The organism is Thioalkalivibrio sp. AKL12, from assembly GCF_000377925.1.
GTDB classification, from domain to species: Bacteria; Pseudomonadota; Gammaproteobacteria; order Ectothiorhodospirales; family Ectothiorhodospiraceae; genus Thioalkalivibrio; species Thioalkalivibrio versutus.
On sequence record NZ_KB898899.1, the window covers coordinates 1 to 55,290 of the forward strand.

Here is a 55,290-nt window from a genome sequence, read left to right on the forward strand (position 1 = left end):
CCATTTGGAAACCGTTTGCATCGACACCTTGTGCCGGGTCGCGATTTCACGCCCGGGAAGGCCTTCGGAACTGTCCAGGATCAGCTCCGCGCGTTGCTTCTCGGCCGCTGGCGTTTTGCGGCGCCGTACCCACTGCTGCAGCTCGGCACGCTCAGAATCCGACAGGTCCAGCTTGATCGGTTTGCGACCACGTTGAGCCATTACGCCCCCTCTCAAACGGAGATCAACCCATGGCCTATATTATATAATGAACTATTGTTAAAGGACACTAGTGGGCCCCGGTCTGCATCATCATCTGCCGTTGGCGGCGGTCGCTGACGGCGGCCACGCCGCCTGGTGACAGACGCTGGTCCACGTAGTCGGCGAGCATCCACATCATCCGTTCGACCCGGTGGGTGCGTTGTAGCACCTGGTCCAGGGCGCCGCCGGGCGCTGGATCGGCCTTGAGATACCGGGCTCGGAGGTCGTCGAAGCGTGCCCGTTGGTTGCGCGAGAGTTCCTGCAACCATTCGAAGTCTTCCCGTTCGCCGCTTTCCACCGCCATGCTGACGGTGTCCAGCAGGCTGCGCAGGCCCTCGGATACTCGGGTCTCCAGTTCGCCGGCCTCTTCCGCATCCGGTAGAGCGTCGGCGATCGGCATACGCAGGTGGTCATAGAGTTGCTGCTCCAGCGCGCGCAGTGTCTCGAACCGGGCGCGTAGGTTTTGATAGCGCATGACCGTGGACTCGAACAGCGGTTCTCCGGCCAGAGCGGTGAATTCTGTCTGCCAGGGCTCCAGGGCATAGCCGAAGTCCTTGTGCAGGGATTCCAGGCGTCTCGGGTCGACACCGCGGGCACGGCCGGTCTCGCTTTCTTCCAGGTAGGTCGACAGGCGCTGCCACAGGGCAGGTTCCGCCGCTTCCAGGGCATCCAGACGACGTTCCGGCAGGGTATGCGGGTCGCCCATCTGTAATGGGTTTACCCAGCCTGACCACAACACCAGAAGCCGCGCCACGAACAGGCTCACGATGACGCCGTTGGTGACCATCAGGATGTAGAACATCGAGAGTTCCACGGGCGGCCAGAGGAGCAGGAGCGAGTAAGCAATGCCGCCGACGATCGCGATCTCGGCGAAGGAGTCGCGCTTGAGCATGTCGATGTTGAAGTCCGAGCGAACCACGTCGCGCATGATCACGCCGAAGGATGCCGTGACCACGGCCATCACCGGGCCCCAGAGCCATAGCGGGCTGGCGTGGGCTTCTACGGCCACGCCCACGCCGATCACGGTGAACGCGGCCACCGCCCAGGCATCCAGGCCGTGCTGCACATTGCCGACCATGCGCCCGCCGAGGCCCGCGCGCTGACGCGCCAACAGTCGCTGTGCGGGGGCGAGATGCACGAGCCAGTGGTCATGCAGCTTGTAGAGCGCGAAGCCGCCCAGCACCACCGCCAGTGGCAGTAACAGGAATTCGGGCGTTTCGAAGATGAATATCGGATCGCGTCCCAGCAGCAGGTCACGAAGCACACCGCCGCCGATGGCTGGAAGCGTGGCCAGTATCAGGGCGCCGAACAGGTTGTAGCGCTCGCGGCGCGCCAGCATCACGCCGGAGGCGGAGAAGGCGAGGATGCCCATCAGTGTCAGTACGTTGAACCAGCCTTCGCTGGTGGTCATGGCCAGAAACGCGGGTAGCAGGTGTTCTACTTCGAGGTTGGCGATCCGGCGGCTGTCCCCCAGAGCCTGCAGCTCGGCATCGAAGGCCTCGACGAATTCGCGTGGAACGGTCGCGCGGCTGAACATGACCCGTACGCCTACCGAGCCGAGATCGAGGCGGGCGCGGCGGACCTCGTTGGTCTGTCCGCTTTGTGCCAGGAACAGGTCGAGGATCACCGGGTCGGCGATAAACCCGTCGATACGGCCCTCCACCAGGGCGGCTACGTTCGCCGCATCGCTGTCAGTCTCCAGGATTTGGGCTGCATCGCCTGGGTCCCGAACGAGGCGCGCGACCTCGGGATCGGCGAAGGCGTAACCCCGTGTGATGCCCAGGCGAAACGCGCCGGCTTCCACCGCCTCCAGGAACTCGTCGCGGTTGGTCAGGCGGATGTCGCCGTCATCGCGCAGGTAGAGTGCGTTGCGTTCCTCGCGATAGGGCCGCGAGTAGTGGACGTAACTCAGGCGCGCGGGTTCATAGTACGTCCCGACGACCAGATCGAGAGTGCCTTGCTTCAGCCCCGCCAGTTGGTCGGACCAAGGCATGGGGCCATAGCGTACGGTGTGGTCCGTGGCCTCGGCCGCCTCGCGGGCGACACGCAGATCCAGCCCCGTCGCGGCTCCGGATACGCCATCCGGATCGGCATATTGGTACGGCGGCCGCTCAAACCAGCCGGAACGCAGCGTCTCCGGTGGGCCCTCCGTTGCGACCGGAAGCGGCGCGGCGAGGGGGTCGATCGGGTCGGCAGCGCCCACGGGAACCGTTACCAGTCCGGCCACCATCAACAACAAAACTACGAACAGATCCTGCAGCCGTCCCCGGATGCGCGAGGCCGTCCTGACCGGTATGCTGTCCGTCGTTTTCATCCATCCTCCCGGTGGTCTTCAGCCGATGCCGAGTTCGTCCATGCGACTTCCATCACCGGGTCTTCCCTGGAACCCAACCCGGTGGGTCGGCCGGTTGCTGGCCCTGAGTCTGGTCCTGGCGGCGGGTTCGGCATTCGCGGAACCCTTGCGTGTACAGCCGCACTGGGTCCCGCAGTCGCAGTTTGCCGGTTTTTATGTCGCCGCCGACCAGGGCTGGTACCGCGATGCCGGCCTGGACGTGGACATCCTTCCGCACGGCCCGGACTATCCGGCATCCGAGGCGCTGGCTCGCGGCGAGGCCGATATCGCCTTGTTGTATCTGGTGCAGGCGCTGGAGCTTCGCGACGCCGGTGTGGAGGTCGTCAACGTAGCACAACTGTTGCACGACTCGTCGCTGGTGATCGTGTCCTTTGCTGATCGCGACATCCTCGCGCCCGAGGATCTCGATGGGCGCCGTGTGGCCCGCTGGCAGAGCTTTCGCATGCAACCCGAAGCGCTGTTTCGCGCCTACGGCGTGGAGCCGGAGATTATCGATCAGGGATCGGGTGTAACGGCCCTTCGCTCGGGTGCGGTCGATGCGGCCATGGCCACTCGGTTCAACGAAATGGTGGAGCTCTATCTTTCGGGATTCGAGCCGGAGGAGCTTTCCACGATCGGGCTGGAGGAACACGGCACTGGCCTGGCCGAGGACGGGATTTACGTTCTCGAATCCACGCTCGAGGAGCGCCCCGAAGCCGTGAAGGCCTTCGTGGCTGCATCGCTACGCGGTTGGCAGCACGCCTTCGAGCATCCGGAGCACGCGGTGGATGCGGTTATGGAGCGGGTCCAGCAGCACGGTGAGCCCACGAACCGCGCCCACCAGAGCTTAATGCTCAAGGTGCTTCGCTCGCTTTACTTCGACTCGGACGGCCGCCTGCCGGCCCCGGTACTCGACCCCAATGACTATCTAATGGCCCACAACCTGATGAATAACCTGGTCAGCCTCGAGCGTGAACCTGTCGACTACGACACCTTCCACCGCCCGGTGATTGATGCACGCCCCGAGTAAGAGCCTGGCGGTACGTCTGGCGCTGGTCACCGTGGTGACGGTGGCGACCATCTTCTTCACGACGTCGGGGCTGCTGTACTACATGGTCCGCGACATCATGCTGGACCATGCGGAGCACCAGGCCCGCGAGCTGTCCCGCGCCACGGCCGGGCGCATCGAGGCCTCACTCAACGAAGTCGCGGGCTCGGGGCGGACCCTGGCCGCCTCGTTGACTCAGGGCGGGCATGACCCCGAGGCCATGCGGCCTCTATTGGAGTCGATTACGACCAATACGGCGGCCGCCCAGGGTGCCGCCATCACCTGGGAACCTGAAGCGGCAATCCCCGGACAGCGATACCACGGGCCCTTCGTTTATGAGGGACCCGATGGGGAACTGGAGTACATAAACCTCGGCGGGGACGACTTCGACTATTTCACCCGCGACTGGTATCAGATCCCCGCGCTCACCGGCGAAGCATTCTGGGCGGATCCGTTTGCATCGGCGGCCGATCCCGATCGCCTGATCACCACCTTCTCCACGCCCTTTTCGATGGCCAATGGCGTGGCGGACGGCACGGAGGAACTCGGTGGGATCGTGACCCTCGACGTCGAGTTGCGACGTCTGACCGAGACCGTCGATGCGGTTGAGGTGCTGGACAGTGGCTTCGGCTTTTTATTGAGCGGGCAGACGCGCTTTATCTCCTGGCCGAACAGCGACTGGATTATGCGCGAGAGCCTGTTCAGTCTGGCCCAGACGCTGGATGAACCGGAACTGCGCGAACTCGGGCGCGTGCTGCAGCGTCAGGAGGAGGGGTTCAGCCGGTTGCCGAGGGCGCTGCTGGACGAACCTGCGCGGCTCTACCACGTCCGCCTTCCGGATCCTGACTGGGTGGTGGGGGTGGTCATCCCGGAGCGGGAACTGTTCGGCGATGTGCTGCGGGTGATGCACCTGGTGCTGATCATCGGAAGCGTCGGGTTCCTGATTCTTCTGGGGGCCATTATCGCGATCTCCCGGGGTATCACGCGCCCCCTGAAGGGGCTGGTTACCAGTGCCGGCGAGATCGCCCGGGGCAATCTCGATCAGCCTATGCCCCCCATTCGCTCTCAGGACGAGATCGGTGATTTGGCTCGATCCTTCAATGATATGCGCCTGTCCCTGAAGGACTACATCAACGACCTGACCGCAACCACAGCGGCCAAGGAGCGGATCGAGTCCGAACTGAAGATCGCCCGCAACATTCAGATGAGCTTTCTGCCGCGGCGGCTGGAGCTCTCTCGGATGCAGGCGGATGTCGATCTGCATGCGGATCTGCTCCCGGCACGCCAGGTTGGGGGCGATCTCTATGACTTCTTTACGATGCAGGGCGACCGCCGCTTGTTCTTTGCCGTAGGTGACGTCTCCGATAAGGGCGTCCCGGCCGCACTGTTCATGGCCGTCACCAAGACCCTGGTCAAGGGCATTGCGGAACAGGAGCCCGATCCCGGGCGCATCCTCGAACGGGTCAACAACGAGCTGTGCCTGAACAACGACAGCGGGATGTTCGTGACCTATCTGTGCGGGATTCTCGACCTGGACAGCGGGGAGCTGGTGATGGCGAATGCGGGCCACAACCCGCCGTTGATCCGGCGGGTGGATGGCACCGCAGAGTGGTTAAAGCTGGCACCTGGACTGGTGCTTGGGGCGATGGAAGATATGCCGTACGCGACGCAGCATCTGCATCTGGCGCCGGGCGAAGAGCTGCTGCTGTACACCGACGGCGTGACCGAGGCGGCGAATCCAGCGCAGGACCTGTTCGGCGAGGACCGCCTGATCCGCCTGTACGGCGAGCTCAAGGGCCGAGCGGTTGGGGAACAGACTGCGGCCGTCATGAAGGCGGTAGAGGAGTTTGCCGGCGAGGCCGATCAGGCGGATGACGTCACCGTGCTGGCACTGCACTTTGTCGGGCCGGCGGGCGGACGCACCTGAGGCCCGGACACTGTAATCAGTACCGGGCTTCAGGCCTCGCCGCGGGCGCGTGCCACGGCCACCGCCCGATCATCGCAGACGTCCAGGATCGACAGGAAGCCGCTGATCTCGAAGACCTCCCGGATCGGCTCATGAATCTCGCACAGCACCAGCTGACCATTCAGCTGCCGAACCTTCTTCGCCGCCATGAGCATGACCCGCAGCCCGGCACTGGAGATGTATTCCAGGTCGGCAAACCGGATCACCAGGGTGGGCGAATCGTCCAGAAGGGCGAGCAGTTCCGCCTCGAAAGCCGGCGACGTATTACTGTCCAGGCGCCCCTCGGGGCTCACCACGCATACGCCGTCCACCGTCTCTTTATTCAATTCCATTACGTAATCGGGCCTTGTTGTTCAGTTCGTTGTCACTTGCGCTTGAGACGTCGCAGTCGAAGGCGATTCACTCCGTCGGCACTGTCGTATTGAATCTCGTCCATCAGCGTTCGGATGAAATACAGCCCCAGGCCTCCGATCGCGCGGTCCTCGACGCCTCCCTCCAGGGAGACCTTCGGTGCGTCCTCTAGCGGATGAAAGGAGTGGCCATCATCGGTCACCACGACCGTCAGGCCTTCGGTGTCCGCCTCGAGTTCCACACCAATCCGGTGCTCGCCGCCGTCATCGAAGGCGTAGGACACGAGATTGGTAATCCATTCATCGAGCGCGAGATTCACGGTGTTGGCTTCCATGCCGGCGCGCTCGCAGAACGCCTCGACTTCACCAGCGAGTCGAGGGATCTCCGTCAGTTCGTTACCAATATCGAGACTGCACCGCACGCCGTCACTGGCCTCCGCTTGCTCGCATTTGTACCCAAAAGATCGCCGGAGCCCGCGTAGCCTTCTCGGACGCGGCGCTTACCTTTACAGGCGCAGGGTATAACACTCGGGTCGCCGACACATGCGCATGGGCCGGTCGGGTGAAATCCGAACTCTGTGATGATGCCAACCTCTCCCACGCGCTACCGCGATATGCTTCGTTTCCGCTGTTCCGAACGGACCCCTGATCTCGCCTGCTGGCAGTTCTCCGTGTTGCGAGGGCCTCCTCCGTCTCGCCGATGCTCGGCACCCCGGGCGCTGACAGGTTTCAAGCGGAACGTATGGCGCGCCCGCCTTCCCAAGATGTGCTCTTAAGAGCACCGAAGCCCGCAGGACCGGAAATCGCCCCTGTAACCGCCAAAAACGGCGGTTACAGGGGGTAAAACACGCCGCTGTGGCCCCAATGTCCTTCCCAAAATGCGTCGGTGGGGAATGGAGCCGGATGCGGGCCCATTGATCAGTGTTTCCTTGGAGGTCAGGCTCGCGCCTGATCCTCCGTCTCGGTGCGGGTGCTCGCCGGAAGCGTGAGTTTTCCGTTAGTCGCATTGGGGCGAAATCTGAACTGCATCACGGTTTGTGTTCTGATACCGCTCGAAAGGCGCCTGGTTGGACACGGGCGATCATGAAATCGGGGCGGTCGTTGCGCGGTTCCGATCGACACGAGAGGTGATGGATGGGACGGTTGACACGATGGGCGTTGGTGGCTGCGGTTGGGTTAGCCACGATGTCGGCGGGGATGGCCACAGCCGACCAGGTTTCCGAGCTGCGACTCGAGAACCGCTCCAGTGAGGCACTGCAGGGGACCATTACGGTCCTGCACGGATCGGCGGATTATGAACAACGGCAGTTCAGCCTTGCCCCGGGTGCAAGCGAAGAGTTCGTCTGGGATGGCTGGTATGGGAACTACGCGTACGAACTGGACGGAGGGCGACTCAATTCGGTGCTGATGTCATTGCCTGGATATGCCTCCTACTACTCCAGTGAAGTCGAGATCACCTGGTACGACGATCAGGGCGAGCTGAGCCATCGGGTCGAGTGCTCCAACTCTTGCCGGTGGCCATGATCGAGGCCGTTTCGCGGCTGTAGTACGCGTGCAGGCAAACGTCTGCACGATCGAATGATACGAATGTGTGGCCGGTGAAATCCTCGCCGATTCAAGAAGAAAGGCGAGCGGCCGTCTGTTGGGTTCGACAACTAGGAGAAAAAGATGAAAAAGCGTTTGGCTACGATGATGCTGTTGGGTGGGGTGATGTTCGGCGCGACCGCGAGCGCTTCTACGATTTGTGTGTGCGTGGGTATAGGGAGTACCGGAGGTGGTTGTGGAAGCAACGCAATCGGGGCGAACTTCGGGCAGTATTTTGCCAATGTGAGCAACTCGGATCTGGAGTCGTACGTGCGCAAGCAGCATGCCGACCGGCTCAGCAGTGGTGCCAGCAGTAGTGAATATTCGTCCCAAACCGGTTGGCTGTGCACCCGGGAACGACGTTAGGTCTCGGATCTAAACGAACCGCACGTGTTAGGTGACACGCGAGGCTGGCCAGCATGCTGGGTCACAGGTGTGCTGGCCAGCTTGGCGTTTGCAGTGTCCGCATGGGTTGTGATGCCCACGGCCGCTGCTTCTGCAAGTAATTTCAATGTCCACGAATACGAGCCTACCCCGCTGTCGGGCAGCGAGGTGGAATTGGGTCTGGCCGATGCCATTGCCCTGGCCCTGCGGCGGAATACCCAGCTGCAAAGCGCGTACCTCGATCGCGTCGTCGATCAGTTGAATCTGGCGGTGGCCGAGGCGCAATTTCGGCCCCGGGGTACGATCGTGTTGGGTGCACAGCAGAACCGGGCGCCCGGGGATGATGCCGAGACGCAGCGGTCGAGCACCCTCTCGCCGTCTCTGGATACCGAACTTCCGACGGGTGGCCGAATCGGTTTCAGCTGGAATCTTGACCAGGACCATGGCCTGGATGAGCCCGCCATCCAAACCTCGCGCAGCTCCCAACTTTCGCTGGACCTGAATCAGCCGTTGCTGCGTGGCGGCGGCCTGGCGGTGGGTCGGGCACCCCTCGAGATTGCCCGCTTGCAGGAAACCGCGAGTGCCCTGGGGCTGGAAGAGACGGTGGTCGGGACCATCGATAGTGTGATTGCGGCGTATCGCGCGCTGTTGCAGGGGCAGCAGCGCCTGGAGATCGCGAAGGGTTCCCTGGAGCGCACCGTTGAACAGCTGGAACGCAATCGTGCGCTGGTGGAGCGAGGGCGCATGGCATCCAACGAACTGGTGCAGACCGAGTCGCGTCTGGCCAATCAGCGCTTCAGTGTCAGCCAGGCCGAAGACGGCGTGGATCAGTCTCGGCTGGAGCTCCTGCGCCTGCTCAACCTGGGGCGTGACACGCGTCTTCGGCTGCGAGACACAGTCGAGCTGGAGGCGCTTGAGAGCCTTCGCGTTCGATCTCCCTCGCTGGAAGCAGCAACATCGATTGCGCGTGACAACCGTCCGGATTATTTGCGCCTGCGGATCGCGCGCGAGATCGAATCGATCGGGCAGATGCTGGCCGAGAATGAACACCTCTGGAGACTCGATCTGAACGCCTCGCTGGATGCCGGGGCGACCGGGCGAAGCGCTCGGCAGGCCACCGGTTCGACGCTGGACGAACGTCCGGGATATGCATTGGGGCTGGAGCTGGAGATCCCGATCCTGGATCCGGAGCGGCCGGTTCGACTGCTTGAATCCCGCATTCGCCTGCGGCAATCGGAAATCCAGTTCTCCGAACGAGAAGTCGAGCTGGAGCTGGAGGTGGAACGTTCCCTGAATGATCTGAACAGTCGCTGGCAACAGTTGGGCTTGGCGCAGCGCTCGCTGGAATTGGCGCGCGAAAGCCTGGAGATCGAGCGTGAGCGGCTGGCGGTGGGCCGGACGACGTCGTTCCAGGTCAATGCAACCGAACAAAACCTCCAGCAGGCCGAGCAGAGCTTGTTGGACGCCGTGATTGCGTATCTGAATGCGCAGACTGCGCTGGACCGGGCGCTGGGGACCACGCTGGATAGCTGGGGGCTGTCGCTCCCTGAAGCGGGAGTGATGCCATGAGCGACAGTCAAGTTGTGTTGAGTCAGCAGATCCTGGATTCGATGGCGGATGGGGTGCTGGTCGTCGACGCCTCTGGCGCGATCACGACCTTGAATCCCGCCGGGGCGGCGATTCTCGGTTTGCGGGCCGATGAGGCAGAAGGACGCAGCCTGGCCGAGGTGTTTATCGGAGAAGAGGGCTACGCAGCCTTTGTCGATGCATTGTTCGAGGCGGTCTATTCCGGTGTGATGCAGCCCGACCAGATGGTGTCCATCAGCGTGGGCGGGCACGTGCGTTCGCTGAAGTTGACCACCTCCTATCTGGCGCCCCGGCAAGCCGGGGGCGAACGCGCCGTGCTGGCGGTGTTTACGGATGTGACCGACCTAGAGCAGGCACGCCAGGCCGAGCAGAGCCTTTCCGATGAGCTGCGCGGCAAACACAAGGAACTGCAGGACGCCTTCCTGGAAATCGAGGCGAACAGCGAGGCCTTGCAGCAGGCGTACCGCCGTTCCGGCCGCATGCGGCTGATGATGACGGCCGCCGTTGTGGCCGTATTTGCGGGTGCTGGGTACTGGGCGATCCCGAACGCCGCGTTGCCCGAATTTGGTGCCAGCGATGCCCAGGTCGTCGATGCCACTCAGCCCGGAGCGTTCGAGGTGCAATCGCGCGCGGTGGAAACCACCACGAGCTTTTCCGGGCGGTTTCGTCCGGGCGATGTCATTACGCTGGTCAGTCCTTTCGAGTCCACCGTGGTGGCCCGCCACGTTGAGTATGGCGAGCGGGTGGATGAGGGTGATCTTCTGCTGGAACTCGATTCGACCGAGATCGATATCCGCTATCGGCGTGCACGCAGCGACCTGGCGGATGCCGAGGCGGAGCTTGAGGACCTGGAGGACTGGGAGCAGGGCCGCGAGATGGCCAGTTCACGCCGCAGTCTGAGGCAGGCCGAACGCAATTTGAGTAACGATCAGCGCGAACTCGATGATGTCGAGCATCTATTCGAACGTGGCATCGTTCCCGAGCGCGAGTTGCGGGCGGCCCGGGAGCGAGTGGAAGAATCCCGAGTGCGGGTCGAGGCCGCGCGAGAAGACCTTGCGGAGACCTCGCGTCAGGGCGGTGAACGGGCGATTGCGCGGGCTCGCGTCGAGGTTGAGAACGCGCGCGCGGAGTATGAGCAGGTACAACGCCAGCGTGAGGGGGCCCGCGTATACGCCCCGGTCGATGGCGTCGTTCTGGCGCCCCTCGGCGAGGACCGGGATGACGGCGAGCGGGTAGAGGCTGGGGGGCGTGTGTCCAGTGGTGCCGCCTTGCTGGCGGTGGGCGACCTGTCTTCCCTGGAGATCGAAGGCACCGTTGATGAGCTGGATATCCATGACGTCCAGGCGGGCCAGTCGGCCCGGGTGAACGTGGTGCGAGGCGCGGGTGACCCGATGCCGGCCCGGGTGTCCTACGTGTCTTCGCAAGCGCAGGAGGGGAGCGGACGAGGTCTGCCATCGTTCCGTCTGATCGTGCGTATTGATGACCTCGACGCCCAGGACCTGGAACGGATTCGGGTGGGGATGTCCGCCTCCGTGGATGTGATCACGCAGCAGGATCCGGATGCGGTGGTCGTGCCCCATGCCTATCTGGGCGGGAGCGGGTCGGAGCGTTGGGTCCTGCGGCAGACATCCAACGGCTCCGAGCAGGTCGCCGTGGAACTCGGCCGGTCCCGATACGATGGGGTCCAGGTGCAGAGCGGCCTGGAACCCGGGGACCGGCTGTTGCCACCCGGGGGTGAAGGTTGATGTCCGCGGCGCAACCGCTGGTTAGCCTGCAAGACGTCCATCGCTCCTATCGAGTCGGACCTACCGATGTGCACGTCCTGCGCGGAGTTCAACTCGAGATCCACCGGGGTGAGCTGGCCTCGCTGATGGGGGCTTCCGGCTCCGGCAAGTCCACGCTGATGAACATCATCGGGATGCTTGAACGCCCGTCTTCGGGTGATTTCTTTTTCGAGGGTCAGGACGTGCTGCAACTCGCGCCCGATGCCCTGGCGCATTACCGCAATCAGCAAATCGGTTTCGTATTCCAGACCTTTCACTTGCTGCCGCGACTGACGGCCCTGGATAACGTGGGGCTGCCGCTGCTGTATCAGGACGTGAGCAAGCGGGAGATGCGTCGCCGTGCGCGCGAGATCCTGGGTCGAGTCGGCATGGGTGACCGGGTCGATCATCGACCCAACGAGCTCTCCGGCGGCCAGCGCCAGCGGGTCGCGATTGCGCGTGCACTGGTGGGTAACCCTTCCGTGGTGTTGGCGGATGAGCCCACCGGCGCGCTGGATTCGAGTGTGGGCCGCGAGATCATGGATCTGTTCCACGAGCTCAACGGCGAAGGCGTGACCGTGGTGATCATCACCCACGACCCGGCCATCGCACGGGAGTGTCCCCGGCAACTGGTCATCCGGGACGGTGTGGTCGCCGGCCCGGAGCAGGTGCCGGCATGAGGTTGCGGATGCTCCTGGGCGAGGCGAGCCGCAATATTGTGGCGACCAAGCAGCGCTCCCTGCTGGCGCTACTGGGGATCGTGATCGGCACCGCCTCGGTCATCGCGATGCTGAATGTCGGGTCTATCATGCACAACGCGGTGCTGGAGCAGTTTCGCGCGATGGGGACCAATGTCATCAATATCCGACAGCGCTACGCCACGGATGAGGACGACCCCGCGCGTAACCAGCTGGACCTTGCGCTGGCTCGGGCGTTGGGGCCGGCCCTGCCGCAATTGATTCAAGTCGCGCCATTTGATGGGGCGAGTTCGCAACTGCGAGCGGGCGCGGAGACCCAGAATGTCCGGCTGACGGGGGCGACCGAGGCATTACAGGGGCTCTTGCGGGTACGCCTGGCCGCCGGGCGCTGGGTCTCCGAGCTGGATGGGGTGGAGCTCCAGGGTGTGGTCGGTTCCGAGGTGGCATCCAGCTATGCCGCGCAAACCAACCAGCCACTGGAAGTGGGTGGCCGAGTGGGGCTGGGCGGCTACACCATGACGGTGGCCGGAATCCTGGAGCCGTATCCACGAGGCGGCGGGGTGAGTCCGATCTCCCCGAACCGGACGATCTTTCTACCGATCGAAGCCTTGCAGCGTTTCGATGCCGATGACGAGCTGGAAGGCATCCTGGCGCGTGTGCATCCACAGGCGGACCATCAGGAACTGGCGCGAACCATCGAGACCTGGGTGGAGGCGCGCGCCCCGGGGTTGCCCGTGGAGGTGAATAGCGCCGAACAGTTGCTGGCCAACATGGAGCAGCAAAGCCGCATGTTCACGATCATGCTGGGCGCGATCGGCAGTATTGCGCTCATCGTGGGGGGCGTAGGGATCATGAACATCATGCTGGTATCGGTCACCGAGCGACGCAAGGAGATCGGCATTCGGCTTGCCATCGGGGCCCGCAATGCCGACATCCGTCGCCAATTCCTGGCCGAGGCGGTCATGCTGTGTCTGCTGGGCGGTGTCATTGGGGCCGCGTTGGGAACCGGGGTGGCCATCGCCTTTGCCCATTTCACTGGCAACGCGTTCGTGGCGGCACCCATGGCAGTACTGCTGGGCGTTTCCGTCTCCACGCTGACGGGGATTGCCTTCGGGTATTACCCCGCCCTGCAGGCCTCGCGGCTGGATCCGATCATCGCACTGCGTAGCGAGTAGAGCGTCCCAGCCGGCGCCAGCCACGATGGAGGCTGGCCAGCAGGACCAGCACGGCCAGGCCCTGAAGGAAGCGGTCGCCATGGCGTTGGTAGAAAGGGCGCTCGGCCACGGTGTGGACCACGATGCTTTGGGTCGTGCTACGCCACTGAGGCGTCTCGCTACCTGGCACCACTCGGCCAGCCGCGTCGAAGACAGCGCCGCCTCCGGTGTTGTGCAGCATGACCAACGGACTGCGGTTCTCCAGGCTGCGTGCGCGCGCGATGGCCCGGTGCGCATCAGCAGCGCGCGGCGAACCGAACCAGGCGTGATTGCTGATGTTCACGATGATCCCCACTTGCCCCGACAGGTTCTCGCGCACGAGGTTGGCGAACAGACTCTCGAAACAGATCGTCGGGGCCAGGTGCACCCCGTCGGGCCCGGTCAGGGACTGTTGTTCCGCTTGTCCCGGGCTGAAGCGTGAGGCATGTGGCAGGCGCGCGCGTAGCCAGGGTAGTTGCGCTTCGAACGGCAGGTATTCGCCGAATGGCACGAGCTTGCGTTTGCGGTAGGTCCCGGACAGGCCGGCCCCGGGCTCGAACAGTAGCGCGACGTTGTGAGTGCCATGGCCCGGGTCATTCCGGTGCTCGGTCCCGTTGACCAGGATGGGTACCCCGATCTCGTCGGCCAGGGCGGCAAGGGCGCGATGCCCCCAGGATTGCGGAGCCGCCTGAAGTGTCATGGCCGCCTCGGGCCAGATCACCAGATCCAAATCCGGGTCGGTCTTGTGCAAGTCTCGAGTCTGCGCAATGGCGGTATCGATGTCGTTGTGTCGATCGGCCATCGGCATGTCGTCGCGCCGCACATGTACCGGGATATTGGGCTGTACCAGACCCAACCGGGTGCTGTGTTCCGGAACTGCCCGTTCCAGTGCATCCAGGCGCAGGCTCCCGTAGGCCAGCAGGGTCACCACCAGCAAGCCGAGGAGTACTGGCGCTACTGGGGTGAGCGTGTGGCGACTCACCGCGATCAGCATGCCGGCGGCGAGAAAGCCGATCGAGGTCGAGAAAAAGAGCAGCAGGGGCATGCCGCCGACATCGACGACTTGTGCCAGCAGGGGGTGGGCGAGCAGGGCGTAGGCAAAATGTCCGGGAACGACCTGCGGCGAGAAGGACAGGGCCACCGTCAGCAGTCCCGCTGCGAGCAGGGCCTCAGCGGGACGTTCCAGGCGCAGCGCAAGTGTGGCGACTGCACCGGAGAACAGCGCGTAGGGTACTGCGTGCAGGACCGCCAGCCCCAGCACCATCAGGCTGCCAAGGGTCCATGGGAAGCCGAGCCAAGCTTCGGTGCCGGATACGACCCATCCGAGCGATGGCAGCCAGTAGCCCAGGCCCGCCAGAAGGCCGGCCGCAGCGGATGCGCCGATGGTCAGGCCCTGCAAGGCGAGCCCCAGAAGGGCAATGGATACCAGGACGCAGGCCCCGGGCAGGGGGCCGGGGCCCTCCGGGAAACTCAGATGAAAGAGAGCCGCGGAACCTGCCAGCAGGCCCGCACGCGCGAGTGCGGACAGGGCGGGCCGCTGGATCACCGGTGCCGCAACGGTGGGCGTGCCGGAGCTGCTTGGCGGATTAGCGTATGCCGAGGCGGTTCGGACAGCCGCCGCCGCTGTAGTTGATCTCGGTGATCTCGACCTGACCGGAGACTACGTGAACCTCCGAACGGTGGCTGAAATCCAGCCGCTTGCTCTCGCCTTCGCGCCACTGTTCCCGGTCGCGGGCTTCGAGTGTGTGACTTTCGGTGTGCAAGTCCATTGCGTATCCCTGCAGGGTGCTGTCGGCAAGCCCGCGGAATCCGATGCACCCGGTGGCGAAGATTTGCGTGGCGAAGAGCTGTACGCTGTCGCCGCTGCGCAGGACGTCCCCTTCATCGGCGGAGCTGCCCCCACTTGAGGCTACCGCAGAGGAGAGGGTCACCGAGGCGAGCGAAAGCACGACCGCAGTGGTGAGCAGGCGAGAAACTGGATTCATTGCGGATACCGGGTTGGGGTGGGGGTGCTGGTTTGCCCTGCCGTGGCCATCAGCCGACGCGCAGTCCGAGACGATCGGGGCAGCCCCCGCCGCTACGATTGATCTCGGTGATCTCCACGGAGCCAGAGAGCACCATGACTGCCGAGTTACGGAAGTCGAACCGTTTCGTCTCGCCTTCGCGCCAGCGCTCCCGACCGCGTTCCTCGGTCGAATTGCCTCCACGGTAGGACTCGATGATCTGATATCCCTGCACTTCGCTGTCGCTCAGGCCCCGCAGTTCCATGCAGCCGGTGGAGCCGATCAAGGCCTGCATGCGGGTTTGGTCCCCCGCGCGCAGCTCGTCACCTACATTGGCGCTGCTGGTGCTCGAGGCCAGGCTGGATCCCGAGGTGGCAACCAGGGCCGATGTCACGCTCAGCAATAGGGCGCGTCGTATCGGTTGAGGAATCATTTGGACGTGGCCTCCGTGCTTGTTCGCCGTTGAATGCGCGCCAGCCTAGCACGGGCAGTGCCGACACCTTGATATAGCGTTAGTCGAGCGTAAGGTAAGGGGTTTTGGGCGGGAATGAAGCCTCCGTGTATACGCCGGATGACCGGGCCACGATGCGGATCTCAATCGATGTACGCGGAGGTGTCTGTTGTCCTTGATGGGATCGCCAGATCCCAGCGTTCGAGCACGATGCCCATCGCGCGATCCAGGTCGGTCTGGGCGTTCTGGTAGTTGATGGCGGCGTCCAGCAACGACTGCTCCGCCTCCCGGAGCTGGCGCTCCACGCTTTCGACCTCGAACCCAGAGGAACGCCCGACTGCGAGCTTTTCCTGCTCGATAGCCACAGCCTGTTGTGCCAGATCCAGCGCTTGTTCGGCCAGATGGAGTTGATCCCGCCGGCTCTCCAGCGCCCCAAGGGCGCGTTCGACCTCAATGCGGATGGATGTTCGGAGTTCCTGGGTCCGCAGGCGCGCCTGACGCTGCTCCACCCGTGCCGCGCCAAGGCGTTGTTGACGCGTGTGCCGATCTCCCCAGGGGATGCTGAGGCGCAAGCCCAGGGAGTGGCCAGGAGACTCTTCGAAGCCGCGCTCGATGGCACGAGTGGTGGACGGACTATCGCCCCGCAGTTCGACCGAGGCGGTCACATCCAGTTGCCAACGGTTGGCGTCCTCGGCCAGCGTTCGATCGAGAGCGGTCAGCCGTTGCGTGACCAGAGATTGGCGAAATTCCGGACTCCGATCCAGTGCCGTATCCATCGCGCTTTCGAGGGGGGGTGTATCGGCGAGGAGTCCGTCAATGTCGTGGACATCAATCGCGTCCAGTGGCTCGATATCCACCCCGGGTTCCAGCCCAATCAGTCGAATCAGATCGAGCTCGGCCTGATCCCGGCGCTCCTGGGTCTGCGCCTGCTGTAGCTCTTGACGCGCAAGGCTCTCGTGCGCCGGGGCCAGATCCGCCGCCGCCAGCCGACCGCGTTCCACCAGCTCCGTCCGGTTTTCCAGCTCTTGGCGACTTCTATCCAGTGCGAGCTCGGCGAGTTCGACCCGCTGGTTTTCCAGGATCAGGTTGCGGTAAGCCTGAATTACCTGGGCGAGGGTGCTGATGACTTGTGACTCCAGGGCCAGTACGTTCTGTTCCTCGTTCAGGTGCGCCCGTTCCAGCGGCGCCCGGCCAATCTCCAGCCCCCCACCGCGCAATAGCGGTTGCGTGATGTCCAGCGTGACTGCGGAGGCGCTGTCTGGCGCGGTGTCGGGCGCGTCGGATTGGAGTACCCGTTCGATCCGCCAGTTCAGGCCCGCCTGCGCGCCGGTGGGAAGCGCGAGGCTGGCACTTGGGTTGACGCTTGCGGTGCGCGTCCGCACGCCGTTCGCGCCCGCTGTACGTTGCTCGCGAGCCTGAAGCGTCACGGCGCTCCGGGGGTGAAAGGCCTGATTGGCCAGATCCAGATTGGCCCGGTCGACCACCCGGCCCAGGTACGCGCCGCGCAGCGACGGATTGCGGGCAAGCGCGACCTGCAAGGTCTCGCGCAACGTCAGGCGCAGGGGCGCGCTCCCGGCTCGCATGCGCGATTCAATTGCGGAGTCGGCCGCCGCGACCACGCGGTCCGGGTCGCTAGGGTTCCCCAGGTCAGCCGCAGCGGGCGTCACCAGGACCAGGAGGCAGCTGAAGAGGGCAGGATGTTTGAACAAACGCATGGCTGGCGGGAGGGGAGCGCAATCTCGATCAGCGGGTGAGTTTCCGGCGACCGCCCGCAAACCTGCGCGCCATCCCATGCAGGCAGTATCCCAAGCCAACCCTTATGCAGTAAAGCTGAGGCTCGGACGGCCGCAGGGGTGCCGGCATTGACCATCATCGGGAATGGATCCCGATCCTCATCAGGAAACGGCGACACGAGTGGAGCAGATGCCCTCTGCACCTACTTCAATTGCCAGCTGGGTGATCTCTTTGAGCATTCGAAGCCACAAACGAAAAAGGGACCAGCGACTGTAAATGACTGATCCCTCTCTCTGGAATATGGCGCGCCCAGAAGGATAGCGGCGACGCTGCGCGTCTTGCCCTTCCGGGTGTCGGCCTGGGGCCGACACGTACCTCGCTGCGCTCGGGATCGAACCGATCGTTGAACGGAGGTTCGAATCCTTTGTGCCAGTAGAAACGAAAAAGGGCACCCGGATGTGGGTGCCCTTTTTCTGGAATATGGCGCGCCCGGAAGGATAGCGGCGACGCTACGCGTCTTGCCCTTCCGGGTGTCGGCCGTGGGCCGACACGTACCTCGCTACGCTCGGGATCGAACCCGGTTGTTGGACGGAGGTTCGAATCCTTTGTGCTGGTAGAAACGAAAAAAGGCACCCGGATGTGGGTGCCTCTTCTCTGGAATATGGCGCGCCCGGAAGGATTCGAACCTCCGACCACCTGGTTCGTAGCCAGGTACTCTATCCAGCTGAGCTACGGGCGCATCGACTGAAGGCGCGCATTATCGCGATTGGTCCCGAAGGATGCAAGCCGTCGCGGGGTATTCTTTGCGTTCGGCTTGGTCTGCCTGGCTCTCCCAGCCGTGCACGATCGGGCGATAGAGCGTGCTTCGCACTCCGTCGCGTTCACGAATGCGGTCGTGGGCGAAATCCTGCATGCGGCCGACGCCCGCGGAGGCATGGCCGGCGCGGCATTGTTCCGGTGTGGATTTCACGATTCGAGCGTGCGCCCGACCCGGACGCGAATCAGAAGTTGTAGCCAAGTCCGACAGTGTACGAAAAGTCACTATCGAGGAGCGCATTCTCTGCGTCATTCGAGCCACTGAAGAACCATTGGTATTCAATGCGACCGAGGGCGTAGGTATCCTCCAGGATGTAGTACTTCAAGCCCCCATCCAGTCCGGCGAACCCGCTGCTGTTGACCCCGTCGCCGTAGACTGCGCCCAGGCTCCCGCCAGCGAAGGGACGCATCCGGCCGTCTGTGTCTTGAAGGTTGAGATAGCCCCGAGTGGCTCCGCTCCAGAAGTCATTGGTCAGGAAGTCGCCCTCGAGGTCGGCGTAGTGGATGCTCTGGCGGACGCCGAGGACCAAGTGACCACGCAGATACCAGCCTATATCACCCGTGATGCCGAGGTTGGTGTTGTCGAACCTCCGGTCACTGCTGCCACTTCCGGAAAGCGAGAATTCGCGGTCGCCTATGGAGGGCCCAAAGTTGGCGGCTGATCCTTGTTGAGCCTGGACGGAAAGGGTGAACGGTCCAGCCAGGCAGAGCATGACTGCGGCTACCTTTTTCATCATTACCTGCCTCCTGAAACGTTACCCGCCGCGTTGGCATGGCGCAGAGCACTTTGGAGTGCGACCGCGACCGGGAGGGCCCGCTTTGCATCCGAAACGGCAGATTGCGGTCGCAACCGAGAGGGCATCTGTACGTTGCCGCACATTCGCCCCCGGGCGCGTTGGGTTTCAGGTAACGGGAGACAGAAAAAATACGAGAGATCAACGGCGTAACGATGATTTCGATACGTCATATGAGGTGTTGAAAAGGATCTTCAGCGAGACGCTGATTGAAGCGCGTTTGCGTGTTCTCGCGGTGTCGCCCATGTCGTCCGAGACAAGGGCGCTGTGCATTGGGTAGTGAACGAAAGGCGCCTGATCGGGGACGCACAAAAGTCTCTGTCAACCTGCTCTTCGAGCAGTGATGAAGCGACTTTGCGGCCCGATTGGATGGTGGCGGGGGGCGGCTGCCCCCTGATCGTGGTGTGCCTCGGGGCAGGGCAGCAGGCGTTCTTTCGAATGGCCCCTACCCCGGGCAAGAAGGCTCAGAAGTTGTAGCCGAGGCCTACGGTGTAGGCGAACGCACCATCGCGGAAGGCATCTTCTGCATCGCTGGAGCGGCTGAAGAACCACTGGTATTCGACGCGGCCCAGGACGTAGGTGTTCTCCAGGACGTAATACTTCAGGCCGCCTTCCAGGCCGGCGAACGCACTGTCCTTGACGCCGTCGCCGTAGATGAAGCCCAGGCTGCCCCCACCAAAGGGACGCAGACGGCCGTCCGTCGTCTGGAAGTTGAGGTAGCCGCGCGTGGCGCCATTCCAGAAGTCATTGGTTATGTTTTCGCCCTCGATGTCGGCGTAGTTGATGCTCTGGCGGACCCCGAGGATCAAATGATCGCGGAGATACCAGCCCATATCGCCCGAGACGCCAAAGTTGGTGCTGTCGAACTTGCGGTCACTGCTGCCGCTTCCGGAAAGCGAGAACTCGCGGTCGCCCATGGAGGGCCCGAAGTTTGCCGTTGATCCGGCTTGCTGGGCCTGGACGGCGAGGGGGAGTGTTCCGGCCAGACAGAGCGTGAGCGCGATTAGCTTCTTGGTCATTACGTTTCTCCTGATTGGTCCCCATCCGGGGCGGGATGGGGTGGTTGTCTCGGTGGGTTCTGGGCGTCCCCGGGAGGCTCCGGGTCGATACTTGGGGTCAGATTACGTTTCCAGCGATGGGGTATCTGTACGTTGGCGCACACAGATAGCCGGTCGCGCTGTGTCCTGGTTCGCGAAAATCAACAGACCCCTCGATTCCCCGGAACCGTGGGTCCAAGTAGTGCTTTTCAGGAAGGGAAGAAGCCTCGATGGGAAGAACGAGGATGGACGCTGCGCGTGAAGTTCGGGCGGGTTTGTGCGATCCCGCACAGACGGGCACGGGTGGGCTCCGCAGGGTTCTGGATCGGGCGGCAATCAGGCCGGCCAGCCATTCGGAGGAGTGCGAGATGAACTGGAATATCGCGAAAGATCACTGGAAGCAGTTCAAGGGCAAGGTCAAGGCGCGTTGGGACAGGCTGACCGACGATGAACTGGAAACCGTGGCGGGGGAACGCGACGAGTTGGTGGGCTGTATCCAGGAGCGGTATGGCGTGAGCCGGGCCGCGGCCGAAGGGCAGCTCGTAGAGTTCGAGAGGAAGGTGAGTCGGGTACACCACTGAACCGCCAGCCGTGGGTGGGGGCTGGCCCGCCTGGGCTCGTTTTCAGGGTTTGGTGGTTGGCGTTTGGACCTTGCTGGCCGGGAACTGACTATGTAGTTGGGGGGCGCACTGTGTTTGCGTAGGCGCGGAGCGTCATGTCACCCGGGCGCGAGATGACCACTGTCTCCGTAGCGAGTCGGTGGCCCCGAGGGGTGAGGACCCCCTCGAGGCAAGGATGACCAACGCGTTAGTCGCGTTCGTATTCCGGCATTTCCTGCAGCGTGTCTTCATTCATGTCGATGTAAAGCTTGACCTCTCCGTCTTCGGACGTGCGCTCGATACGGTCCCAGGCGATTGCCACGTCCTTTCCGCCGAGGCCGAGAACGCCGCTGCCCGTGCCGATCACGACCGCGACGATACGGCCGTCCCGATCGACGACCAGATCATGGACCTCCCCGATCTCGTCGTGGCTTTCGCGGCTATGGATCTTCTGGTCCATCAGATCCGAGACGTGCAGCCCCTGGTCCGGCATGCGCTGGATATGGGGGGCATCGTCGCGGGCACCCGCACGTGATTGTCCCATGGCGTCGCGGTCGTGGCCTTCGGCGCCGCGTTCTTCCATCATCTCGTGGTCGTCCGAGTCCTTCTCGTGTTCGCCGGCCATCGCGCCGGTCATGACGCCGCCCAGGCCAAAGACGAAGATGGGGACCGTGGCCGCCGCGAGTTTGAGTGAGGCAAGTGTTTTCATGGTGTCGCTCCTTTGATGGTCCGGCATTCAATCCGGAAGTCGATGGCGCGTGCATCGCGCAGGCACTTCGACCCGGCGATGCGAACGCACCAACGATGTTGCGGAGCGCTGTCACCCACGTCTGTACGTTGCGGCACACACCTGGTTCGTAGCCAGGAAGTCTATCCAGCTGCGCTCGCATCGACTGGATGCACGGCGGATCGTGATGAGCCCCAAGGCAGCAAGCCATCGCGGTGAGTGTGCTGTGGTTCTCTGACCCCGTCCGCCGTCCTTATCCCCTCGGGACGGGGTGATAGGGCGTACTGCGTACTCGGTCGTGTTCATGCATGCGGTAATCGACGAAGGCGTCCTTGTCGTCAAAGTGCAGGAAGGGGTTGCCCGCATCCTCCTCCGCCAGTGTGGATTCCGCCTTTTCCGCGTAGTTGTGGCCCGGGTGGATGCAGGTATGGGCCGGAAGCCCCTCGCGCAGGCCGTTGAGGGTGTGAAACATCTGTTCCGGATCGCCGCCGGCCAGGTCGCAACGGCCGCAGCCGAAGACGAACAGGGTGTCGCCGGTGATCAGGTCGTCGCCCGCCGGCATGTGGAAGCAGGCGGAGCCGGGGGTGTGGCCGGGGGTATGCAGGAAGCGGATCTCGGTGTCGCCCAGACGCATCTCGTCGCCACCGTGGTGCAGTTCCGGACGTTCCAGTTCCTTGCCCCAGAACTCGGCCTCGGGCTTGAGCAGGTGCAGTCGTGCATTTGGATACTGTTCGAGGATTGCCTCGACCCCGTTGATGTGGTCGTGGTGGCTGTGCGTCAGCAGGATGTCGGAGATGTCGACTTCGTTTTCGCGGGCCTGACGGATGATCGCCTCCGGATCCCAGGCTGGATCGACCACCGCACCACGATGGCTGGCGCGATCCTCGATCAGATAGACGAAGTTCTCCATCGGGCCGAGTTCCTGGCGGTGGATGCGATAGGGCAGTTGGGTACGGTCCATCGAGGTCTCCGGGAGTTATTCGTGGTTTGGTAGGGTCTATCCGTTTCCTATCCTGTGCCGAGAAGGGGAGTGATGCCAATTTCCGAAGGTTCGCCAGTTGATTCCGAAGTTCTGGATGCCGAGACCGACTGGGAGGCGCGCTATCAGGCGGGTTCGACCCGTTGGGATCGCGGTGCGCCCAGCCCTTCGCTGGAGCGTTGGTTGGAGGTTACCGCGCTGGGACCCGGTTCGCGGATTGTGGTGCCCGGTTGCGGTTTTGGGCACGAGGTGCCGGCTTTGGCCTCGCGGGGTTTCCGTGTGATCGGGCTGGATGTGGCGCCAACGCCGGTAGAGCACTTGCGCCGCGAACTGGCGGAGGCCGGGCTGGAGGCGGAGGTGGTGCAGGCGGACATGATCGCCTGGCAACCAGAGGTGCCCGTGGACGGCATCTACGAGCAGACGTCTCTTTGTGCCCTGCCGCCCGAGCAGTGGTCGGCCTACGAGGCGAAGCTGCATGGCTGGCTGCGTGAAGGCGGTGAACTGTTTGCGTGTTTCATGCAGACCGGTCGCGAGGGCGGGCCGCCCTACCATTGCGCAGTGCCAACGATGCGTCAGCTGTTTTCTGCCGATCGTTGGGATTGGCAGGACGAGGTGGGCCGTACCGACCATACCAATGGCAAGCACGAACAGCTGTATCGCTTGATCCGGCGTTGAGGCGTTGCTGTGGATCGTGTCGGGCGGGCCTGTGCGGGGCCCGTGCGGCGATCGGGAATCTCCCGCGTCCAGGCGTGGTAGATGCGGTGAAGTGCATGCGCATGATCTAGATTCGCACTAGGGAGGGCCGCAAGGGCTTTCGGCCGGCGGGCTCTCCCGTCCACCCGAACCAGGAGTGCGCGATGAAAGTCTGGATGCTCGTGTTGTCGTTATTGCTGCTTCCGCTTCCGCTGGCCGCGTCCGAATCGACGGAGGGGGACGAGGCGCTGGATCCTGAAACGTTGCAACAGATGGTTCGGCAGAGTGCCGAGGTTTTCAAGATCGAAGATGGTGTCAGCATCGACGAGGCCATCGAGTCGATGAAATTGCGGGCCAATCTGCGCAATTTCCAGGAGGTCGCCGATTTGCCGCTGTCGGATCAGGTGCAGGCAATGGGCGGCGAGGGCAATTACATGCGTATTCTCGCCTTCTGTGATGCCCTGATCGCCAACCAGATGGTGAAGCACGACATCATCTTTGCGAGCTTTCTTCCCTGTCGTATCGCAGTGGTAGAGGATGACGAGGGGCAGGGCTGGATCGTCACCACCAACATGGACATGATGCTGCATGCGACGGATCTCCCCGAGGATCTCGAGGTCGTGGCGCGCGAGGTGCGCGACACGATCTACAGCATCGTCGAGGCGGGGCGCACCGGAGATTTCTGAACGTCCAAATGAAACGCCCGCGGCTCCTTTCGGAGGCCGCGGGCGTTGTCTGGTACGCGCCTTTGAGTCGCCGCGCTTAGCCGTTGGCGGCCTTGCGCTTGATCATCAGCGTGCCGTCCGCGCGCGAGCCGGTGTTCTTGGGCCCGCTGGTACCCTTGCGCACGGGGCGTTTGCCGGGTGCGGCGGCATAGGCCGGGCGCTTGCCGTTGCCCGGGGCCGGGCCGCGCTTGGCCGGTGTGGGCTTGCTGGTCGGCTTGGCCCTGCCGCTGGTCTCCGGCTTGTCACTGCGCGGCTTGGCGGTCTTGCGCGGCGCAGGCTTGCGTGCGTCGTCCTGGTTCGCGGCCTGGCCCGGGCGCGGGGCCTGAAGGGTCAGCTCCAGCTTGCGGTTGGCAATATGGATGTTGCCCAGGCGACGAATCGCGGCTTCGTCCAGCGACGCCGGAAGATCCACATGGCTGTGGTCGTCACGCAGGCCAATGCGGCCGATGTCGCGGCCGTTCAGGCCGCCTTCGTTGGCCAGCGCGCCAACGATGGCACCCGGCGCCACGCCGTTGTTGCGGCCGACCGGCATGTAGTAGCGCACCATGTCGGCTTCCGGCTCGCGATCCTTGCCGCGCGACGGACGCTCGCCCCGGGGCTTGCTGTCCCGGCGGTTGTCGCCGCGCTCGGAATAGGGGGCACGGGCGGCCGCCAGCAGCGGATCGGCGCCCTTGTTGGCGTTGGCATCCAGCGGGCTGCCCGCGGTGGCCAGTGCGACCAGGGCGGTGGCGAGTTCGCGCTCGGATACGCCACTGTCGGTCAGCAGGCGCTCGACCAGGGCTTCGTGTCCGGAGTTCTGCTCGCTGCCCAGGAGGGCCTGAACGCGCTCGGCGAAGCGCGTCTCGCGGCGGGCCTGTACGGCCTGGCGGTCGGGCACCGGCTGTTCGCGCACCGGCTTGCCGGTGAGGCGTTCGATGTCTTTCAGCATGCGGCGCTTGCGCGGTTCCAGGAACAGGATGGCGCGGCCCTTGCGGCCAGCGCGACCGGTACGGCCGATGCGGTGGACGTAGACCTCGGCATCGCCGGGGGCGTCGAAGTTGAAGACGTGGCTGATGCGCGGCACATCGATGCCGCGGGCGGCGACGTCGGTGGCGACGATGACATCCAGGCGGCCGTCGCGCAGGTCACTGACCACACGCTCGCGTTCGCCTTGTTCCATGTCGCCGTTCAGCGCGGACGCGGCGATGCCAGCCTGGCCGAGTGAATCGGCGATCTCGACCGTAGAAGCCTTGGTGCGGGCAAAGACGACCGCGCCGTCCAGGTCTTCCTCGGTCTCCATCAGACGGGTCAGGGCCTCCACCTTGTGGCGGGCATCAACCAGGCAATAGCTCTGGTCGATGTCGGTGCCGGCCTCGTTGCCGGCGCCGATGCGGATCTCTTCCGGTTCGCGCATATGGCGGTGCGCGATACGACGGATGGGCGCCGGCATGGTGGCGGAGAACAGGGTGGTCTGGCGCGCTTCGGGGGTCTGTTCCAGGATCCACTCGATCTCTTCGACAAAGCCCATGCGCAGCATTTCGTCGGCTTCGTCCAGCACCACGACGCGCAGGGCGTCCAGGTTCAGGGTGCCGCGCTTGATGTGGTCGACCACGCGGCCGGGCGTGCCGACCACGATCTGCGGGCCCTTGCGCAGGGCGCGCAGCTGTTCGCCCATCGGCTGGCCGCCGTAGACGGGCAGCACATCGATGCCGGAGAACTCGCGGGCGAACTCAGTCAGGGCGCCGGCGACCTGGTTGGCCAGCTCGCGCGTAGGGGCCAGCACCAGTGCCTGGGGCGCGCGCTTGCCGGCGTCCATCAGGTCAATCAGCGGCAGGCCGAAGGCGCCGGTCTTGCCGGTGCCGGTCTGGGCTTCGCCCAGAACATCGCGGCCTTCCAGCAGCGCGGGGATGCAGGCGGCCTGGACCGGGGTCGGGGTCGTGAAGCCCATGTTCGACAGGGCATGAACCAGCGACTCGGAAAGCCCGAGCTGGGAGAAGGAGGGGGAATCAGACATTGAGGGTACTCACACAGGCCGGAAACGAAGGCCCGGCGAAAATCGGATGGCAACTGCCAACCCCGCATCATACACGAATCAAAGGTGTAGCGAGCGAAAGCGTCGGACATCTTTCTGGGAGATGCGGCCTGACGCCCGAAATGCCGCAACGGGGGGTGCCTGTCCTGGACTGGCGCGGAATCGTTGGGAAGGGCTGTTCGTTGTCCCACCGCAGCTGTCGGGATATAGTTCGTCCAAGGATTTTTGCTGGATACGGTATGTCGCTTAACCCTACGGACCTGTTTAACTTGCTGGCCGACGAGACACGGCTTCGCTCGCTCTTGCTGATGCAGGCGGAAGGGGAGCTGTGTGTCTGCGAGCTGACCCACGCTCTGGAGATGTCCCAGCCGAAGGTATCGCGTCACCTGGCCGCTCTGCGCCATTATCAGGTGGTGCGGACCCGGCGCGAGAGCAACTGGATCTATTATCGGCTCTCGCCGGAGCTTCCTGAATGGGCCGCGGAGATCCTGAAGACTGCGGATCGTGCTGCCTCCCGAACGGAGCCATATACCACGGATCGCGGGCGACTCAACACGGCGCCCAGTCGTGCGGAGTGCCTGGATTCGGCCTGAGGGCCGTCGTACGCAGAGAGCTGCAATAACATCCAAACGGCCGGACCACCCTACTTGGTGGTCCGGCCGTTTCTGTTTGGATGCGAAGCCTCGTGGGTGCCCGCTCAGTGAGGCTCGCGGTGGACGCAGGCGAGGATCGCCGTCGCGATGTCGTTGGCTTCGATGCCCGGGGCGTCGAGACCAATCTCCTGCATGCAGGCGGCCGTGGCGCTTCGCAGGGCTTCTTCTTCCAGTGGCTGGCCGTGCAGGGCGTCGGCGATGCGATCCATGCCGTCTTCCGGGAAGACCGTGAAATCGCCGGAGAGCAGAAGGTCGGCGATGTGGTCGTCCTTTTCCATCAGCTGGGCCCGGATCAGCCCGCCGGGGGCCTTGTGGGCGCCTTCGGTCAGGTGGGTTCCGGCGGCGATCTTGACGCCCATCTCGACGAATTTCCGGCCCTTGCGGTAGGTCCATTCGGGGTCGGTCAGCTCGGCCATCTGTTCCTCGATGGCGGCGGTTTCCTCGGCGGTGGGTTCGCTCATCTCGACCTCGACGGCGAGGTCGCTGGCCACGCGTTTCAGGAAGGCATCACGCACGGTCTCGCGGGCAGGCATTTCGCCGAGTTCGCGTGACAACGTGGTGATGTAGTCCTCCATGCCGGCGCGCAGCTTGTCGCGGAATTTCTCCGACGGGACCTTGAGGCAGCGCGCCATGGTGGCGGTGTCGAAGTCGAACATGAAGCTGCCGACCATCACGGTGGCATTGCCGATACTGGCGGCACCGGTACCACCGATCTTGCGTCCGTCCACGTGGATGTCATTCACCGGGCGGAAGGTCGCGTTCACGCCCAGGTCCTGGTAGGTGTTGATCACCGGGTCGATGAACTTCTTGTAGATGTCGGAGACGATCCGCGGCGCCTTGGACGACGGATAGATGAAGTGGAAGAACATCTGGTTGTGGTCCAGATACACCGCACCGCCACCGACGTGACGGCGGATGATCGGCAGGTTCTGTTCCTTGCAGAAGTCTTCGTCGGCCTCCAGGGCGATCTCCTGATGCAACCCGACGCAGACATACGGGTCGTCGGGGTTGACCAGGGTGAGCACCGGATCGTCGTCCTTGCCCATGGCCTCGGCGATGCCGTGGTAGACCGCCTGGGAACGAACGGCGGGCTGCTGGCCGAAATCGATTACGCGTAAACGCATGGTGTTGTCCTTGTCTTGTCTTGGGAGCGATGTCTGCGGCCGGTCTAGAACTCGGCGTTCCAGGTGAGCCCGAAGCTGCGGCCGGGGGCCCAGATGTCCTGTACGCCATTGGCCGGGTCCAGGCGTGCCTCGGTCATTTCGTTGACGTGCTCGCGGTAGGTCTTGTTGGCGATGTTGGTCACGCTAAAGGTGATCTCGTTGGAACGAAAGCCGGCGCTGGGCCCGAAGCGGTAGCCGACCGCGAGGTCGGCGGTGGCGAAACCGGAGGAGTTGCGTTCGTTCCCGGCGGTGAACGTGTCGGCGGTACGGCTCTGGCTCGCCACGGCCCGGATGCGGGCATCCCATTGCCAGCCCTGTGCGACAGAATGGCTGAGCCCGACGCTGGCCTCCGGCGGCGGCATCTGGGTCAGCGGCTCGTCAAAGCGGCGGTCGCGGTTCTCGCCGCGGATCCAGGTGCCACTGGCGTAGCCGGTGATCGCGTCGGTGAAGGCGTGTTCCACCAATGCCTCGATGCCGTGGATGCGGGCTTCGTCGAGGTTGATCGTCTCCTTTAAGCCCTGGGCGATGACCTGACCGCCGATGTAGTCGCGGATCCGGCTTTCGTAGGCCGAGACAGTGTAGGAGGTAGCGCCGATACGGCCGCGGGCTCCGACCTCGAAGGTGCGGTTGCGTTCCGGATCTAGCTGCGGGTTGCTCTGCCAGGTGAAGCCGTCGCTGTAGGGGTAGGTCAGGTAGCGTTCCAGCAGGCTGGCGGAGCGGTAGCCCTCGGATAGGCTGAAGTAGGGGTTGAAGGCCTCGTCCAGGTGCCAGGTCAGGCCCGCGGACCAGCTCAGGTTGCGGTCGGTCTTGTCCAGAGGTCCGGACACGTTCGCTGCGGCGTCGGCGCTGCCGCGTACTTCGTCATAGCGGGCGCCGAGGTTGACGGTGGCCCAGTCAAGGTAGGTCTCGTGCTGGACAAAGACCCCCGCGGATTCAATTCGCCCATTCTCAACCAATGGGCTAGGCGCTGCATTTTCGGGGCGGAACCCGTTGGCCTCGGTGCCGATGAACGAAACGGGACTTGCACGAAGGCGCCAGGCCTCGGCCCCGACCAGCAGGATCTGGTCGTCGGCGGGGACCAATTCCGTCTGCACGCGAAGCCCGTCCGTAGTGAAGTCGGTATCCGACGTGCGGTAATCGCGGCCGAGTTCCGCGTTCCAATCGTAGTTGCCACGCGAGAGTTCGTGTCGGTACACCGAGGCTTCGACGCGAGGTGCCCAGTCGCCGGATAGTTCGCCCTCGTAACGAAGTTCGAAGAGATCGCGTGTCTGACGCGGGGTGTAGTGGGTATTAAGCCCCAGGGGCGGAGCAATGGGACTCGGTGAGGCGCTGGGTGGGGTTTCATTGAAGTTGCGCGAGGCGAGGTACCAGACGTCCTTGCGTTCGTCGCGCTGGGCGCGGAACTGGACCTCGTGGCCTGGTGCGAGCTTGCCGCGGTAGCGCAGGTGGTAGGCGTTCTGTTCGGTGCCGGAGTCGCGTAGACGGTCGCCGTCGCCGTTCTTGTAGTCGTCGGTGTTCAGGTAGGCGGTGGAGAGGTCCAGCACGTTGCGGTCGTTGGAGACGGTGACGCCGACCGCGCCGCGGATGCCTTCGTCGACCGAGGTGACGCCCAGGCGGGAGAAGCCGCGGGTCTCGGGTTCGTCGGTGAAATCGCCGCCGCGGGTGATGATGTTGATCACGCCGCCCATGGCACCGGCGCCGTAGAGCACGGAGCCCGGGCCGCGCACGATCTCGATGCGTTCGATCAGGTCGACGTTGACATAGGAAGCCAGCGAGCCGCGGGCCGGTGGCTGCATCGCATTGATGCGCACGCCATCGACCAGAACCAGCACCTGGTCGCGCTTCAGGCCACGAATGATCGGATCGGAGCCCACCGATCCGTCCACGGCCGTAGCGACACCCGGCTGGCCGCGCAGGAGGTCGCCCAGGGTGCGGGCCTCGCGGTTGCGGATTTCGCTGGCCTCGATCACGGTGACGGAGGACGGCGTCTCGTCGATCAGGGTCTCGTATCCGGTGGCGGTAACCGATACGGTGCCCAGTGTCTGAGCGGCCTCCTGGGCATGAGCGAGGGCGGGTGATGCAAGCAGACTGGCCAGCGTCAGATGACCGACAACACGACGTTTCATGACTCGATGGCTCCCCAATAAGCGTTTCAGAACGCGCTAAAGTAGGTTCGTCGATCACGAAGGGCAACTTAAACCCCGGATGGCCAGGCCCATTCCGGGCGTGTCATGGCCCTTGGAGAACAGCCGCCAGAGGAGGGATCCGCCATGCTGGAACTGGGAATCGTCGCGCTGGCCACGTTTTTCGTGACCATCGGGCCGGTGGATGTCGCGGTGGTGTTCGCGGTCCTCAGTCGGGGCGTGGACCCAGCCCAGCGCCGTGCTATGGCCATCCGCGGGGCGGTGGTCGCGGGCGGCATCCTGTTGCTGTTTGCGCTGGTCGGGGAGGCGCTGCTGTCGCTGCTGGGGATCTCGCTGGCGGCGCTGTACACCGCGGGCGGGATCCTGCTGCTGTTGATTGGCATCGACATGGTGTTTGCCCGCAGCTCGGGCGCGGTGTCGGCCACGGCGGCCGAGACGCAGGAGGCGCGCACCCGCAAGGACTTGTCGGTCTTTCCGTTGGCCACGCCCTTGCTGGCCGGCCCCGGCGCGATGGGGGCCGCGATCCTGATGATGAGCCGGGCCGAGGGCGACTGGGTGGCCCAGGCCGTGGTACTCGGGGCGTTGGTGGCCGTTATGGTGCTTGCGCTGGTGTGCCTGCTGGTGGCGTCACGTCTGCAGCACTGGCTGGGCGTGACCGGCGCGCATGTGCTCACGCGCATCCTGGGCGTGCTGCTGAGCGCGCTCGCGATGCAGTTTATCTTCGACGGGCTTCAGCGAAGCGGTTTGCTCGGCGCCTGAACCGGCTCGCGCGGTCATGCGATGAACGGGGCCCTCCGCTCGCGCGAGAAGGCCCCGGCAGATGGTGGGGTTAGAGCAGGTCTTCGGTGATGGCGTCGATGCCGGCTGCCGCGCACTCGTCATCGACCTGTCCGCTAGGGGCGCCGGAGATGCCGATGCCGCCGACAATCCGACCACCGGTGGTGATCTGCTTGCCGCCGCCCAGAGTGCTGACGCCCGGCAGGTGCTGGATGCCATAGCCGGCTGCCCCCGGTTCCGTCATCTCGCGAAGCTCCAGGGTGTCGGTGCGGAAGCTGACGGCAGTCCAGGCCTTGCGGATGGCGGTATCCACCGTGTGCGGACCGGCAAAGCGGTCGCGCTTCAGGGCCTGGGGGGTGCCATGTCGGTCGACCACGGCCGCAGTGACCTGGGTGTCGCGTTCGCGGCAGGCCTCGACCGCGGCCTCTGCGGCCTTGACCGCAAGCTCGGGGATCAGCGTTGGGGTGTCGAAGGTACCCTCGCTGGCGTGCAGGGGCGCGGCGGCAAACGCAAGGAAGATCGGGGCAGCAAGGCAGTAACGCAGGGTGGTCATGATGAGCCTCCAGAAAGCTGTGGTTTCGCAACTCTGATAACTAGATGCCCGGGCACCGCTCTTCAACGCGCCGAGACCCCGCGCTAAGTGGTATCCACTTTCGATCAGGTAAATCTGACTATTCGACAGTAAGGTACGGAAGAAGTCTTATAAAACGGATTGAATAACGCCACGCCTGGCGGGTGTGCAGCTGGGGCCCGTAGGACGGGCCGATCAGGCGGCGCCGCTCGCGGCTTCACGCTCGCGACGGGCGAGATCGCGCAATGCGTGGCGCAGGGCCGGGCGCAACGGGGTATTCAGGTGAGCCCTCGCTCGCGACGGCGGGATGGCGTGCCGCCGGCAGAACAACCCCAGGGCGTAGGCAAGGTCGTCGCGCGAGAGTGCGGTTTCGCGTTCGGCGCTCGGCCCCTTGCAGGCACCGCACTGATTCACGCGGACCTGGAAGGCAGTATTGGCCAGCATGACCCCGAAGCCCATCTGGGTGGCGAGGAGTTCCGCGATATGGGCCTCGTTACCCTCCAGGGCGGGTGGGGGCTCGCCAGCCGTGGCGAGCAGGCGCAAGGCGATCTCGCGCGCGAAGTGGGCAATCAGCGCCTGGGAATGGGCGACGAGCTCCGGGTCGTAGGGGATGCCGACGCCCGCCGACTGGGGTTCCGCCGGGTTGCGGGTGGGTCGGGCAGTATTCATCGCATCCCAGGGGATGGGATCGTCCATCAGGTTTCCAGGGTGCACAAGCCGGAACGGGCTGTCTGCGAGCCCGGCATGTTCCAGCACGCGATCGAACACCAGTTGAGCCATGGCCTGGCGATTGTCGGCTTGCCCGGGGAAGTGCTCGGCCGTGGGCAGAACGAGGTGAGCCTTGCGCAGCATCGACCCCAGGTGTGGTTCGTTCCCGGCCCAATCGAAGATGGCGTGGATCCAGGCCCGGCTTTCGGGATCGAGGGCCGGGGCGCGTTGAAACAGGCGGGGAATGAGCGAGATCACAGGCGATCCTGAACAGCAGATGTAGGCTCATTGTAAGGGAGGCGAGCGGGGCGTCGCGATCAATCGGTGCCCGGGCGGGAAGATCGCGTGGCTGGCCTGCTATGTTTGATGAACAGGGTGTGCATGACGGCATGCCGCCCCTTGGGGAAAACGCTGGATGAGCCGGGCTTGCGGGTAGCACAGCGGCGAAGCAATCCATGAACAGCGGATGGCCAGGCCCGATTGATTGGCTCGCTGCGCTCGAAATCATGGAAAGCGGGTGGTTCAGTGTTTTTCCGGGAACGCTACAAAGGAGGTTGGTATGAGCACGATGAAGGCGGCAGTTTTTGTCGAACCCGGGCGGATCGAGTTGCAGGAACGTCCAATCCCGGAGATCGGGCCGACGGACGCCCTGCTGCGGGTGACGACCACGACCATCTGCGGGACCGATGTGCATATCCTCAAGGGCGAATACCCGGTGGAGGCGGGCCGCATCGTGGGGCACGAACCGGTTGGGGTGATCGAACGCCTCGGGGACGCAGTGACCGGCTACGAGGTCGGCCAGCGGGTCATCGCGGGCGCGATCACGCCCTGCGGGCAATGCCATTCCTGCCTGGAGGGCATCTCCAGCCAGTGTGGTGGCAAGGCCATGGGTGGCTGGCAGCTGGGAAACACGATCGATGGCTGTCAGGCGGAGTACGTGCGCATCCCCAATGCGCAGGCGAATCTGACCCCGGTGCCGGACGGCCTGAGCGACGAACAGGTACTGATGTGTCCGGACATCATGAGCACCGGTTTCGGCGGCGCCGAGCATGGGCACATCCACATCGGCGATACGGTGGCCGTGTTCGCCCAGGGCCCTATCGGCCTTTGTGCCACGGCGGGTGCCAAGCTCATGGGGGCCACCCGGATCATCGTGGTGGACGGGGTGCCGGAGCGCCTGGAGACTGCCCGCAAGCTGGGGGCGGATGTGGCGATCAACTTCCGCGAGCAGGACCCGGTCGAGACGATCATGGAGCTGACTGGCGGGCGCGGGGTCGATGTGGCCATCGAGGCCCTGGGGCAGCAGCAGACCTTCGAGGCCTGTCTGCGCATCCTGAAACCGGGCGGGACCCTTTCCAGTCTCGGGGTGTATTCGGGCAAGCTTTCCATGCCGCTGGATGCGATTGCAGCCGGGCTGGGCGATCACACCATCGTGACCACCCTGTGCCCCGGCGGGAAAGAACGCATGCGGCGGTTGATGGAGGTCGTCGCCTCGGGGCGCGTGGACCTGACGCCGATGGTGACGCACCGTTACAAGCTGGCGGATATCGAGACGGCTTACGAGCTGTTCTCGCATCAACGCGACGGCGTGCTGAAGGTCGCCATTACGCCGTAGGCAAGCACTTGTTGAACCAGTCGGCCGCGAGTTCGGCTGCCTGTTCCAGCGTGCCCGGTTCCTCGAACAGGTGGCTGGCGCCGGGTACGATCTGGAGCTCGCAGCGCGCGTGCATAAGCGCCTGCGCCTGGCGATTCAGTTGAATCACCATGGTGTCGTCACCGCCCACGATCAGGAGGGTGGGGCTCTCGACTCGGGGCAGGGGGGCGCCCGCCAGATCCGGGCGCCCGCCGCGCGAGACAACGGCCCGGATGGTCTCCGGCGCTGCGGCGGCGGCCTGCAACGCTGCCGCGGCGCCGGTGCTGGCGCCAAACAGCCCGAGCGGCAGGGGTGCCAGGCGAGGCTGGGCGGCCGCCCATTGGCAGGCCTGCACCAGCCGCCGGCCGAGGAGTTCGATATCGAAGCGGTTGGCGTAGGTGCGATCTTCCCCTTCGGTGAGCAGATCGAACATCAGGGTGGCGATGCGGCTGGCCTGCAGTGTCCGCGCCACTTGATGATTGCGCGGGCTCAGGCGGCTGCTACCGCTGCCGTGCGCGAAAACGACGAGACCAATGGGTGTCTCGGGTACGCCGAGAATCCCCTGGTGGACCTGGCCGTCCAGGGCCAGGTCGACGGACTGTTCATTCACGCGAGACATCGGGCTTTTCCGCACGGTGGACGGAGGCCATCATCGCGATGACCGCGTCGTCGGAGACTTGTTCGAAATCCTCGTAGTACGCCCCCACCGAGCCGCGGTAGTACTCGGGGATGTCCAGGGTGACCAGTTCATCGACCTCGTTTTCCAGGAGCGCCGCGGTCTCCGCTGGTGCCACCGGGATCGCCACGACCAGATGGCGAGGCTGGCGCTGACGTGCGTCGCGGATCGCGGCGCGCATGGTGAGTCCGGTGGCGATCCCGTCGTCGACAATGATCGCCAGCTTGCCGCCAACGTCCGGGGAAGGCGTCGTGCAGTACAGTTGGCGCCTGCGCCGGGCTTCGGCGCGTTCGCGTGCCTCGGCCTGGTCCAGCCAGCCTGGATCGACGCGTTCCGCCTCGCGTGGATTGCAGATCGGTTCGCCCTGCTCGGGCACGGCACAGATCGCGTACTCGGGATGGAACGGGTGGCCGATCTTGCGTGGGATCAGGAGATCCAGAGGCATGCCCAGATGCCGGGCGACGGCGATCCCCAGGGGGACTCCGCCGCGCGGCAAGGCATACACAACGCCGGGTTGGCCGCGATAGCGGTCCAGGGCGTGAGCGAGTTGCTCGCCGGCTTCCTTTCGGTCTCGAAATCGCATGGGGCCTGCGTTCCGCCTGGGTGGGTCTCACCTGGAGTGTAGACAGGCGTTGATCATTCGCGGGCGGCGCACACAAAAAGGCCCGGGACCAGCGGTGCCCGGGCCTTGGACGGGGTGGGGACCCCTTGGTTTTAGTTGAAGGCTTCCCCGGGCTTCACGCCCATCGCCTTCAGGATCATCGCCAGCGGACAGAAGCCGGTGAAGGCGGACTGCAACAGGTTCGCGCCGACGAACAGGGTCAGGATCAGCCACATCGGGGTGAAGACCCACCCGAGGATGGCGCTGATGATCACGACGGTGCCGGCGAAGGCGAGGACGATGCGGTCAATGCTCATGGATGGTGTCTCCTGGTTAAGTATTAGTGAAGTCTAATATGCAGTCTGACGCTCACGAACACAAGGGGCGCGTAGTCGATGGGGTTTCCTCGCCATCCACCGCGCGGGCCGGGTTCAGGGGAAGATTTCGCCGGGCTTGAGCCCCATGGATTTCAGGATCATCACCAGCGGGCAGATGCCGGTAAACGAGGCCTGAATCAGGTGGATGCCCATGAAGACGGCGAGCAGCAGCCACCAGGGGCTGGCCAGCCAGGTGAGCAGTACGCTGACCAGGACGACAATACCGGCAAACAAAATGAAGAAACGGTCGGTGGACATGAGCACTCCCTCCCTTGTTACTACCCAGTAGATAGCACCGGCGCAGGGGTTCGGCAAGCATCCGTCCGAATGCCAGCCTGGGGAAGGCTGATCAACGCACGCGTTCGCGCTCGAGCGGCAACGCTTTCGGTGGGCAGAATCGGCCAAGCCCCGGCGTTCAATCGGTCGTGGCGTTGGTACCCCACGTTCCCCGATCTGCGTTGCGACCTCCAAGGAGAGGGCACCGGCGGGAAGCGCGTCTACCAGTCGATGTGCCGTATCGGGTCGCGGAAAACACGGGGTGCCAACGCGGACCTGCGCATGGATCCGTGTCCCTCTAGCGTTCCTCGATGGAGGTGTAGTCGCGCGAGCGGTAGCCGGTGTAGAGCTGGCGCGGGCGGCCGATGCGGGATTCGGGGTCCTGCATCATTTCGTTCCAGTGCGAGATCCAGCCGACGGTGCGGGCGAGGGCGAAAATCACGGTGAACATGTTCAACGGGATGCCCATCGCGCGCAGGATGATGCCGGAGTAGAAGTCCACGTTGGGGTAGAGCTTGCGCTCGATGAAGTAGTCGTCCTCCATCGCGATACGTTCCAGCTCCATGGCGACGTCGAACAGGGGCTGGTTATCGGCGCCCATGTCGCCCATCTCCGCCAGCAGGTCGTGGCACATCTTGCGGATGATCTTGGCGCGCGGATCGTAGTTCTTGTACACGCGATGGCCGAAGCCCATCAGGCGGAAGGAGTCGTTCTTGTCCTTCGCGCGGGCCACGAAGTCCTCCACGCTCTTGTCGGAGTGCACGATCTCCTCGAGCATGCGGATGACCTTCTCGTTCGCACCCCCATGCAGTGGCCCCCAAAGCGAGGCGATACCGGCGGAGATCGCGGCAAACGGGTTGGCCTCGGAGGAGCCGGACAGGCGCACGGTGGAGGTCGAGGCGTTCTGCTCGTGGTCGGCGTGCAGGATCAGGATCAGGTCGAGCGCGCGCACGAACACCGGGTTCGGCTGGTAGGGCTCGCTGGGCACGCCGAACATCATCGCCAGGAAGTTGGCGGTGTAGGACAGGTTGTTGTCCGGGTACATGAACGGCTGGCCGTTGGCGTACTTGTACGACCAGGCGGCGATGGTGGGCATCTTGGAGATCAGCCGGTGCGCGGCGATGCGCCGATGTTCCGGGTTATGCACGTCCACGTTGTCGTGATAGAAGGCCGACAGCGCGCCGACCACACCGACCATGATTGCCATTGGATGCGCGTCGTGGCGGAAGCCGTCGAAGAAGCGGCGCACGGCCTCGTGCAGCATCGAGTGCTCCTTGATGATGCGCGAGAAGTCGTGCAGGTCGTCGGCGGCAGGCAGGTCGCCGTTCAGCAGCAGATAGCAGACCTCGAGATAGGTGCTCTCTTCCGCCAACTGTTCAATCGGGTAGCCGCGGTAGAGCAGGGTGCCCTCGTCGCCGTCGATGAAGGTGACGTCCGAACGACAGCTGGCCGTGGACATGAACCCCGGGTCATAGGTGAAGTAGCCGAGCTCCTTGTACAGGGTGCGGACATCCAGGCAGTTCGGGCCGTGCGAGCCCTCCTGGATCGGCAGTTCGATGCTCTTGCCGGTGGTGTTGTCGGTCAGCGTGACGGTTTTGCTCATGAAACGGCCTCGTAGCGAAGGGGACGTCCGGATGCGGATTAGGTGAATGGTAAACCATCGACCGGCCCGCGGCAGAGGGGTGCGTGAAGTGTGTTGGGCCCGGAGGAAAAGGGCGATCGTGCTTGCAGCACGAGGGCGTCAGGGCCCGGGGGTTCCGCGGCGCTGGCGCTTGTCGGCGTACATCGCGGCATCGGCGCTGGTCTGGGCCTCGGGCAGGGACCCGCTGACGGTGCGGCAGGCGTAACCGATGGAGGCCGACACACCGGCCTCTTGCAGCGCCGCACGCAGCCGGTTCGCGATCCCGGGGAGGTGGTCGGCCGGCGTCTCCGGAAGCAGCACGCCAAATTCGTCTCCACCCAGGCGGGCAACGATGTCGATTTCTCGACTGGCATCCCGCAAGGCCTGGCCAGCCGCCTTGATCAATCGGTCGCCGGCGTCATGGCCTTCCTGGTCGTTGACGGTCTTCAGGTTGTCGAGGTCGATGGCGACGAGACCCGCCGGGAGGCTGTGATCCTGGCAGCGCTGTTCCTCGGCGCTCAACGCGAGTAGCCAGCCCCGCCGGTTGTAGGTGCCGGTAAGGGCGTCGTTGTAGGCCTCCAGTCGCAGGGCCTCGCGCTCGCGTTCAAGTTCGTCGATCTGGCGGCGCTGGCGGATCAGTGACTCGATGACGGTGACGGCGGCCTGGATCTGTTCCGATTGCGCTTCGATGTCGGCCGATATGGGCTCCGGATTCATCGCGCACAGCACGCCGTACATCTCGTACTCACGGTCCTGCACCGGAAATCCGATGTAGCTGCCGATGGCGGGGGGATCGGGTTGTGCGGCGAGGGCTTCCCGGTAGGCGGGAATCTGTTGTACGTCCGGCGTGATTCGCGGGCCGCGTTCGGCGAGCATGCGGATGCAGAAGGAATTGCTCCAGTCAAAGGCCGTGCCGGCCTGAATGCCGTAGCCGTGGTCGTCGGCGCGCACAACGATCTGCTCGTTGTCCTCGATGCGGGTCAGCATCCAGACGTCCAGGGGGGCGATCCGGTGGAGCAGTTTCAGGACATGATCGACCCCGAGGTTGAACGGCGAGGGCGCGGGATCGGGGAGGTCGAAGATTCGGGCCATGGGACAATCCGTCGAGACGGTGGGGCGGCGGTTCGCCGCGCAGGATGGAAAAAGTCTAGGAGATCGCGGGTCGCGCTGCCGGTCGCAGTTCGCGTTCCGCGCGCTTCAGGGCGTGTTCCAGGCTTCCAGCACCGGGTTCGCGCATGGCGTGGCCAATGGCCGCGGGGATGGCCTTTGCGGACAGGGCCTGGCGGATGTGTCGCGCCCGCGCCGCCAGGGGCTGCGCCCTCAGGTCGATCGCGAGCAGGCCGAAGCGGGTGCCACCGAGTCGACCGATCAGGTCGGTGGGGCCTGCCAGGCCCTGCAGGGCGAGGATCGCGCGAACCAGTTCGGTGTCATCCTGAATGCCCGTGCTGTCCACGCTCGAGTCCCCGGGGAAGAGATCGAACAGGATGATGCCGGCGGGTTGGCCGCTCTGTTGGCAGCGGGTCTCCTCCGCGTCCAGCGCGAGCTCCCAGCCGTGGCGGTTGAGCACGCCGGTCAGGGGATCACCGTGGGCGGCCAGCGCAGCGTGCTGGCGCAGCCGGTCCAGCCCCTCGGCGCGCTGGCTGAGACGCAGCAGTTGCCCCAGCGATCCTGCCAGGGCACGCACGACCGGCTCATGGTGTTCGATGGCGGAGTCCATGGGTTCGGGATGCAATCCGCAAAGCGTGCCGAAGAGTTCGCCATCGGCATCGTACAGCGGGAATCCGATGTAGCAGCCAATCGTTGCGACCTCATTGATCGGGGCACTGGCATACGCTGGAACCGAGCGTGCGTCCGCGGCGATGTTCGGTCCATCTCCGGCGTTCATGTGTACGCAGTAGGAGTGCTGCCAGCTGAATGCGGCCCCGGGGCGGATGCGGGGTGCGTGGCCGTGGGTGTGCAAAACCACCCAGTCGTCGGACTCGACCCGCGTGAGCATCCACATGTCCAGCGGGATCAACGCCTGCAGGGCGCTCAGGATGGCGTCGACGGCTCCGGAGAAGTCGTCGGCCAGCGCGGTTGCAAGGGTGGCCCTGGGCATCGGAGGCTCAGCTCGGTTGGGTCGAGCCTGTCATCCTACAGGCGCGGGAGTTCCGGGTGCGACAGCTGCCCACCGTGGACGTGCTGGCGCCCGAACTCGGCGCAGCGGGCGAGCGTGGGGATGGCCTTGCCGGGGTTGAGCAGCCCCAGCGGGTCGAACGCGCGGCGCAGGTGGTGAAACTGCTCCAGTTCCGGCGCGGCGAACTGCACGCACATGCCGTCCAGCTTTTCCACGCCTACGCCGTGTTCCCCGGTGACGGTGCCACCGACCTCGACGCAGAGTTCGAGGATCTGTTGGCCGAAGGCCTCCGCGGTTTCCAGTTGCCCGGGCTGGTTGGCGTCGTAGAGGATCAGTGGATGCAGATTGCCGTCACCGGCGTGGAACACGTTGCACACGCCGAGGCCAACCTCGCGCGACAGGGTGTTGATTCGTTCCAGCACCGTCCCGATCTGGTGGCGCGGGATGGTCCCGTCCATGCAGTAGTAGTCCGGCGAGATACGGCCGGCGGCAGGGAACGCGGCCTTGCGCCCGGCCCAGAACAATGCGCGTTCGGCGTCGTCGCGGGCGGTGTGCACCTCGGTGGCGCCCAGATCCAGGAGCTTCTGGCGTACCACCATGACGTCCTCGGAGACCTCGGCGTTGGTGCCGTCGAGCTCGCACAAGAGGATCGCGGCCGCCTCTACCGGGTAGCCGGCGTGGACGAAGTCCTCCGCAGCGCGGATGGCAGCGTTGTCCATCATTTCCAGCCCGGCGGGAATCAGACCGGCGGCGATGATGCCTGCCACTGCGCGTCCGGCGGCCTCGGCCTGGTCAAAGCTGGCCAGCAGGACCTGGGTGCGCTCGGGGCGGGGCAGCAGGCGCACGGTGACTTCGGTGACGATGCCCAGCATGCCCTCCGAGCCAACCATGAAGGCGAGCAGGTCCAGTCCGGCACTATCCAGCGTCTTGCCGCCGAGGCGGATGATCTCGCCATCCAGGGTGACCAGCTCCAGCCCGATCACGTTGTGCACGGTGAGTCCGTACTTGAGGCAATGCACGCCCCCGGCGTTTTCGGCCACGTTGCCGCCGATGGAGCAGGCGATCTGCGAGGAGGGGTCGGGCGCATAGTAGAGGCCTTGCGGGGCCGCCGCCTCGGAGATCGCGAGGTTGCGCACGCCGGGCTGGACGACCGCGCAGCGGTTGTCGGCATCGATCTCCAGGATGCGATTGAAGCGCGCCAGGGATAGCAGCAGCCCAGTCTCGCTGGGCAGGGCGCCGCCGGACAGCCCGGTGCCAGCCCCGCGTGGCACGATCGGGACCCCGTGCTCGCGACAAAGCCGGAGGCAGGTCAGCAGTTCCTCGTGGGTCCGTGGCAGGGCCACGGCCCCGGGGATCTGGCGGTAGGCGGAGAGGCCGTCGCACTCGTAGGCTCGGCGTTCCGCGGCCTCGACCACCAGGGCGTCCGAGGGCAGCTCGGTGGTCAGACCCTCAATGACCGCGGCCAGCGCCTGTGCGGCGGCCTCGGTCGGCGGTGTGGCGGGATGGGCGCTCATGGCCTCGATGGTAGGGGTCTGCTGGGTCCGTGCGAGGTGATCGCATAAACTGTGGGTCTTTTCCGCAAGCGGGACGTGATGATGGGCATTGGGCTGGGCTCGTATCTGGCAGTGGCGGCAGGCGGTGCGCTGGGCTCGGCACTGCGGCTGGGGATGCAGGAGTGGATGGTGGCGCACTTCGGGCGTGCCTTTCCCTGGGGTACGTTGAGCATCAACATCCTCGGCTCGTTCCTGATCGGGGTACTGGCCGTGGTGCTGGTGGAGCGCCTGGAACTGCACCCGGCCTGGCGCTTGTTGCTGGTCGTCGGGGTGCTGGGTGGCTTTACGACATTTTCCACCTTCTCCCTGGAAGTCGTTCACATGGTGGATGTAGGCGCCTGGGCGCGTGCACTGGGCTACATGCTCGCGAGCCTGCTGGTCTGCGTGCTGGCTGCGGCAGCGGGGCTCCACGGAACTCGATTCCTGCTGGGGGTCGGGCCGGTCGCCTCGTGAGGGCATTGGCCGCGACCGTGGACGCCACGGGGCGGCAACCGTAGACTTCCCCGTCGTTCTTTCCACCCCTTGCCGGAAATCCGTCATGCTTGATATCCACAGCCTGCGCCAGGACCTGGATGCGACTGCCACCGCTCTGGAACGCCGTGGCTATACCCTGGACCGCGAACGCTTCAAGGCCCTGGAGGCCCGGCGCAAGGCGTTGCAGGTGCGCACCCAGGAGCTGCAGGCCGACCGCAACACCCGCTCCAAGGGTATCGGGCAGGCGAAGGCGCGGGGCGAGGACATCGAGCCGCTGAAGGCCGAGGTCGGGCGCCTGGGCGACGAGCTCAAGCAGTGCGAGACCGATCTGCACGGGGTCCAGCAGGAGCTGGATGCGATGCTGATGCAGATCCCGAATCTGCCGCAAGCGGACGTGCCCGACGGGCTGGACGAGAAAGACAACGTCGAGGTCCGCCGCGAGGGGACCCCGCGGAACTTCGATTTCACGCCGCGCGATCACGTGGACCTGGGCCTGCCCGGTGGCTGGCTGGACTTCGAGGCCGCAGTGCGGGTGGCCGGTTCGCGTTTCGTGGTGATGCGCGGTCAGATGGCGCGCCTGCACCGGGCACTGACCCAGTTCATGCTCGATCTCCATACTGGCGAACACGGCTACCAGGAGACCTACGTCCCCTATCTGGCCAATCCCGAATCGCTGGAGGGGACCGGGCAGTTGCCGAAGTTCGACGATGACCTGTTCTCGGTCGACTGTGACCAGCGCTACCGTCTGATCCCCACCGCCGAGGTCACCCTGACCAACCTGGTGCGCGAGCAGATCCTCGATGCCGAGGCCTTGCCGCTGAAGATGGTGGCCCACACCCCTTGTTTTCGTTCCGAGGCGGGTAGCTATGGGCGCGACGTGCGCGGCCTGATCCGGCAGCACCAGTTCGAGAAGGTGGAGCTGGTGCAGATTGTGCAGCCGGAGAGCTCGGATGCCGCGCTGGAGGAACTCCTGAGCCATGCCGAGCGGGTCTTGCAGGCGCTGGAACTTCCGTACCGCGTGATGCTCCTGAGCGCCGGGGACATGGGCTTTGCCGCGGCGCGCACCTATGACCTGGAAGTCTGGCTGCCGGCCCAGGATGCTTACCGCGAGATCTCCTCTTGCTCCAACTTCCAGGCCTTCCAGGCGCGCCGCATGCAGGCGCGCTTCCGACCGAAGGCGGGCGAACGCCCGGAGCTGGTGCACACCATCAACGGGTCCGGGGTTGCGGTGGGCCGGGCCCTGGTCGCGCTGCTGGAGAATCACCAGCAGGCAGACGGCTCGATCCACATCCCGGAAAAACTGCGCCCGTATCTCGGGGGAACCTCGGTGATGGAGCCGCCGTCCGAATAGGAGGTCCACCGGGAGTCTTCTCGACGTGAATAACGCCCTTGGCAGGAAGAATTGGTTGGGTTGGCTGGCGAGCGTCGTCTCGCTGGTGGGCATGGTGGTGTTGTTCGCGACCGCCTCTGTGGCGGACGAATCCGTCGAATCCGACGAGGGGATCGTGTTCGATGACACCCCGCGCCCGATTGGGCTGCATACGCCCGACTGGTTCGAGCTGAGCTTCCTCGATCTGCGCGAGGACCTGGAAGATGCGGTGGAGCAGGGAAAGATGGGGCTGGCTGTCTACTTCGGCATGGATGACTGCCCCTATTGCGAGGCGCTGTTTGACAAGAACTTCGCACAGGACGATATCCGCGAGTACCTCGCGTCACACTTCAACGTGGTGGCCATCGACGCGCTGGGCACACGTGAAGTCACGGACCTGGACGGCGAGACCTGGCTCGAACGGCGCTACGCCGCCGAACAACGGCTGAACTTTACCCCCTCGATTGCCTTTTACGACGAGGACGGCGAGCGCATCCATCAGATGCGCGGTTACTACCCGCCATACCGGTTCCGCGCGCTTCTGGAATACGTGATTGACCGGCATGATCGCGAGGAGAGTTTTCGCGACTATCTGGAGCGCGCCGACCCACCGCCAAAGTTCGATCTCGACGACATCAACCAGCGGGAGTTCTTCATCAACCAGCCGTATGCGCTGGATCGGAGCCGAATCCCCGCCGAACGCCCACTGGTGGTGTTCTTTGAGCGCGAGGCCTGCCATGCCTGCGATATCATGCACTCCGAGCCGCTGCAGCAGGACGAGGTGCTGGAGCGCATCGGCCTGATGGATGCGGTGCAGCTGGATGCCGACGATGCCGATACGCCGGTGCTGACGCCGGGTGGCGACCGCACCAACGCAAAAGACTGGGCCGCGGAACTGGGTGTGCACTGGGCGCCCACGCTTATATTCTTCGACGAGCGTGGCGAAGAGATTATCCGCATCGATTCGGTCGTCCATCAGAATCGGCTGCGCAACGTGCTGGACTTTGTCCTGACCGGTGGCTACGAGGAGTATCCGACCTTCGAACGCTGGCGTGCCCAGCAGCCGCCGCGCCCCTGACCACGCCGCTGACTCAAGGAATCATCCCTTTGCATTTCGACCGTGACTTCGTAATCCGCAACCGTGAAGTGCTGGAAGGCATCGTTGCCCGTTCCCACCGCGTAGCGCTGGGAATCTTCGCGCTGACCTTTGGGGGCTACGGGGCAGCGGTATGGCTCTGGTTCCAGGACAACGTGTGGGCCGCCCTGGTGGTGGCGACGCTCAGCTATCTGGTGTTCCGCCAGTTCCGCATGCTGGCGCTGGGAGTCGCGCGCATGCCGCTGCGCGGCGATGCGGAGGCGGTGGAGGCGCTCAAGGCGATCGATATGGCGCTGGAGCAGGACAAGCCCCACCCGGTACTGGCCGAGGTCGAGGCGCATCTGCGGGCGCTGGAAGAGGCGCCCGCAACGCAGGAGGAACGCGAGGCCGCGGGCCCGGACGATTCGAAGAAGGGCGCCGGCAAGGGCGACTGACAGCGACCTGTGGTCGCCGGATCAGAGCTCGACGGGTACGCCCAGTTTCTGCTCGATGACCCGCACCAGGGTCGCGTGCAGCTCTTCGCCATTGCGATCGTCGATCCAGGTGCCTTCCTCCTCGGAATAGCCGAAATGGGCCGGTCCTTCGGGCGAGGAGAGCCAGATCTGCTGTGCGGCCTCCTGGCGGTTCAGGATCAACTGGGCGCCATCGTCGAATTCGATCGTCATCACGCCGTCGATCAGGTCAATGTCCAGGTCGTCCAGCGCGCTTTGCTCGGTGAGGCGGGTCTGGATGTCGTCCAGGGTGTTTTCGGCGAATACGGCGAAGGAGGTCTGGCTCATGGGGATCTCGATACGGTCGGGAAGAGGGGGGTGACTGCGCCGTGATTATAGGTCAGCCGCGCCAGGCGGCAATGGCCAACCCGGCCCAGCCGAGGATAAACGCGGTGCCGCCCAGCGGTGCAATCGCGCCGAGGATACGGGGTGCGCCGAGCGCCAGGGCATACAGGCTCCCAGAGAACAGCAGGATGCCAATCACGAACGCCACAGCACTGGCAGCGGCCCAGCCGTTGGCCAGGTGGGCCCACAACGCCGCGACCAGCAGCAGGGCCAGGGCATGGATGAAGTGATACTGGACGCCGGTATGCCAGGTCGCGAGGGCCTGTTCCGTCAGGCGTTCCTGCAGGGCGTGGGCGCCGAAGGCGCCGAGGACGACGGCAGTCCCTCCCAGCAGGGCAGCGATGACAACAAGGGGGCGAATCAGCGGTTCGCTGGCCCCCATCAGGCGTCGTCGCCCATCTCGCTGTCGATGTCCTGGCCGGCGACCCAGCCGTGCTCGCGGGCGCGCTCGATGGCTTCGTTATGGATGCGCTCATGGCGCTCGCGCAGCTCGGGCGGGAGGTTGCTGATGCGCAGGCTGTATTTGTCCCACTCGGCGTTGACCTGGTCATGCAGCATCTGGATGCGCGAGACATCCCAGCCATCGCAGGTTTCGTCCTCCGGGAGGATGCCGAATACCCAGGCATCGCGGATGAAATTGCCGATGGGGGTCATGCCGGCGTACATATCGTTGTACAGGCCTACGTAGGTGCGACTGGAGCGTTTGGGTTCATTCATGCTGCATAGTCTAGGGAAATACTGATGAATGTACACACTCGCGTTGGCACCCCAGGTTCCCCGATCCTGCGTTGCGCCGCTTGCGGGTAGAACCACTACCCGCTGCACGGCGCGCCTTGTCTCGGGGAACCTGGGGTGCCAACCCCATAAACCATTGAATGAAGGGGCTCGGCCGCTTTTGCGTGCGCCCAGCGTTGCGGCTCGCTTATGTAGCTCGGCTACACTTCGCTCACCGCGCCTTGTTCGCACGCAAAAGCGACTCGAGCGCGAGGGTGTACATTCATGAGTATTTCCCTCGGCGTGCGTCCGTCTCAGGCAAAGCGATTTCGACGCGGGGTCCGGGGGGCTTCCGGACGCGAACGGGGATACCAGGTGCACGCAACAAACGACTCGCTGACTCGGGTACGCATCCGCGCCCTGATCAAACTGATGGTTCTCGGGGCCGCCCTGCTGCTGGTTGGGGTGATGCTCCGGTACGCCTTTTCCGGACCGGGCGATACCCGTGGCGAGACGCTGCGGGTGGATCTTGCCGAGATTGCCCCGGGCGATGCCCTGCGTGTGATTCACGGTAGCCGTCACGTGCTTGTGGTCCATCGCGATGCTGCGTGGCAGGCCGCCCTGGCCGGTGATGACGAGCTGGTCGACCCGGAGGCCCGCCGCGGCCAGCAACCGGACGGGCTGGATCGGCCATTGCGCAGCTTCCGGCCCGAGTGGCTGGTGGTGATCGGCGAAAGTGCGGATCTGGGTTGCGAGCTGGACCTGGTCCACCCGGACGAGGCCGACGGCTGGAGCGGTGGCTTTGTCGACCGCTGCCGGGGCGGACGTTACGACGGCGCCGGCCGCGTATATGCGGATCAATCGGCCCGGCGCAACCTGCCCATCCCCGACTATCGCTTCGCCGGGGATGACCAACTGATCCTGGGCAGACCGTGAAGGTGACCTCCCAAGCGGCCCTGGCTCTTTCACCGGGCCCCAGGGGTGACGTGGTTCCGGCAGGCGCCAACTCGCTATGCGCGTGCCTCTGCGGACGCGGAAAACCGTGTCCGGGCTGGACGGTCTGAGTCAGCCGTCCTCCACCTTCGCGAGGGTGATGGCAGGGTAGAGGTCAAAGCGCACGCTCTTGCCCTTGATGCTCGCCTGGGGCGAGTCGGGACCGAGGGCGGGCGCATGCAGCGGGCGCTTGACGATGACGCGACGTTCCACGTTCTGGCGCAGGGTGGCCAGGGTTTGCTCCGCGTCGGGGTCGGCCGCCTCGGGCATCAGCGCCTGCATCAGCTGCATGTCCTTTTTCACCGCGGCCCGCTTGGCCCGTTCCGGGAACATGGGATCGAAGACCGCGGCCATTGCCGGGACGGCGAGATGCGCTGGATCGGCCTTCCCCTCGTGCAGGGTGATGCGTCCGATGATGGGCGCGAGTTCCGGACTGGCCGCCGCGCGTTCCAGCGCGTCGGCGAGCAGGTGGTACACCACGGGATGCCGCTCCCAGGCCGTGACCCGGAAGCCGTGCGCGGCCAGCAGGAGGGTGTCGCGGCCCAGGCCGGCGGAGGCATCCAGCACATGACCGTCACGCGGGAGTCTGCCGAAGGCGCGGATCAGGCCCTCGCGCTGGTGACCGGCATGGGCGAGGCGGTAGCCCTGGCGGCCGGCGGCAAAGTCCAGCTGCAGTCGCAGCGGCGGGTGTACGTCCTCGCGGACCAGTTCGAGCCCGCGGTCTCCCGTCTCCAGCACGAGCGTGGCTTCCCCGGCATGGGCGTAGCCGCGCGCCGCCAAGGCCTGGCGCAGTGCGTTGGCGGCGGACTCGTGGCCGGGGGCCGCGCGTACGGTGAGTGGCATGGGCGTCAGTAGTGCGGCGGGGGTGGTTCGGCGCCCTCCGGCCCGCCGCCGTGCTCCTCGAGGTCGCGCATGCGATCGCGCAGCCACTGGACCTGCTGGCGCAGCTCGGTATTGGCCTGTTGCAGCTCCAGTTGCACGCGGGCCTGCTCCTCCTGGGTGTATTCCTGATGGGCCAGGCGGATCTCCAGATCCTCGATGCGTTTTTGCAGGGCTTCCGAATCCATGTGGGTTACTCCACCACGTTGCGCGGCTGGTCGCTCGCGAAGCCGTGGATATTGGCCGTAACCTCGTCGATCACCCGCTGTCGGGCGGTTCGCGCGGCCCAGGCGGTGTGGGGCGTGAGGACGAGGTTGGGGATATCGTCGGCCAGCAGGGGGTGATCCGCCGGTGGGGGTTCCGGTTCCAGTACGTCGATGCCGGCGCCGCCGAGATGCGCGCTGCGCAGGTACCTGGCCAGGGCCTCGGGATCGACCAGGCCACCCCGGGCGGTGTTCAGCAGCAGGGCCCCCGGACGCATCTGGCGCAGGGCGGCATCATCGATGAGGTGCCGGGTCGTCGCGGTCAGGGGGCAGTGCAGGCTGATGACGTCGCATTGTCCCAGCAACCGTTCCAGCGGCACGCGATCCTCTTGTGCTGCGCGGTCCGGATTCAGGCTCTCGGCGACCAGCACCTCCATGCCAAAGGCCTCGGCGACGCGCGCGGTGGCCCGGCCCAGTACGCCCCAGCCGATGATGCCGAGGCGCATTCCGGCCACCGTGCCGATGGGGTGGTCGAGGAGACAGAACTGATCGGAGGCGCTCCAGCGACCGGCGCGAATGTCCGCGCGGTAGGCGTCCAGTTGGGTGACCAGCGTCAGCAGCAGGGTGAAGACGTGCTGCACCACGGAGTCGGTGGCGTAGTCGCGCGCATTGCTGACGACGATACCCAGGCGGTGGGCTGCTTCCTCGTCGATATTGTTGGTTCCGGTGGCGGCGACGCAGACGAGTCGCAGGCGAGGGGCTGCGGCCAGTACCTCCGCATTCAGCTCGACCTTGTTGGTGACGATCACCTCGGCATCACCGATCCGGCCCAGCCGCTGACCCGGCTCGGTGTGCTCGTGGAAGGACCACTCGGGAAGGCTGGCCCGGAGTTCGGTCAGGTCAAGATCGTCGCGGTCGACCGTGGCGAGATCGAGAAAGACGCCGCGTTGAAGGTGGCTCATGATCGGCGTGTATCCGTATTCAATGAAGATGGTGTCCAATGAAAAGGGCCCCGCTGTGCGGGGCCCTGGAACGCATTCCTGCCGTGCTGTGCAGCGCGGAACCCTAGTTGTCGCCCATGAAGGCGTGGAACAGGTTCAGCAGGTGCAGGAACATCACATAGAGGTTCGCGTACAGCGAGACCGTCATCACGATGTAGTTGGCCTCGGGATCGTGAATCATCCGGCTGGTGTCGAACAGGATGGCGGCCGACAGCAGCAGGACAACCGCGGCCGAGATGGCCAGCGACAGGGCCGGGATCGCCAGGAACAGGTTGGCGACGATGGCCAGCAGGGCGACGATCAGGCCGACGACCAGGAAGCCGCCGAGGAAGCTGAAGTCCTTCTTGGTGGCCAGGGCGTAGCCGGAAAGCGTGACAAACGCGACCGCAGTGGCGGCGAAGGCGTTGCCGACGATCTGTGGCCCGTTCGGCAGACCCAGGTACATGCTCAGGATCGGGCCGAGGAAGAAGCCCAGTACGCCGGTGAAGGCGAAGGTCAACACGATGCCCAGCGCCGAGTTGCGCGCGGCGTGGATGGCGAACGGGCCGCCGATCAGCACCCCCAGCATGATGATCCAGTGCACCGGCGGCGCGTTGACCGCCATGGCGATGAACGCAGTGATCGCGCTGAACGCCAGGGTGAGCGACAGCAGCATGTAGGTCTGCCGGATCACCTTGTTGGTGGAGATGGTCTCGCTGATGGAACCAGTGCTGGACGGATTGCGACTCGAGCGGACGATCTGGTCTCGGGACACGGGTCAACTCCTCATTGGATTCGAAACAAGCACAGTGTAGCGACAAGCGTTCCCGGTTGCAGCGTTTCCCTTGCGGTTTCAGGGCATGCGGGCCGATCACGCGGTGATCGGCCCGGCGCGGGTTACTTGATCGGCTCGCCGACCTTTTCCGAGATGGTCTTCACCGCATGGTCGGTGGACTTGAAGATGTTGTCCTTGCCGATGATGTCGTCCAGCCCCGTGCGCTGCATGACCTCCATGATCTGGGCCTTGACGCCGGCGAACACGAGCGTGATGCCGCGCGCCTTGAGGCGGTGCACCAGTTGATGGATGACCTCTTCGCCGGAGGCGTCGATCTCGTTGATGCCCTTGCCGACGACGATCAGATATTTGGATTGTGGGTGGCGGGCCAGCAGGTCCAGTACGGCATCTTCGAAGTAGGGCACGTTGGCGAAGTACAACGACCCATCGAAGCGCATGATGCCGACCTTCTCGTTGGTCTCCAGGCCGTAGCGCTGGGCCTCGCGCAGGGTGCCGTCCTCGTAGCGTGCCAGTTCCGAGACGCGCGGCTTCATGGTGCGGTACAGATACAGCACGATGGCCAGACCGGCACCGGTGAGGATGCCGTAGTCCAGGTTCGGAGCCATTGCGAGGGTCGCAACGAAGGTCACCACCGCGGCAGCGCCATCGTGCTTGTTGGCCACCCATGCGTGCTTGATGGCCTTGAAGTTCACGAGCCCGGCAACCGCCATCATGATGATCGCAGCGAGGACCGCCTGTGGCAGGTGATAAATCAGCGGCGTCAGGAACAGCAGGGCCAGGCCGATGATCACCGCGGTAAAGACCGAGGCCAGGCCGGTCTTGGCGCCCGAATTCAGGTTGACCGCTGATCGCGAGAACGAGCCGCTTACCGGGTAACCTTGAGTGAAGCCGCCGGCGATGTTCGCCAGACCCTGACCCATCAACTCCTTGCTGGGGTCCAGGCGCTGCCCGGTCCGTGCCGCCATGGCCTTGGCGATCGCGATAGCCTCGGTGAAGCCCACCAGCGCGATGACGAAGGCGGTGGTCAGCAGCGTGGTGAAGGTGCCGAAGGTGATATCCGGGATCGAGAACCCGGGGAGGCCCTGGGGCACATTGCCCACTACGGCGCCGCCGCCATTCAGATGAACGGAATCTTCACCGACCCGTTCGATGCGCCATGCGGCGCGATCGGCGCGTGCACGTTCGGCATCGGTCAGGTGATCGTCTGCAATGAACCGCGCAGGCTGATCATTCTCGCCGGGGACGCGACGCAGCGTGATGTCGCGGATCTCCTCGCGCATGCCGGCAAGTTCGGGGCGCAGTTCATCGCGCTGCAGACGCAGCTGGTCGGCCTCGTGGCGCAGGCGCACGGCCTCGGCGCCCTCCTGTTCCTGGAGCTCTGCTTCCAGCCGGCGGATCTGCTCGTCGAGATCGGCGAGGCGCTTGCCATCGCTCTCGATGGACTGTGCGAGAGTCAGAACCTGGGCCGGGGCGATCTGCTGAAGGGACGTCTCGGCCTTCTGCTCGTAGCCGATTGCCCAGCTCACCAGGATCGCCACGACTACGGCGACTAGTACCCCCGGGATCTTCGGCACGAACCGTTTCATCAGCACCATCAGGCCAATGGCGCCGAGGCCGAACGCCAGTGTGGGCCAGTGGACGCTGCCCAATTCCGTCATCACGCCCCAGAGGCCCAGCATGAAGTGGCCGCTGGTATCAATCGGGACGCCGATGATCTTGTTCAACTGCGACAGGGCGATGATGATGGCCGCGGCATTGGTGAAGCCGACGATGACCGGATGCGAAATAAAGCTGACCAGCGCGCCAAGCTTGAACAACCCCAGCATCAACTGGATCAGGCCCACGATGAATGCCAGGGCAATGGCCAGCATGACAAATTCGGACGAGCCCTCGGCGGCCAGCGGTATCAGCGCCGAGGCGGTAAGCAGCGAGACCACGGCGACTGGGCCGGTGGCGAGCTGGTTCGATGAACCCCACAGCGCGGCGACCATGACGGGCAGGAGGGAGGCGTAAAGCCCGTACACCGGCGGCAGCCCGGCCAGCTGGGCATAGGCCATGGACTGCGGGATCAGGACCAGGGCGACCGAGATCCCGGCGATGAGGTCCGCATTGAGGGTTTGCTTCGTCGGGCGCCAGCTGAGGAAGGGGAACACTCGCAGCAGAATCGAATTCATCGGGTCGCTCGCTTGGCCAGTTCGTGGGGTTGATGACGGCCGGAACCGATGCAATGGGCCCAAAGGCAGTCCGGGCCGGGGCTTGCCAGGGCCGTCGTCACAATACTGGCAGCCGGTGCTGGGCCCGGTCGGATGCGCGGGCGCAGTCGCGAAAGTAGCGCCAGATTATAGGCGGTCAGTCCATTTTCTTCTATCTAACTTGTTCTATATGACACATGCCATATCGGCTATGTGTTGCGAGCAAGCTGCGAAGGGGATTCGTCTGGCGGAGACGGGAGATGACTGCGGCCGGGAGGCTGGAAATGGCGGAGAGGGAGGGATTACGGCCAGCGCCGCTGGCCGCCCTTCGGGCCGCCTTCGCGTCGCTACGGCGTTCCGGCGTCGCGTTGCGCCACCGGTCGAACCCGCTTTCTGGAATCTCGGGTTCGAATCCCGGAACGCTGGGGCTTGGCGGCACAGTGCTTTGAGTGAATTCTGGGGGTTGGGAATGGCGGAGAGGGAGGGATTCGAACCCTCGAGGGGCTTTCACCCCTGCCGGTTTTCAAGACCGGTGCAATCGACCACTCTGCCACCTCTCCGAGGCTGGGCATTGTCTGGCAAGGGGGACGGGCTGGCAACCGGGGGTGGCCCGCGTGGCCTGGCGGCCACGAGAGGGAGGGATAGATTCGGACCTGCGGTCCTCACCCTCCGGGCGTTGCCTGGCGGCAACGTCCTGCGGCGGCTGCGCCGCCTTGTCGAACCCTCGAGGGGCTTTCACCCCTGCCGGTTTTCAAGACCGGTGCAATCGACCACTCTGCCACCTCTCCGAGGCTGGGCATTGTCTGGCAAGGGGGACGGGCTGGCAACCGGGGGCGGTGCCAGGTCTCCTGGCGAAGGGGGCGATGGGAGCGGGATATTCGGCATGCAACGCTTGACGTTCGCTCTCTTGAACCCTAATCTTGTCCGCGCTTCGGGCGGTTAGCTCAGCGGTAGAGCACTGCCTTCACACGGCAGGGGTCACTAGTTCGAACCTAGTACCGCCCACCAGCTTTGAATAACAAGAAAGCGGCCTCGGGAAACCGGGCCGCTTTTTTTGTGCCTGTGAGACGGTCGCATGTGACATGAGAGGTGCTTGCGGAATCTGGCGGAGAGGGAGGGATTACAAGGCACTTCGCGCCTCGCCCTTCGGGTCGTCGCCTGCGGCGACGTTCTGGCATTGCTGCGCGCTGCCAGTCGAACCGTCATTTTCGATTCCTCGGGTTCGAACCCCGAAACTGCAGAGGCCAGACATGCAAAAGGGGCCACTCGGGCCCCTTTGCTTGAATCTGGCGGAGAGGGAGGGATTCGAACCCTCGGTACTCGCGAGAGTACAACGGTTTTCGAGACCGCCCCGTTCGACCACTCCGGCACCTCTCCGAATCTTCTTGTCATGCGGGGTCGAACCGCCACGACGGAGCGAATCCTAGCAGATTCGGTTGGCCGAGCGGTAGCCGGGCCGGGGAAGCGCGGATCAGCGTCTCTCTAAGGCATCAGGCGGGTGATTTCCCAGTCGCTGCCCGCGCGGTGGTATTGGAACCGGTCGTGCAGCCGATTGGGGCGGCCCTGCCAGAATTCGAACAGTTCGGGCTGCAGGCGGTAGCCGATCCAGGCGGGGTCGCGCGGAATGTCGCCCTCCGGGTATTGCTGCTCCAGCGAACGTACGCGCTGCTCGAGTTCGTCGCGGCCGGCGACCGGGTGGCTTTGGGTCGAGGCCGCCGCGGCAATCTGGCTGCCGCGCGGGCGCTGATGGAAGTAGGTATCGGCCAGGTCGCCCGGGAGGGCGGTGACCGGGCCTTCGACCCGGATCTGGCGCTCGGTCTCGGGCCAGTAGAATAACAGGGCGGCCCGCGGGTTTTCGCTCAGGTCCTGGCCCTTGCGGCTGCGCGAGTCGGTGTACCAGGCCAGGCCCTCGGGATCGACGTGCTTGAGCAGAACGGTGCGAGCGGAGGGCTGGCCGTCGGCGTCGGCGGTGGCCAGGATCATGGCGGTGGGGTCCGGGTTGCCGGCTTCGCGGGCGGCCTCCAGCCACTCATTCAGCAGGCTGAGCGGGTTTTCGTGCAGGTCGCCGCGGCGAAGTTCGGCGCGGGTGTAATCGCGGCGGGTATGGCGGTGGTCGGCGGTGCTCATGATGTTCCCCGGGGCTGGATGCGACGACGTCATCATACGGCGCCGGCGAGGATTCGGAAATTTGTGCGACTTTCACTGTCACAGATGACGACGATTCAAACCGAGCGCAAGGAGCATCCGATGGCTGAACCGATTATCGCCGCAGTGGAACCCCGGGGAGTGGAACTGACAAAGGGCGAGGAGTATGCGTTCTGTCGCTGCGGGCGCTCGAAGGATCAGCCTTTCTGCGATGGGTCGCACGAGGGCTCCGGCATCGAGCCGCTGATCTTCACGGCGGAAGAAGACGGCGAGGCGTACCTGTGTCAGTGCAAGCAGTCCGGCAATCTGCCGTACTGCGACGGGACGCATGCGCAATTCGATCAGGACGCGGTGGGTCAGCCCGCGAGCGCGGCGGAAGGGGATTCCGAGGCATCGGATCAGGGCGATCAGGCCCCGAGCCCCCGTAACAGCGAGGTTGAACCGCATGTCGAGTGGATTCACGCCCTGGCACGCGATGGATTGGAGGGTGTGGGCCGCCATGGCACAACGGTGGCCATGGGTGTCCCGCGCGATCGGTTGCCCGCGTGGGACGGGCTGCAGCTCCTGGCGGCGCAACTGGCCACACGCCCGCTCGACGAAGATGCCGACGTGGGCACCTCGCTGGTGATCGGCCCCGAGGCGAAGCGCCCCCTGGAGCTGGCGATTCCGCTGCTGGTGTCGGACATGAGCTTTGGTGCGCTTTCGCGCGAGGCAAAGATCGCCCTGGCGCGCGGGGCAGAGCGGGCCGGGACCGGTATCTGCTCCGGCGAGGGGGGCATGCTGGACGCCGAGCAGGCAGAGAATTCGCGCTACCTGTTCGAGTTGGGACCGGCGCAGTTTGGCTATTCGGACGAGGTTCTGGACCAGATTCAGGCGTTTCACTTCAAGGCCGGCCAGGCCGCGAAGACCGGGCTGGGCGGGGTTCTTCCGGGCAGCAAGGTAAGTGACGAGATTGCGCGGGTGCGTGGGATCGAGGCGGGGCAGGATGCCCATTCACCCGCTGCCCATGCCGACCTGCAAAGTCCGGACGATTTCCGCCGGTTTGCCGACGCGGTACGCGAGAAGACCGGGGGTGTGCCGATCGGATTCAAGCTGTCGGCCAACCACATCGAGGCGGACCTGGCCTTTGCCCTGGAGGCTGGCGCCGATTACCTGATCCTGGATGGCCGAGGCGGCGGTACGGGCGCCGCGCCGGCCCTGCTGCGCGATCACATCAGCGTGCCTACCATCCCGGCGCTGGCACGGACGCGGCGCTTTCTCGATGCCAATGGGGCCACTGGACGGGTGACGCTGCTGGTCACCGGTGGGCTGCGTACGCCCGCGGACTTCGTGAAGGCCCTGGCCCTCGGTGCGGACGGGATTGCGCTCGCCAATTCGGCGATCCAGGCCGTGGGCTGTGTGAGTGCGCGGATGTGCCATACCAATCAGTGCCCCAGTGGTGTCGCGACCCAGGATCCGAAACTGCGCAGCCGGCTGGACCCGCAGGAGGGGAGCGAGCGGCTGGAGCGCTTCCTGAACGGTTCCACCGAGTTGATGAAAGTACTGGCGCGGGCCTGTGGGCATTCCAGTCTGGAGGACTTCGGGCCGAATGATCTGACCACGTTCGATCGCGATCTCGCACGTCTCGCCGGTATCCAGTACGCAGGGGTTCTCGAGGGACGTTGATGGCCGTCCTCTGTAGCTGGGAAACCCTGATGTGTTCCTGCTCCCGGGGGTGATCTGGATTAGCCCCCCTCGGAGCAATCCCGGTAGAATCGCGCTTTTTCGGGAATGGGGGTTTTGATGAGCTACTCCGATGTTCACCAGAGCTACGGGCGTTGTCGGCGGGCCGGCAACTTCGTGGATCGCTTCTACGAACGTTTTCTCGCCGCCGACGAGCGGGTGGCGCAGGCGTTCACGACCACCAACTGGTCGCAGCAGAAACGGGCCCTGGGCCAGGCGGTTTCCACCGCGATCAGCTACGCCGAGGGCGAGAGCTTCGTGGCCCCGACCATGGAAAAGATGGCCGAGGTGCATAGCCGTCATGGCCG

The 55,290-nt window shown here is 64.8% G+C and carries 55 protein-coding genes, 5 tRNA genes, 1 other RNA gene and 1 pseudogene (1 of these 62 only partly in view); 23 read left to right on the plus strand and 39 right to left on the minus strand.

What is annotated here, in order from left to right; translation table 11 throughout:
- Both D579_RS14250 and D579_RS0109755 read right to left on the minus strand, forming a co-directional pair.
- The coding region (locus D579_RS14250) for a helix-turn-helix domain-containing protein (RefSeq protein WP_038050378.1) at positions 1-201 on the minus strand (201 nt) is incomplete at its 3' end.
- A 67-nt stretch (positions 202-268) separates the two neighbouring features.
- On the minus strand, positions 269-2,470 hold the full coding sequence (locus D579_RS0109755) for a TRIC cation channel family protein (protein ID WP_018951881.1): 2,202 nt from the start codon (positions 2,468-2,470) through the stop codon (positions 269-271).
- Between the two features lie 178 nt (positions 2,471-2,648).
- Here D579_RS0109755 and D579_RS0109760 point away from each other — a divergent pair, with 178 nt between their 5' ends.
- Both D579_RS0109760 and D579_RS0109765 read left to right on the plus strand, forming a co-directional pair.
- Positions 2,649-3,602, plus strand: coding sequence for an ABC transporter substrate-binding protein (locus D579_RS0109760; RefSeq protein ID WP_018951882.1), 954 nt, complete (start codon positions 2,649-2,651; stop codon positions 3,600-3,602).
- Positions 3,586-5,547, plus strand: a complete 1,962-nt coding sequence (locus D579_RS0109765; protein ID WP_018951883.1) for a SpoIIE family protein phosphatase — start codon at positions 3,586-3,588, stop codon at positions 5,545-5,547. Before D579_RS0109760 ends, D579_RS0109765 begins: the two co-directional genes overlap by 17 nt.
- A 29-nt stretch (positions 5,548-5,576) precedes the next feature.
- Here the strand turns inward: D579_RS0109765 and D579_RS0109770 are convergent, their stop codons facing one another.
- Both D579_RS0109770 and D579_RS0109775 read right to left on the minus strand, forming a co-directional pair.
- Positions 5,577-5,918, minus strand: a complete 342-nt coding sequence (locus D579_RS0109770) for an STAS domain-containing protein (protein ID WP_018951884.1) — start codon at positions 5,916-5,918, stop codon at positions 5,577-5,579.
- A gap of 32 nt (positions 5,919-5,950) precedes the next feature.
- Entirely contained in the window at positions 5,951-6,358 is a 408-nt protein-coding gene (locus tag D579_RS0109775; RefSeq protein WP_019562610.1) for an ATP-binding protein, read from the minus strand.
- A 368-nt stretch (positions 6,359-6,726) separates the two neighbouring features.
- Here D579_RS0109775 and D579_RS15470 point away from each other — a divergent pair.
- The 7 genes and pseudogenes from D579_RS15470 to D579_RS0109800 form a co-directional block, all read left to right on the plus strand.
- Positions 6,727-6,854: pseudogene (locus D579_RS15470) on the plus strand (IS5/IS1182 family transposase); the annotation flags it as partial.
- 279 nt (positions 6,855-7,133) lie between these two features.
- On the plus strand, positions 7,134-7,460 hold the full coding sequence (locus D579_RS0109780) for a hypothetical protein (protein WP_018951886.1): 327 nt from the start codon (positions 7,134-7,136) through the stop codon (positions 7,458-7,460).
- 144 nt (positions 7,461-7,604) lie between these two features.
- Positions 7,605-7,886, plus strand: a complete 282-nt coding sequence (locus D579_RS15095) for a hypothetical protein (protein ID WP_155985608.1) — start codon at positions 7,605-7,607, stop codon at positions 7,884-7,886.
- A gap of 93 nt (positions 7,887-7,979) precedes the next feature.
- Complete coding sequence (locus D579_RS0109785) at positions 7,980-9,473, plus strand: TolC family protein (RefSeq protein WP_231376854.1); 1,494 nt, start codon at positions 7,980-7,982, stop codon at positions 9,471-9,473.
- A complete protein-coding gene (locus tag D579_RS0109790; protein WP_018951888.1) occupies positions 9,470-11,236 on the plus strand; it encodes a PAS domain S-box protein in 1,767 nt (588 codons plus the stop codon). Before D579_RS0109785 ends, D579_RS0109790 begins: the two co-directional genes overlap by 4 nt.
- Positions 11,236-11,934: an ABC transporter ATP-binding protein gene (locus D579_RS0109795; protein WP_018951889.1), complete on the plus strand. Its 699-nt coding sequence runs from the start codon at positions 11,236-11,238 to the stop codon at positions 11,932-11,934. Before D579_RS0109790 ends, D579_RS0109795 begins: the two co-directional genes overlap by 1 nt.
- A gap of 8 nt (positions 11,935-11,942) precedes the next feature.
- A complete protein-coding gene (locus D579_RS0109800; protein WP_018951890.1) occupies positions 11,943-13,127 on the plus strand; it encodes an ABC transporter permease in 1,185 nt (394 codons plus the stop codon).
- On the opposite strand, the gene lnt is transcribed toward D579_RS0109800, so the two are convergent.
- From lnt to D579_RS0109835, 7 genes are all read right to left on the minus strand, one after another.
- On the minus strand, positions 13,105-14,649 hold the full coding sequence (gene lnt, locus D579_RS0109805; protein WP_026289499.1) for an apolipoprotein N-acyltransferase: 1,545 nt from the start codon (positions 14,647-14,649) through the stop codon (positions 13,105-13,107). The genes D579_RS0109800 and lnt overlap by 23 nt on opposite strands.
- 82 nt (positions 14,650-14,731) lie before the next feature.
- Positions 14,732-15,130, minus strand: a complete 399-nt coding sequence (locus tag D579_RS0109810) for a hypothetical protein (RefSeq protein WP_024325725.1) — start codon at positions 15,128-15,130, stop codon at positions 14,732-14,734.
- 49 nt (positions 15,131-15,179) lie between these two features.
- Positions 15,180-15,581 (minus strand): hypothetical protein, encoded by a 402-nt coding sequence (locus D579_RS0109815; protein ID WP_026289500.1) that lies wholly within the window; start codon positions 15,579-15,581, stop codon positions 15,180-15,182.
- Between the two features lie 161 nt (positions 15,582-15,742).
- Complete coding sequence (locus D579_RS0109820; RefSeq protein ID WP_018951894.1) at positions 15,743-17,314, minus strand: TolC family protein; 1,572 nt, start codon at positions 17,312-17,314, stop codon at positions 15,743-15,745.
- 681 nt (positions 17,315-17,995) lie between these two features.
- Positions 17,996-18,072: transfer RNA gene (locus D579_RS0109825), tRNA-Arg, on the minus strand.
- A gap of 262 nt (positions 18,073-18,334) precedes the next feature.
- Positions 18,335-18,886: a hypothetical protein gene (locus D579_RS0109830; RefSeq protein WP_018951895.1), complete on the minus strand. Its 552-nt coding sequence runs from the start codon at positions 18,884-18,886 to the stop codon at positions 18,335-18,337.
- A gap of 521 nt (positions 18,887-19,407) precedes the next feature.
- Positions 19,408-19,962, minus strand: coding sequence for an outer membrane beta-barrel protein (locus D579_RS0109835; RefSeq protein ID WP_026289501.1), 555 nt, complete (start codon positions 19,960-19,962; stop codon positions 19,408-19,410).
- Positions 19,963-20,348: 386 nt separating this feature from the next.
- Between D579_RS0109835 and D579_RS15345 the strand changes: the two genes are divergently transcribed.
- The gene (locus D579_RS15345) at positions 20,349-20,561 is read left to right on the plus strand and encodes a CsbD family protein (protein WP_026289502.1); all 213 of its coding nucleotides are present in this window, start codon (positions 20,349-20,351) and stop codon (positions 20,559-20,561) included.
- A 226-nt stretch (positions 20,562-20,787) separates the two neighbouring features.
- Here D579_RS15345 and D579_RS0109845 read toward each other — a convergent pair whose 3' ends face one another.
- Positions 20,788-21,288, minus strand: a complete 501-nt coding sequence (locus tag D579_RS0109845) for a PRC-barrel domain-containing protein (RefSeq protein WP_018951898.1) — start codon at positions 21,286-21,288, stop codon at positions 20,788-20,790.
- 271 nt (positions 21,289-21,559) lie between these two features.
- The gene (locus D579_RS0109850) at positions 21,560-22,267 is read right to left on the minus strand and encodes an MBL fold metallo-hydrolase (protein ID WP_018951899.1); all 708 of its coding nucleotides are present in this window, start codon (positions 22,265-22,267) and stop codon (positions 21,560-21,562) included.
- A gap of 72 nt (positions 22,268-22,339) precedes the next feature.
- On the opposite strand from D579_RS0109850, the gene D579_RS0109855 reads away from it, so the two are divergent.
- A complete protein-coding gene (locus D579_RS0109855; RefSeq protein ID WP_018951900.1) occupies positions 22,340-22,960 on the plus strand; it encodes a methyltransferase domain-containing protein in 621 nt (206 codons plus the stop codon).
- 182 nt (positions 22,961-23,142) lie between these two features.
- The gene (locus D579_RS0109860) at positions 23,143-23,664 is read left to right on the plus strand and encodes a DUF302 domain-containing protein (protein ID WP_018951901.1); all 522 of its coding nucleotides are present in this window, start codon (positions 23,143-23,145) and stop codon (positions 23,662-23,664) included.
- A 76-nt stretch (positions 23,665-23,740) separates the two neighbouring features.
- Here the strand turns inward: D579_RS0109860 and D579_RS0109865 are convergent, their stop codons facing one another.
- On the minus strand, positions 23,741-25,696 hold the full coding sequence (locus tag D579_RS0109865; protein WP_018951902.1) for a DEAD/DEAH box helicase: 1,956 nt from the start codon (positions 25,694-25,696) through the stop codon (positions 23,741-23,743).
- A 257-nt stretch (positions 25,697-25,953) separates the two neighbouring features.
- Between D579_RS0109865 and D579_RS0109870 the strand changes: the two genes are divergently transcribed.
- Positions 25,954-26,307, plus strand: coding sequence for a metalloregulator ArsR/SmtB family transcription factor (locus D579_RS0109870; protein ID WP_018951903.1), 354 nt, complete (start codon positions 25,954-25,956; stop codon positions 26,305-26,307).
- A gap of 104 nt (positions 26,308-26,411) precedes the next feature.
- Here D579_RS0109870 and D579_RS0109875 read toward each other — a convergent pair whose 3' ends face one another.
- Positions 26,412-27,491 carry a lipoate--protein ligase gene (locus D579_RS0109875; RefSeq protein WP_018951904.1) on the minus strand — a complete coding sequence of 360 codons (1,080 nt, stop codon included), beginning with the start codon at positions 27,489-27,491 and terminating at the stop codon, positions 26,412-26,414.
- A 44-nt stretch (positions 27,492-27,535) separates the two neighbouring features.
- On the minus strand, positions 27,536-29,656 hold the full coding sequence (locus tag D579_RS0109880; protein WP_018938566.1) for a TonB-dependent siderophore receptor: 2,121 nt from the start codon (positions 29,654-29,656) through the stop codon (positions 27,536-27,538).
- A gap of 144 nt (positions 29,657-29,800) precedes the next feature.
- Between D579_RS0109880 and D579_RS0109885 the strand changes: the two genes are divergently transcribed.
- A complete protein-coding gene (locus D579_RS0109885) occupies positions 29,801-30,433 on the plus strand; it encodes a MarC family protein (RefSeq protein WP_018938567.1) in 633 nt (210 codons plus the stop codon).
- 70 nt (positions 30,434-30,503) lie between these two features.
- Here D579_RS0109885 and D579_RS0109890 read toward each other — a convergent pair whose 3' ends face one another.
- Together D579_RS0109890 and D579_RS0109895 are read right to left on the minus strand one after the other, a co-directional pair.
- On the minus strand, positions 30,504-31,004 hold the full coding sequence (locus tag D579_RS0109890; protein WP_018176695.1) for a heme-binding protein: 501 nt from the start codon (positions 31,002-31,004) through the stop codon (positions 30,504-30,506).
- A gap of 213 nt (positions 31,005-31,217) precedes the next feature.
- Positions 31,218-31,988, minus strand: coding sequence for a hypothetical protein (locus D579_RS0109895; protein ID WP_018951905.1), 771 nt, complete (start codon positions 31,986-31,988; stop codon positions 31,218-31,220).
- Positions 31,989-32,289: 301 nt separating this feature from the next.
- Here D579_RS0109895 and D579_RS0109900 point away from each other — a divergent pair, with 301 nt between their 5' ends.
- Complete coding sequence (locus D579_RS0109900; protein WP_018145529.1) at positions 32,290-33,345, plus strand: NAD(P)-dependent alcohol dehydrogenase; 1,056 nt, start codon at positions 32,290-32,292, stop codon at positions 33,343-33,345.
- Here D579_RS0109900 and D579_RS0109905 read toward each other — a convergent pair.
- The 8 genes from D579_RS0109905 to D579_RS0109940 form a co-directional block, all read right to left on the minus strand.
- Positions 33,335-33,982 carry a dienelactone hydrolase family protein gene (locus D579_RS0109905; protein ID WP_018951906.1) on the minus strand — a complete coding sequence of 216 codons (648 nt, stop codon included), beginning with the start codon at positions 33,980-33,982 and terminating at the stop codon, positions 33,335-33,337. The genes D579_RS0109900 and D579_RS0109905 overlap by 11 nt on opposite strands.
- Positions 33,966-34,622, minus strand: a complete 657-nt coding sequence (locus tag D579_RS0109910; RefSeq protein ID WP_018951907.1) for a phosphoribosyltransferase — start codon at positions 34,620-34,622, stop codon at positions 33,966-33,968. Before D579_RS0109910 ends, D579_RS0109905 begins: the two co-directional genes overlap by 17 nt.
- Positions 34,623-34,753: 131 nt before the next feature.
- A complete protein-coding gene (locus D579_RS0109915) occupies positions 34,754-34,957 on the minus strand; it encodes a DUF2892 domain-containing protein (protein ID WP_018145532.1) in 204 nt (67 codons plus the stop codon).
- A 114-nt stretch (positions 34,958-35,071) separates the two neighbouring features.
- A complete protein-coding gene (locus D579_RS0109920) occupies positions 35,072-35,275 on the minus strand; it encodes a DUF2892 domain-containing protein (protein WP_018951908.1) in 204 nt (67 codons plus the stop codon).
- Between the two features lie 316 nt (positions 35,276-35,591).
- Positions 35,592-36,896, minus strand: a complete 1,305-nt coding sequence (locus D579_RS0109925; RefSeq protein ID WP_018169899.1) for a citrate synthase — start codon at positions 36,894-36,896, stop codon at positions 35,592-35,594.
- A gap of 138 nt (positions 36,897-37,034) precedes the next feature.
- The gene (locus D579_RS0109930) at positions 37,035-38,006 is read right to left on the minus strand and encodes a sensor domain-containing diguanylate cyclase (RefSeq protein ID WP_018951909.1); all 972 of its coding nucleotides are present in this window, start codon (positions 38,004-38,006) and stop codon (positions 37,035-37,037) included.
- A gap of 55 nt (positions 38,007-38,061) precedes the next feature.
- Positions 38,062-39,012 (minus strand): GGDEF domain-containing protein, encoded by a 951-nt coding sequence (locus D579_RS0109935; protein ID WP_018951910.1) that lies wholly within the window; start codon positions 39,010-39,012, stop codon positions 38,062-38,064.
- 35 nt (positions 39,013-39,047) lie between these two features.
- On the minus strand, positions 39,048-40,544 hold the full coding sequence (locus tag D579_RS0109940; RefSeq protein WP_018951911.1) for an FAD-linked oxidase C-terminal domain-containing protein: 1,497 nt from the start codon (positions 40,542-40,544) through the stop codon (positions 39,048-39,050).
- A gap of 81 nt (positions 40,545-40,625) precedes the next feature.
- On the opposite strand from D579_RS0109940, the gene crcB reads away from it, so the two are divergent.
- From crcB to D579_RS0109960, 4 genes are all read left to right on the plus strand, one after another.
- Positions 40,626-41,036 carry a fluoride efflux transporter CrcB gene (crcB, locus tag D579_RS0109945; protein WP_018145538.1) on the plus strand — a complete coding sequence of 137 codons (411 nt, stop codon included), beginning with the start codon at positions 40,626-40,628 and terminating at the stop codon, positions 41,034-41,036.
- Positions 41,037-41,121: 85 nt separating this feature from the next.
- On the plus strand, positions 41,122-42,408 hold the full coding sequence (serS, locus tag D579_RS0109950) for a serine--tRNA ligase (protein ID WP_018951912.1): 1,287 nt from the start codon (positions 41,122-41,124) through the stop codon (positions 42,406-42,408).
- Between the two features lie 55 nt (positions 42,409-42,463).
- Positions 42,464-43,504, plus strand: coding sequence for a thioredoxin fold domain-containing protein (locus tag D579_RS0109955; protein WP_018951913.1), 1,041 nt, complete (start codon positions 42,464-42,466; stop codon positions 43,502-43,504).
- Between the two features lie 29 nt (positions 43,505-43,533).
- Positions 43,534-43,956: a hypothetical protein gene (locus D579_RS0109960; RefSeq protein WP_018169893.1), complete on the plus strand. Its 423-nt coding sequence runs from the start codon at positions 43,534-43,536 to the stop codon at positions 43,954-43,956.
- A 21-nt stretch (positions 43,957-43,977) separates the two neighbouring features.
- Here the strand turns inward: D579_RS0109960 and cyaY are convergent, their stop codons facing one another.
- From cyaY to D579_RS0109975, 3 genes are read right to left on the minus strand one after another with little or no spacing between them, the layout of a single operon-like run.
- A complete protein-coding gene (gene cyaY, locus D579_RS0109965) occupies positions 43,978-44,301 on the minus strand; it encodes an iron donor protein CyaY (RefSeq protein WP_018951914.1) in 324 nt (107 codons plus the stop codon).
- A 52-nt stretch (positions 44,302-44,353) separates the two neighbouring features.
- Positions 44,354-44,740, minus strand: a complete 387-nt coding sequence (locus D579_RS0109970) for a DUF423 domain-containing protein (protein WP_018951915.1) — start codon at positions 44,738-44,740, stop codon at positions 44,354-44,356.
- The gene (locus tag D579_RS0109975) at positions 44,740-45,075 is read right to left on the minus strand and encodes a hypothetical protein (protein WP_018145544.1); all 336 of its coding nucleotides are present in this window, start codon (positions 45,073-45,075) and stop codon (positions 44,740-44,742) included. The genes D579_RS0109970 and D579_RS0109975 overlap by 1 nt, the downstream gene beginning before the upstream one ends.
- A 372-nt stretch (positions 45,076-45,447) precedes the next feature.
- Here D579_RS0109975 and D579_RS0109980 point away from each other — a divergent pair, with 372 nt between their 5' ends.
- The gene (locus tag D579_RS0109980; RefSeq protein ID WP_018951916.1) at positions 45,448-46,008 is read left to right on the plus strand and encodes a hypothetical protein; all 561 of its coding nucleotides are present in this window, start codon (positions 45,448-45,450) and stop codon (positions 46,006-46,008) included.
- 129 nt (positions 46,009-46,137) lie between these two features.
- On the opposite strand, the gene D579_RS0109985 is transcribed toward D579_RS0109980, so the two are convergent.
- The 7 genes from D579_RS0109985 to D579_RS15105 all read right to left on the minus strand — a co-directional run bounded on the left by D579_RS0109985 (position 46,138) and on the right by D579_RS15105 (position 51,903).
- Positions 46,138-46,908, minus strand: a complete 771-nt coding sequence (locus D579_RS0109985) for a class I SAM-dependent methyltransferase (RefSeq protein ID WP_018169890.1) — start codon at positions 46,906-46,908, stop codon at positions 46,138-46,140.
- A gap of 5 nt (positions 46,909-46,913) precedes the next feature.
- Positions 46,914-47,132 (minus strand): SlyX family protein, encoded by a 219-nt coding sequence (locus tag D579_RS0109990; RefSeq protein WP_018145547.1) that lies wholly within the window; start codon positions 47,130-47,132, stop codon positions 46,914-46,916.
- Positions 47,133-47,137: 5 nt separating this feature from the next.
- Positions 47,138-48,109: a D-2-hydroxyacid dehydrogenase gene (locus D579_RS0109995; protein ID WP_018938582.1), complete on the minus strand. Its 972-nt coding sequence runs from the start codon at positions 48,107-48,109 to the stop codon at positions 47,138-47,140.
- Positions 48,110-48,212: 103 nt separating this feature from the next.
- A complete protein-coding gene (locus tag D579_RS0110000; RefSeq protein ID WP_018145549.1) occupies positions 48,213-48,902 on the minus strand; it encodes a Bax inhibitor-1/YccA family protein in 690 nt (229 codons plus the stop codon).
- A gap of 122 nt (positions 48,903-49,024) precedes the next feature.
- Positions 49,025-51,097, minus strand: coding sequence for a SulP family inorganic anion transporter (locus D579_RS0110005; protein WP_018938583.1), 2,073 nt, complete (start codon positions 51,095-51,097; stop codon positions 49,025-49,027).
- A 488-nt stretch (positions 51,098-51,585) separates the two neighbouring features.
- Positions 51,586-51,675: transfer RNA gene (locus D579_RS0110010), tRNA-Ser, on the minus strand.
- A gap of 68 nt (positions 51,676-51,743) precedes the next feature.
- Positions 51,744-51,903: transfer RNA gene (locus D579_RS15105), tRNA-Ser, on the minus strand.
- A 145-nt stretch (positions 51,904-52,048) separates the two neighbouring features.
- On the opposite strand from D579_RS15105, the gene D579_RS0110015 reads away from it, so the two are divergent.
- Positions 52,049-52,123, plus strand: a tRNA-Val gene (locus tag D579_RS0110015).
- 95 nt (positions 52,124-52,218) lie between these two features.
- On the opposite strand, the gene D579_RS14825 is transcribed toward D579_RS0110015, so the two are convergent.
- From D579_RS14825 to pdxH, 3 genes are all read right to left on the minus strand, one after another.
- Positions 52,219-52,349, minus strand: a non-coding RNA gene (locus D579_RS14825) — RtT sRNA.
- Between the two features lie 53 nt (positions 52,350-52,402).
- A tRNA-Ser gene (locus D579_RS0110020) sits at positions 52,403-52,492 on the minus strand.
- A 105-nt stretch (positions 52,493-52,597) separates the two neighbouring features.
- Positions 52,598-53,242, minus strand: coding sequence for a pyridoxamine 5'-phosphate oxidase (gene pdxH / locus D579_RS0110025; RefSeq protein WP_018951917.1), 645 nt, complete (start codon positions 53,240-53,242; stop codon positions 52,598-52,600).
- A 120-nt stretch (positions 53,243-53,362) separates the two neighbouring features.
- Here pdxH and D579_RS0110030 point away from each other — a divergent pair, with 120 nt between their 5' ends.
- Both D579_RS0110030 and D579_RS0110035 read left to right on the plus strand, forming a co-directional pair.
- Positions 53,363-54,925 carry a glutamate synthase-related protein gene (locus tag D579_RS0110030; RefSeq protein ID WP_026289503.1) on the plus strand — a complete coding sequence of 521 codons (1,563 nt, stop codon included), beginning with the start codon at positions 53,363-53,365 and terminating at the stop codon, positions 54,923-54,925.
- 117 nt (positions 54,926-55,042) lie between these two features.
- Positions 55,043-55,290: the 5' portion of a globin gene (locus tag D579_RS0110035; protein WP_018938586.1), read on the plus strand. Its footprint extends 151 nt past the window's final position; the window shows 248 of its 399 coding nt (coding positions 1-248); it begins with the start codon at positions 55,043-55,045; the stop codon falls past the right edge of the window.

What these genes read in the sequence shown, in the direction of transcription:
- D579_RS0109910 (WP_018951907.1), bottom strand. Translation starts at nt 34,622, where the DNA reads ATGCGATTTCGAGACCGAAAGGAAGCCGGCGAGCAACTCGCTCACGCC.
- D579_RS0109875 (WP_018951904.1), bottom strand. Translation starts at nt 27,491, where the DNA reads ATGCGTTTACGCGTAATCGATTTCGGCCAGCAGCCCGCCGTTCGTTCC.
- crcB (WP_018145538.1), top strand. Translation starts at nt 40,626, where the DNA reads ATGGGCATTGGGCTGGGCTCGTATCTGGCAGTGGCGGCAGGCGGTGCG.
- pdxH (WP_018951917.1), bottom strand. Translation starts at nt 53,242, where the DNA reads ATGAGCACCGCCGACCACCGCCATACCCGCCGCGATTACACCCGCGCC.
- serS (WP_018951912.1), top strand. Translation starts at nt 41,122, where the DNA reads ATGCTTGATATCCACAGCCTGCGCCAGGACCTGGATGCGACTGCCACC.
- D579_RS0109850 (WP_018951899.1), bottom strand. Translation starts at nt 22,267, where the DNA reads ATGGACCGTACCCAACTGCCCTATCGCATCCACCGCCAGGAACTCGGC.
- D579_RS0109865 (WP_018951902.1), bottom strand. Translation starts at nt 25,696, where the DNA reads ATGTCTGATTCCCCCTCCTTCTCCCAGCTCGGGCTTTCCGAGTCGCTG.
- D579_RS0109920 (WP_018951908.1), bottom strand. Translation starts at nt 35,275, where the DNA reads ATGTCCACCGACCGTTTCTTCATTTTGTTTGCCGGTATTGTCGTCCTG.
- D579_RS0109890 (WP_018176695.1), bottom strand. Translation starts at nt 31,004, where the DNA reads ATGACCACCCTGCGTTACTGCCTTGCTGCCCCGATCTTCCTTGCGTTT.
- D579_RS0110030 (WP_026289503.1), top strand. Translation starts at nt 53,363, where the DNA reads ATGGCTGAACCGATTATCGCCGCAGTGGAACCCCGGGGAGTGGAACTG.
- D579_RS0109800 (WP_018951890.1), top strand. Translation starts at nt 11,943, where the DNA reads ATGCTCCTGGGCGAGGCGAGCCGCAATATTGTGGCGACCAAGCAGCGC.
- D579_RS0109925 (WP_018169899.1), bottom strand. Translation starts at nt 36,896, where the DNA reads ATGAGCAAAACCGTCACGCTGACCGACAACACCACCGGCAAGAGCATC.
- D579_RS0109940 (WP_018951911.1), bottom strand. Translation starts at nt 40,544, where the DNA reads ATGAGCGCCCATCCCGCCACACCGCCGACCGAGGCCGCCGCACAGGCG.
- D579_RS0109790 (WP_018951888.1), top strand. Translation starts at nt 9,470, where the DNA reads ATGAGCGACAGTCAAGTTGTGTTGAGTCAGCAGATCCTGGATTCGATG.
- D579_RS0109855 (WP_018951900.1), top strand. Translation starts at nt 22,340, where the DNA reads ATGCCAATTTCCGAAGGTTCGCCAGTTGATTCCGAAGTTCTGGATGCC.
- D579_RS0109815 (WP_026289500.1), bottom strand. Translation starts at nt 15,581, where the DNA reads ATGATTCCTCAACCGATACGACGCGCCCTATTGCTGAGCGTGACATCG.
- D579_RS0109905 (WP_018951906.1), bottom strand. Translation starts at nt 33,982, where the DNA reads ATGTCTCGCGTGAATGAACAGTCCGTCGACCTGGCCCTGGACGGCCAG.
- D579_RS0109930 (WP_018951909.1), bottom strand. Translation starts at nt 38,006, where the DNA reads ATGGCCCGAATCTTCGACCTCCCCGATCCCGCGCCCTCGCCGTTCAAC.
- D579_RS0109795 (WP_018951889.1), top strand. Translation starts at nt 11,236, where the DNA reads ATGTCCGCGGCGCAACCGCTGGTTAGCCTGCAAGACGTCCATCGCTCC.
- D579_RS0109770 (WP_018951884.1), bottom strand. Translation starts at nt 5,918, where the DNA reads ATGGAATTGAATAAAGAGACGGTGGACGGCGTATGCGTGGTGAGCCCC.
- D579_RS0109900 (WP_018145529.1), top strand. Translation starts at nt 32,290, where the DNA reads ATGAGCACGATGAAGGCGGCAGTTTTTGTCGAACCCGGGCGGATCGAG.
- D579_RS0109765 (WP_018951883.1), top strand. Translation starts at nt 3,586, where the DNA reads ATGCACGCCCCGAGTAAGAGCCTGGCGGTACGTCTGGCGCTGGTCACC.
- D579_RS0109990 (WP_018145547.1), bottom strand. Translation starts at nt 47,132, where the DNA reads ATGGATTCGGAAGCCCTGCAAAAACGCATCGAGGATCTGGAGATCCGC.
- D579_RS0109885 (WP_018938567.1), top strand. Translation starts at nt 29,801, where the DNA reads ATGCTGGAACTGGGAATCGTCGCGCTGGCCACGTTTTTCGTGACCATC.
- D579_RS0109985 (WP_018169890.1), bottom strand. Translation starts at nt 46,908, where the DNA reads ATGCCACTCACCGTACGCGCGGCCCCCGGCCACGAGTCCGCCGCCAAC.
- D579_RS0109780 (WP_018951886.1), top strand. Translation starts at nt 7,134, where the DNA reads ATGGCCACAGCCGACCAGGTTTCCGAGCTGCGACTCGAGAACCGCTCC.
- D579_RS0109830 (WP_018951895.1), bottom strand. Translation starts at nt 18,886, where the DNA reads ATGATGAAAAAGGTAGCCGCAGTCATGCTCTGCCTGGCTGGACCGTTC.
- D579_RS0109975 (WP_018145544.1), bottom strand. Translation starts at nt 45,075, where the DNA reads ATGAATGAACCCAAACGCTCCAGTCGCACCTACGTAGGCCTGTACAAC.
- D579_RS0109970 (WP_018951915.1), bottom strand. Translation starts at nt 44,740, where the DNA reads ATGGGGGCCAGCGAACCGCTGATTCGCCCCCTTGTTGTCATCGCTGCC.
- D579_RS0109995 (WP_018938582.1), bottom strand. Translation starts at nt 48,109, where the DNA reads ATGAGCCACCTTCAACGCGGCGTCTTTCTCGATCTCGCCACGGTCGAC.
- D579_RS0109810 (WP_024325725.1), bottom strand. Translation starts at nt 15,130, where the DNA reads ATGAATCCAGTTTCTCGCCTGCTCACCACTGCGGTCGTGCTTTCGCTC.
- D579_RS0109860 (WP_018951901.1), top strand. Translation starts at nt 23,143, where the DNA reads ATGAAAGTCTGGATGCTCGTGTTGTCGTTATTGCTGCTTCCGCTTCCG.
- D579_RS0109870 (WP_018951903.1), top strand. Translation starts at nt 25,954, where the DNA reads ATGTCGCTTAACCCTACGGACCTGTTTAACTTGCTGGCCGACGAGACA.
- D579_RS0110005 (WP_018938583.1), bottom strand. Translation starts at nt 51,097, where the DNA reads ATGAATTCGATTCTGCTGCGAGTGTTCCCCTTCCTCAGCTGGCGCCCG.
- D579_RS15345 (WP_026289502.1), top strand. Translation starts at nt 20,349, where the DNA reads ATGAACTGGAATATCGCGAAAGATCACTGGAAGCAGTTCAAGGGCAAG.
- D579_RS0109820 (WP_018951894.1), bottom strand. Translation starts at nt 17,314, where the DNA reads ATGCGTTTGTTCAAACATCCTGCCCTCTTCAGCTGCCTCCTGGTCCTG.
- D579_RS0109915 (WP_018145532.1), bottom strand. Translation starts at nt 34,957, where the DNA reads ATGAGCATTGACCGCATCGTCCTCGCCTTCGCCGGCACCGTCGTGATC.
- D579_RS0109835 (WP_026289501.1), bottom strand. Translation starts at nt 19,962, where the DNA reads ATGACCAAGAAGCTAATCGCGCTCACGCTCTGTCTGGCCGGAACACTC.
- D579_RS0109935 (WP_018951910.1), bottom strand. Translation starts at nt 39,012, where the DNA reads ATGCCCAGGGCCACCCTTGCAACCGCGCTGGCCGACGACTTCTCCGGA.
- cyaY (WP_018951914.1), bottom strand. Translation starts at nt 44,301, where the DNA reads ATGAGCCAGACCTCCTTCGCCGTATTCGCCGAAAACACCCTGGACGAC.
- D579_RS0109755 (WP_018951881.1), bottom strand. Translation starts at nt 2,470, where the DNA reads ATGGTGGCCGGACTGGTAACGGTTCCCGTGGGCGCTGCCGACCCGATC.
- D579_RS0109845 (WP_018951898.1), bottom strand. Translation starts at nt 21,288, where the DNA reads ATGAAAACACTTGCCTCACTCAAACTCGCGGCGGCCACGGTCCCCATC.
- D579_RS0109880 (WP_018938566.1), bottom strand. Translation starts at nt 29,656, where the DNA reads ATGAAACGTCGTGTTGTCGGTCATCTGACGCTGGCCAGTCTGCTTGCA.
- D579_RS15095 (WP_155985608.1), top strand. Translation starts at nt 7,605, where the DNA reads ATGAAAAAGCGTTTGGCTACGATGATGCTGTTGGGTGGGGTGATGTTC.